This window comes from Streptomyces sp. JK94 (assembly GCF_053613315.1).
The window spans coordinates 1-57,406 of record NZ_JBSICH010000026.1 but is presented as its reverse complement, the minus strand read 5'-3'; the positions used below and the strand labels follow the sequence as shown (position 1 = coordinate 57,406).

General features: G+C 70.5%; 44 protein-coding genes, 1 tRNA gene, 3 rRNA genes and 1 pseudogene (1 of these 49 cut by a window edge). 16 read left to right on the top strand and 33 right to left on the bottom strand.

Annotated elements, in window-relative coordinates:
* The 4 genes from ACVV2G_RS23065 to miaA form a co-directional block, all read right to left on the bottom strand.
* Positions 1 to 635, bottom strand: partial view of a RelA/SpoT family protein gene (locus ACVV2G_RS23065; protein ID WP_453844648.1) — the 5' end (the start) only. It extends 1,531 nt beyond the left edge of the window; 635 of the gene's 2,166 nt are visible here — the first part of the coding sequence; it begins with the start codon at positions 633 to 635; the stop codon falls past the left edge of the window.
* Positions 636 to 851: 216 nt separating this feature from the next.
* Positions 852 to 1,721 carry a diaminopimelate epimerase gene (gene dapF / locus ACVV2G_RS23060; RefSeq protein WP_453844647.1) on the bottom strand — a complete coding sequence of 290 codons (870 nt, stop codon included), beginning with the start codon at positions 1,719 to 1,721 and terminating at the stop codon, positions 852 to 854.
* Between the two features lie 183 nt (positions 1,722 to 1,904).
* The gene (locus tag ACVV2G_RS23055) at positions 1,905 to 2,405 is read right to left on the bottom strand and encodes a hypothetical protein (RefSeq protein ID WP_453844738.1); all 501 of its coding nucleotides are present in this window, start codon (positions 2,403 to 2,405) and stop codon (positions 1,905 to 1,907) included.
* 107 nt (positions 2,406 to 2,512) lie between these two features.
* Positions 2,513 to 3,451 (bottom strand): tRNA (adenosine(37)-N6)-dimethylallyltransferase MiaA, encoded by a 939-nt coding sequence (miaA, locus tag ACVV2G_RS23050; protein ID WP_453844646.1) that lies wholly within the window; start codon positions 3,449 to 3,451, stop codon positions 2,513 to 2,515.
* Positions 3,452 to 3,634: 183 nt separating this feature from the next.
* Between miaA and ACVV2G_RS23045 the strand changes: the two genes are divergently transcribed.
* Both ACVV2G_RS23045 and ACVV2G_RS23040 read left to right on the top strand, forming a co-directional pair.
* Positions 3,635 to 3,901, top strand: coding sequence for a hypothetical protein (locus ACVV2G_RS23045; RefSeq protein ID WP_453844645.1), 267 nt, complete (start codon positions 3,635 to 3,637; stop codon positions 3,899 to 3,901).
* 24 nt (positions 3,902 to 3,925) lie between these two features.
* Positions 3,926 to 4,219 carry an antitoxin gene (locus ACVV2G_RS23040; protein WP_453844644.1) on the top strand — a complete coding sequence of 98 codons (294 nt, stop codon included), beginning with the start codon at positions 3,926 to 3,928 and terminating at the stop codon, positions 4,217 to 4,219.
* A 237-nt stretch (positions 4,220 to 4,456) separates the two neighbouring features.
* On the opposite strand, the gene ACVV2G_RS23035 is transcribed toward ACVV2G_RS23040, so the two are convergent.
* Complete coding sequence (locus tag ACVV2G_RS23035) at positions 4,457 to 5,179, bottom strand: class III extradiol dioxygenase subunit B-like domain-containing protein (RefSeq protein WP_453844643.1); 723 nt, start codon at positions 5,177 to 5,179, stop codon at positions 4,457 to 4,459.
* Between the two features lie 93 nt (positions 5,180 to 5,272).
* Entirely contained in the window at positions 5,273 to 6,790 is a 1,518-nt protein-coding gene (gene miaB, locus ACVV2G_RS23030; protein WP_453844642.1) for a tRNA (N6-isopentenyl adenosine(37)-C2)-methylthiotransferase MiaB, read from the bottom strand.
* Positions 6,791 to 7,088: 298 nt separating this feature from the next.
* Between miaB and ACVV2G_RS23025 the strand changes: the two genes are divergently transcribed.
* Entirely contained in the window at positions 7,089 to 7,574 is a 486-nt protein-coding gene (locus ACVV2G_RS23025; RefSeq protein ID WP_453844641.1) for a cation:proton antiporter regulatory subunit, read from the top strand.
* A 4-nt stretch (positions 7,575 to 7,578) separates the two neighbouring features.
* Positions 7,579 to 8,829: a cation:proton antiporter gene (locus ACVV2G_RS23020; RefSeq protein WP_453844640.1), complete on the top strand. Its 1,251-nt coding sequence runs from the start codon at positions 7,579 to 7,581 to the stop codon at positions 8,827 to 8,829.
* A 234-nt stretch (positions 8,830 to 9,063) separates the two neighbouring features.
* Here the strand turns inward: ACVV2G_RS23020 and ACVV2G_RS23015 are convergent, their stop codons facing one another.
* Positions 9,064 to 9,483 carry a pyrophosphohydrolase domain-containing protein gene (locus ACVV2G_RS23015; protein WP_453844639.1) on the bottom strand — a complete coding sequence of 140 codons (420 nt, stop codon included), beginning with the start codon at positions 9,481 to 9,483 and terminating at the stop codon, positions 9,064 to 9,066.
* 107 nt (positions 9,484 to 9,590) lie between these two features.
* On the opposite strand from ACVV2G_RS23015, the gene ACVV2G_RS23010 reads away from it, so the two are divergent.
* Complete coding sequence (locus tag ACVV2G_RS23010; protein ID WP_453844638.1) at positions 9,591 to 10,586, top strand: TAXI family TRAP transporter solute-binding subunit; 996 nt, start codon at positions 9,591 to 9,593, stop codon at positions 10,584 to 10,586.
* A gap of 105 nt (positions 10,587 to 10,691) precedes the next feature.
* On the opposite strand, the gene ACVV2G_RS23005 is transcribed toward ACVV2G_RS23010, so the two are convergent.
* Together ACVV2G_RS23005 and ACVV2G_RS23000 are read right to left on the bottom strand one after the other, a co-directional pair.
* On the bottom strand, positions 10,692 to 12,116 hold the full coding sequence (locus ACVV2G_RS23005) for a sensor histidine kinase (protein WP_453844637.1): 1,425 nt from the start codon (positions 12,114 to 12,116) through the stop codon (positions 10,692 to 10,694).
* Between the two features lie 9 nt (positions 12,117 to 12,125).
* Complete coding sequence (locus ACVV2G_RS23000; protein ID WP_453844636.1) at positions 12,126 to 12,812, bottom strand: response regulator transcription factor; 687 nt, start codon at positions 12,810 to 12,812, stop codon at positions 12,126 to 12,128.
* 288 nt (positions 12,813 to 13,100) lie between these two features.
* Here ACVV2G_RS23000 and ACVV2G_RS22995 point away from each other — a divergent pair, with 288 nt between their 5' ends.
* From ACVV2G_RS22995 to ACVV2G_RS22975, 5 genes are all read left to right on the top strand, one after another.
* Positions 13,101 to 13,877: an amino acid ABC transporter ATP-binding protein gene (locus ACVV2G_RS22995; protein WP_453844635.1), complete on the top strand. Its 777-nt coding sequence runs from the start codon at positions 13,101 to 13,103 to the stop codon at positions 13,875 to 13,877.
* Between the two features lie 89 nt (positions 13,878 to 13,966).
* Complete coding sequence (locus tag ACVV2G_RS22990) at positions 13,967 to 14,800, top strand: glutamate ABC transporter substrate-binding protein (RefSeq protein ID WP_453844634.1); 834 nt, start codon at positions 13,967 to 13,969, stop codon at positions 14,798 to 14,800.
* 84 nt (positions 14,801 to 14,884) lie between these two features.
* The gene (locus ACVV2G_RS22985) at positions 14,885 to 15,550 is read left to right on the top strand and encodes an amino acid ABC transporter permease (protein ID WP_453844633.1); all 666 of its coding nucleotides are present in this window, start codon (positions 14,885 to 14,887) and stop codon (positions 15,548 to 15,550) included.
* A complete protein-coding gene (locus ACVV2G_RS22980) occupies positions 15,547 to 16,446 on the top strand; it encodes an amino acid ABC transporter permease (RefSeq protein ID WP_453844632.1) in 900 nt (299 codons plus the stop codon). The genes ACVV2G_RS22985 and ACVV2G_RS22980 overlap by 4 nt, the downstream gene beginning before the upstream one ends.
* A 175-nt stretch (positions 16,447 to 16,621) precedes the next feature.
* Positions 16,622 to 18,238, top strand: coding sequence for an FAD-dependent monooxygenase (locus ACVV2G_RS22975; protein WP_453844631.1), 1,617 nt, complete (start codon positions 16,622 to 16,624; stop codon positions 18,236 to 18,238).
* A gap of 334 nt (positions 18,239 to 18,572) precedes the next feature.
* Here the strand turns inward: ACVV2G_RS22975 and recX are convergent, their stop codons facing one another.
* Both recX and recA read right to left on the bottom strand, forming a co-directional pair.
* Positions 18,573 to 19,472 carry a recombination regulator RecX gene (recX, locus tag ACVV2G_RS22970; protein ID WP_453844630.1) on the bottom strand — a complete coding sequence of 300 codons (900 nt, stop codon included), beginning with the start codon at positions 19,470 to 19,472 and terminating at the stop codon, positions 18,573 to 18,575.
* 3 nt (positions 19,473 to 19,475) lie between these two features.
* Positions 19,476 to 20,594, bottom strand: a complete 1,119-nt coding sequence (gene recA / locus ACVV2G_RS22965; RefSeq protein WP_453844629.1) for a recombinase RecA — start codon at positions 20,592 to 20,594, stop codon at positions 19,476 to 19,478.
* Positions 20,595 to 20,874: 280 nt separating this feature from the next.
* On the opposite strand from recA, the gene ACVV2G_RS22960 reads away from it, so the two are divergent.
* The gene (locus tag ACVV2G_RS22960; RefSeq protein WP_453844628.1) at positions 20,875 to 21,075 is read left to right on the top strand and encodes a DUF2191 domain-containing protein; all 201 of its coding nucleotides are present in this window, start codon (positions 20,875 to 20,877) and stop codon (positions 21,073 to 21,075) included.
* Positions 21,076 to 21,149: 74 nt separating this feature from the next.
* Here ACVV2G_RS22960 and ACVV2G_RS22955 read toward each other — a convergent pair whose 3' ends face one another.
* On the bottom strand, positions 21,150 to 22,424 hold the full coding sequence (locus ACVV2G_RS22955; RefSeq protein WP_453844627.1) for an AI-2E family transporter: 1,275 nt from the start codon (positions 22,422 to 22,424) through the stop codon (positions 21,150 to 21,152).
* Positions 22,425 to 22,484: 60 nt separating this feature from the next.
* Positions 22,485 to 22,679, bottom strand: coding sequence for a DUF3046 domain-containing protein (locus ACVV2G_RS22950; protein ID WP_453844626.1), 195 nt, complete (start codon positions 22,677 to 22,679; stop codon positions 22,485 to 22,487).
* A gap of 80 nt (positions 22,680 to 22,759) precedes the next feature.
* Between ACVV2G_RS22950 and ACVV2G_RS22945 the strand changes: the two genes are divergently transcribed.
* Positions 22,760 to 23,713 carry a hypothetical protein gene (locus ACVV2G_RS22945; protein ID WP_453844625.1) on the top strand — a complete coding sequence of 318 codons (954 nt, stop codon included), beginning with the start codon at positions 22,760 to 22,762 and terminating at the stop codon, positions 23,711 to 23,713.
* Between the two features lie 6 nt (positions 23,714 to 23,719).
* On the opposite strand, the gene ACVV2G_RS22940 is transcribed toward ACVV2G_RS22945, so the two are convergent.
* The 3 genes from ACVV2G_RS22940 to ACVV2G_RS22930 are packed head-to-tail and all read right to left on the bottom strand — an operon-like array spanning position 23,720 to position 25,634.
* Positions 23,720 to 24,028, bottom strand: coding sequence for an AzlD domain-containing protein (locus ACVV2G_RS22940; protein WP_453844624.1), 309 nt, complete (start codon positions 24,026 to 24,028; stop codon positions 23,720 to 23,722).
* On the bottom strand, positions 24,025 to 24,771 hold the full coding sequence (locus ACVV2G_RS22935; protein ID WP_453844623.1) for an AzlC family ABC transporter permease: 747 nt from the start codon (positions 24,769 to 24,771) through the stop codon (positions 24,025 to 24,027). The genes ACVV2G_RS22940 and ACVV2G_RS22935 overlap by 4 nt, the downstream gene beginning before the upstream one ends.
* Positions 24,768 to 25,634 carry an AraC family transcriptional regulator gene (locus ACVV2G_RS22930; RefSeq protein ID WP_453844622.1) on the bottom strand — a complete coding sequence of 289 codons (867 nt, stop codon included), beginning with the start codon at positions 25,632 to 25,634 and terminating at the stop codon, positions 24,768 to 24,770. The genes ACVV2G_RS22935 and ACVV2G_RS22930 overlap by 4 nt, the downstream gene beginning before the upstream one ends.
* A 166-nt stretch (positions 25,635 to 25,800) precedes the next feature.
* On the opposite strand from ACVV2G_RS22930, the gene ACVV2G_RS22925 reads away from it, so the two are divergent.
* From ACVV2G_RS22925 to ACVV2G_RS22915, 3 genes and pseudogenes are all read left to right on the top strand, one after another.
* On the top strand, positions 25,801 to 30,063 hold the full coding sequence (locus ACVV2G_RS22925; RefSeq protein ID WP_453844621.1) for an ATP-dependent helicase: 4,263 nt from the start codon (positions 25,801 to 25,803) through the stop codon (positions 30,061 to 30,063).
* 447 nt (positions 30,064 to 30,510) lie between these two features.
* Positions 30,511 to 30,903: pseudogene (locus ACVV2G_RS22920) on the top strand (hypothetical protein); the annotation flags it as partial.
* Positions 30,904 to 30,921: 18 nt separating this feature from the next.
* Complete coding sequence (locus ACVV2G_RS22915; protein ID WP_453844620.1) at positions 30,922 to 31,761, top strand: Fpg/Nei family DNA glycosylase; 840 nt, start codon at positions 30,922 to 30,924, stop codon at positions 31,759 to 31,761.
* 145 nt (positions 31,762 to 31,906) lie between these two features.
* On the opposite strand, the gene ACVV2G_RS22910 is transcribed toward ACVV2G_RS22915, so the two are convergent.
* From ACVV2G_RS22910 to ACVV2G_RS22855, 12 genes are all read right to left on the bottom strand, one after another.
* The gene (locus tag ACVV2G_RS22910) at positions 31,907 to 32,392 is read right to left on the bottom strand and encodes an SRPBCC family protein (RefSeq protein WP_453844619.1); all 486 of its coding nucleotides are present in this window, start codon (positions 32,390 to 32,392) and stop codon (positions 31,907 to 31,909) included.
* Positions 32,392 to 32,772 (bottom strand): ArsR/SmtB family transcription factor, encoded by a 381-nt coding sequence (locus tag ACVV2G_RS22905; protein WP_453844618.1) that lies wholly within the window; start codon positions 32,770 to 32,772, stop codon positions 32,392 to 32,394. Before ACVV2G_RS22905 ends, ACVV2G_RS22910 begins: the two co-directional genes overlap by 1 nt.
* 60 nt (positions 32,773 to 32,832) lie before the next feature.
* Positions 32,833 to 33,132 carry a hypothetical protein gene (locus ACVV2G_RS22900; RefSeq protein ID WP_453844617.1) on the bottom strand — a complete coding sequence of 100 codons (300 nt, stop codon included), beginning with the start codon at positions 33,130 to 33,132 and terminating at the stop codon, positions 32,833 to 32,835.
* A gap of 7 nt (positions 33,133 to 33,139) precedes the next feature.
* On the bottom strand, positions 33,140 to 33,610 hold the full coding sequence (locus ACVV2G_RS22895) for a Dps family protein (protein WP_453844616.1): 471 nt from the start codon (positions 33,608 to 33,610) through the stop codon (positions 33,140 to 33,142).
* A gap of 225 nt (positions 33,611 to 33,835) precedes the next feature.
* Positions 33,836 to 34,216 (bottom strand): helix-turn-helix domain-containing protein, encoded by a 381-nt coding sequence (locus ACVV2G_RS22890; protein WP_003973269.1) that lies wholly within the window; start codon positions 34,214 to 34,216, stop codon positions 33,836 to 33,838.
* Positions 34,217 to 34,325: 109 nt separating this feature from the next.
* Complete coding sequence (locus ACVV2G_RS22885; RefSeq protein ID WP_453844615.1) at positions 34,326 to 34,871, bottom strand: CinA family protein; 546 nt, start codon at positions 34,869 to 34,871, stop codon at positions 34,326 to 34,328.
* The gene (pgsA, locus tag ACVV2G_RS22880; protein WP_453844614.1) at positions 34,868 to 35,671 is read right to left on the bottom strand and encodes a CDP-diacylglycerol--glycerol-3-phosphate 3-phosphatidyltransferase; all 804 of its coding nucleotides are present in this window, start codon (positions 35,669 to 35,671) and stop codon (positions 34,868 to 34,870) included. Before pgsA ends, ACVV2G_RS22885 begins: the two co-directional genes overlap by 4 nt.
* Positions 35,668 to 37,149 carry a 30S ribosomal protein S12 methylthiotransferase RimO gene (gene rimO / locus ACVV2G_RS22875; RefSeq protein WP_453844613.1) on the bottom strand — a complete coding sequence of 494 codons (1,482 nt, stop codon included), beginning with the start codon at positions 37,147 to 37,149 and terminating at the stop codon, positions 35,668 to 35,670. Before rimO ends, pgsA begins: the two co-directional genes overlap by 4 nt.
* A gap of 94 nt (positions 37,150 to 37,243) precedes the next feature.
* Positions 37,244 to 38,104, bottom strand: coding sequence for a helix-turn-helix domain-containing protein (locus tag ACVV2G_RS22870; RefSeq protein ID WP_453844612.1), 861 nt, complete (start codon positions 38,102 to 38,104; stop codon positions 37,244 to 37,246).
* Between the two features lie 261 nt (positions 38,105 to 38,365).
* Positions 38,366 to 41,113, bottom strand: a complete 2,748-nt coding sequence (locus ACVV2G_RS22865) for a DNA translocase FtsK (RefSeq protein ID WP_453844611.1) — start codon at positions 41,111 to 41,113, stop codon at positions 38,366 to 38,368.
* A gap of 166 nt (positions 41,114 to 41,279) precedes the next feature.
* Positions 41,280 to 41,957 (bottom strand): response regulator, encoded by a 678-nt coding sequence (locus tag ACVV2G_RS22860; RefSeq protein WP_453844610.1) that lies wholly within the window; start codon positions 41,955 to 41,957, stop codon positions 41,280 to 41,282.
* 440 nt (positions 41,958 to 42,397) lie between these two features.
* The gene (locus ACVV2G_RS22855) at positions 42,398 to 47,878 is read right to left on the bottom strand and encodes a HAMP domain-containing protein (protein WP_453844609.1); all 5,481 of its coding nucleotides are present in this window, start codon (positions 47,876 to 47,878) and stop codon (positions 42,398 to 42,400) included.
* A 392-nt stretch (positions 47,879 to 48,270) separates the two neighbouring features.
* On the opposite strand from ACVV2G_RS22855, the gene ACVV2G_RS22850 reads away from it, so the two are divergent.
* On the top strand, positions 48,271 to 51,024 hold the full coding sequence (locus ACVV2G_RS22850) for a SpoIIE family protein phosphatase (RefSeq protein ID WP_453844608.1): 2,754 nt from the start codon (positions 48,271 to 48,273) through the stop codon (positions 51,022 to 51,024).
* Positions 51,025 to 51,083: 59 nt separating this feature from the next.
* Here the strand turns inward: ACVV2G_RS22850 and ACVV2G_RS22845 are convergent.
* The 5 genes from ACVV2G_RS22845 to ACVV2G_RS22825 all read right to left on the bottom strand — a co-directional run bounded on the left by ACVV2G_RS22845 (position 51,084) and on the right by ACVV2G_RS22825 (position 57,175).
* Positions 51,084 to 51,159: transfer RNA gene (locus ACVV2G_RS22845), tRNA-Thr, on the bottom strand.
* 78 nt (positions 51,160 to 51,237) lie between these two features.
* Positions 51,238 to 51,900, bottom strand: coding sequence for a DegT/DnrJ/EryC1/StrS family aminotransferase (locus ACVV2G_RS22840; RefSeq protein ID WP_453844737.1), 663 nt, complete (start codon positions 51,898 to 51,900; stop codon positions 51,238 to 51,240).
* A 114-nt stretch (positions 51,901 to 52,014) separates the two neighbouring features.
* Positions 52,015 to 52,131, bottom strand: a 5S ribosomal RNA gene (gene rrf / locus ACVV2G_RS22835).
* Between the two features lie 85 nt (positions 52,132 to 52,216).
* Positions 52,217 to 55,338 (bottom strand): 23S ribosomal RNA (locus tag ACVV2G_RS22830).
* 310 nt (positions 55,339 to 55,648) lie between these two features.
* Positions 55,649 to 57,175, bottom strand: a 16S ribosomal RNA gene (locus ACVV2G_RS22825).
* Together the 16S, 23S and 5S rRNA genes form the textbook arrangement of a ribosomal RNA operon.
* Positions 57,176 to 57,406 lie beyond the last annotated feature (231 nt).

The following is a 57,406-nucleotide window of genomic DNA, read 5'->3' as shown; positions in this document are numbered from 1 at the left end:
TTGGCGATGCGCTCCTGCTTCTCGCGGCGCATGACGCCGAGGGTGCGCATGTTGTGGAGCCGGTCGGCGAGTTTGATCGACATCACGCGGACGTCGTTGCCGGTGGCGAGGAGCATCTTGCGGAAGGTCTCGGGCTCGGCTGCGGCGCCGTAGTCGACCTTCTCCAGCTTGGTGACGCCGTCGACGAGGAAGCGGACCTCGGCGCCGAACTGCTCGCCCACCTGGTCGAGGGTCACCTCCGTGTCCTCGACGGTGTCGTGGAGGAGGGAGGCGGTCAGCGTCGTGGTCTCCGCACCCAGTTCGGCGAGGATCAGGGTCACGGCGAGGGGGTGGGTGATGTACGGCTCGCCGCTCTTGCGCATCTGGCCGCGGTGGGAGGACTCGGCGAGGACGTAGGCGCGGCGGAGCGGGTCGAGGTCGGCGTCGGGATGGTGGGCCCGGTGGGCCTCGACGACGTGGCCGATGGCGTCGGGCAGCCGGCCGCGGGCGGTGGAGCCGAGCAGTGCGGCGCGGCCCAGGCGGCGCAGGTCGATCCGGGAGCGGGCCTTCCTGCGGGGTGCCGCCGGCGCGACGGCGCCGGTGGTCGCGGGCGTCACAGGGCCTGGGCTCGCTGGATTCACGGCCTCCGCGTTCATGGGCACCTCCGGCTGCGCGGACCGGCGGACGGGGTATCCCAGGGCGGACACGGCTCAGGGGATGGTGTAGGTCCCCCGTCCGGGCCGGTGCTTGATGCTATCGAGCCCATCACGTGCGGCCGACCGCCTCTCGCCAAGCGTGAAACGGATCACCCATTCGAGCGATGGACCGAGGGTTTACGTTTTCGCACTGAGTGTCATGGACCGGGCTCTGGTTCAGGTGAGGACCCCTTCCAGCCAGGCGGCGTCGATCTCGCCCTCGGCGACGATCACCGCGGGACCCGTCATCTCGATCTCGCCGTCGGGGTGCTCGGTGATCACCAGGGTGCCGCCGGGGACGTCGACGGTGTACGTCGACGGGGTGCCGGTGACGGCCGGGTCCGCGCCGTCCCTGCGGGCGGTGGCGACGGCGACGGCGCACGCGCCCGTGCCGCACGAGCGGGTCTCCCCGGAGCCGCGCTCGTGCACGCGCATCGCGACGTGGCGGGGGCCGCGGTCGACGACGAACTCGATGTTCACCCCGTCCGGGTAGGCGGCCGCCGGCTCGAAAGGCGGCTGGATGTGCAGGTCGCCCGCGTGGTCGAGATCGGTGACGAAGGCCACCGCGTGCGGGTTGCCCATGTTGACGTTCCGCGCGGGCCAGCCGCGCTCGCCGACGCGTACCGAGACGTCGCCCTCGGGGAGCAGCGCGCGGCCCATGCCGACGGTCACCTCACCGTTCTTGGCGAGGTGCACGGTCTTCACGCCACCGCGCGTGGCGATGGCGAGGTCGCCCTCGGCGGTGTGCCCGGCACGCTGGAGGTAGCGCGCGAAGACCCGGACGCCGTTGCCGCACATCTCCGCGACCGAGCCGTCGCCGTTGCGGTAGTCCATGAACCACTCCGCCTCGGCCGCCATGGCCGCGGCCTCGGGGTGCGCCGCGGACCGCACCACGTGCAGCAGCCCGTCACCACCGATGCCCGCGCGGCGGTCGCACAGGGCCGCGACGGCGGAGGCGGGCAGGTCGATGGCGTTCTCGGGGTCCGGGACGATCACGAAGTCGTTCTCGGTGCCGTGCCCCTTGAGGAAGGCGATCCGCGTGCTCATTCCTCGATCGTACGGGGTGGGTGCGACAGAGCGACGCGGGACGCCATCGCCGGGGCCCCGCACAGGCGGACGGCGCGACGAGCGCGGGGCCGGCACCCGGACGGGGGCGACGGGCGCGGAGAGGGCACCCGGACGCGGCACACGTCACGCGCGTGCCCGCAGGTCCCCCGGCAGCGGTCCGGGTCAACCGCGCAGGCGGGCCACCCGCCACACGGCCAGCACGACGACGGCGGCGACCGTCAGGACGTACACGAGGATCATCCGCCAGTCGGCACGGCCTCCCGTGCCGCGCTGCGGCAGGCCCGGCCAGGTGTGACCGACCCGGCGGGCGGCCATCATGCCCCAGCCGGCCGCGCAGGAGCAGATCAGCAGGCCCAGCATCGCGATCACGGCACCGCTGTCGCCGAAGTCGAAGGCGAGCGGGAACGCGAACATCAGGGAACCGACCGCGGCCAGGCACACGATGGGCGCGAGCTGCCAGATCCGCAGCCGCCGCTGCGGACGCAGCTCGACCTCGACCTCGTCCCCGTACATCTCCTCGGGCTGCGGGCCGTCGGCCGCCACGCCCTCCGGAGCCTCGTCGGGTCCGTCGGGGCTCAAAGCGGCTCCGTCCAACTCCGGTCCACCGTGGTCGGCGGCGCCGTGCTCGGCATTCGGTGCGGTGTCGCGAGGGCCGGCCTCCATCGCCACGCGCCCTCCCAACTAGGATTCACTCGGTCGATCGAAGCTCGATGATGGCACGCCGCCCGTGGCCGCGATGACGGCCGGAGCGTCCCGATGCCATCACGTGATCAGGCTGTGACCGGTCGTTCGACCAACGACAGTGACCGCTGCGGAAGTTCCGTGCGGTCGGCCGCAGCCCCACTCAACCAGTGCACCCGCGGGTCGCGCCTGAACCACGAATCCTGACGGCGCGCGAAGCGTTTGGTGGCACGGACGGTCTCGGCCCGCGCCTCGTCCAGCGTGCACTCGCCGGCGAGAGCGGTGAGCACCTGCTGGTAGCCCAGCGCGCGCGACGCCGTACGCCCCCCGCGCAACCCCCGGGCTTCGAGTGCGCGCACTTCCTCCACCAGGCCGGCCTCCCACATCCGGTCGACCCGGTCGGCGATGCGCTCGTCCAGCTCGGGGCGGGCCACATCGACGCCGATCTGCACGGTGTCGTAGACCGAGTCGTGGCCGGGGAGGTTGGCGGTGAAGGGCCTGCCGGTGATCTCGATCACCTCCAGGGCGCGCACGATCCGGCGTCCGTTGCCCGGCAGGATGGCCCGACCGGCCTCCGGGTCGGCTTCGGCCAGACGGGCGTGCAGCGCTCCCGGCCCCCGGAGTGCGAGTTCTTCCTCCAGCCGGGCCCTGACCTCGGGGTCGGTGCCGGGGAACTCCAGGTTGTCGACGGCCCCGCGGACGTAGAGGCCGGAGCCGCCGACCAGGATCGGCCAGCGCCCCTCGGCGAGCAGTGCGTCGATCCGTTCCCGGGCCAGGCGCTGGTACTCGGCGACGGAGGCCGTGACCGTGACGTCCCAGACGTCCAGCAGGTGGTGGGGAATGCCACCGCGCTCCGCGGGCGTCAGCTTGGCGGTGCCGATGTCCATCCCACGGTAGAGCTGCATGGAGTCGGCGTTGACGACCTCGCCGCCGAGCCGCTGGGCCAGGAAGACGCCCAGATCGGACTTTCCGGCCGCGGTGGGTCCGACTACGGCGATGACGCGGGGGGCGGGGGGTGCGCTGCTCACCGCACCAGTCTCGCAAACCTCTCACCGCGGCCTCGAACGAGTTACGTGACGGTGCGGGGCCGGGGTCGTTGCCCGTTGCGAGGTTCCCGCTCCCCGGATCACCGGGACCATGGCCCCGGCCACGCAGTCGGACGCACCGGATGCCGCGGGATTTCGCCCTCACGAGTAACCTATGGAGTTGAAATGGGCGTTTTTGCACGGCTTTTCCAGCGGTCGAAGACCACCTCGGAGGCCTCGGCCGCCGAGACGCGGACCGAAACCCCGGACACCGGGCGCGCGGCGGAGGCCGTCGCGGCGGAGGCCGCGGAGACGGCCGAAGCCGGACCTCGCGACACGGCACAGCCCGTGGAGGCCGGCGAGGCCGCCGACTCGGAGGGCGTCGGCATCCCGAAGCAGCAGTCCGCCGGGGAGGCCGTCGACAACGAGGCCGACAAGGGCGCCCGCACCTGACCGCCCCGTGAGGGAAGGCGAACCATGGGTCTCCTGGACAACCTGAAAGCCAAGCTGGTACCGGCGAAGAGCAGGGTCACCGACCTCGCGCAGCAGCACGGGGACAAGGTCGACCGCGGCCTCGACAAGGTGGCGAGGACCGTCGACGAGAAGACCAAGGGCAAGTACAGCGACCGGATCCGGACGGGCTCGGACAAGGCCAAGGGCGCCATGGACCGCCTCGCCCACAAGGACGCCGACGGCGCGTCCGGAGACGGAGGCGCCCCGGGCAGCACGCCGGGCGGCCCTCCGCCCGCCGGACCGCCGCCGGCCTCCTGACCCGCCCACCGGCACGCGGGTGGGTCACCACCGCCTCGACGGCGGACGGTCACGAGCGTCCCAGCTCCCGGCCGTCCGCCCCTCGCGCACGACCGCGCTCCCCTGGGTCTCCCACGGCCTTCAGGGGCGCGACGGCTCTTCGGCGGGTCCCGCGCCTGTCCGGTGCGCGACCGCTCCCGCGGGGGTCTCCGGCACCGCTTCGGCGGCCTCCCCCGCGACCAGGCTGCCGCAACACCTTCACGACCAGGCCGCCGCGATGTACCCCACCCCGTACGGCGCGTCCTCGTACAGCAGGGCGCCGGCGAGACCCGCGCCCTCGGCCGCGCCCGCGAGGACCTGCCAGGGCGCCCGGCCGGACGCCTTCAGCTCGCGGGCCAGTACCGCGTCCAGCGCGGCGAGGGCAGCCACGTCCGCCGCGCCCAGCGCACGCCCCACCTCCGCGTCGAAGGGTGCCGCCCGCTCGTCGAGGTAGCCGGGCGCCTTGAGGGTGCGGCACGCGCTCGCGTCGCCCAGCACCAGCAGCGCGGTCCGCCCGGCCCGTGCGGCGACCTCCCGTCCGAGGGCGGCACAGCGCTCGGCGGGGAGGGCCTGCCCCACGCCGATGCCCTCGACAGGGCCGTCGGCCCAGCCGGCCCGCCCGAGCAGCCAGGCGCCCACAGCGAGCCCGTACGGCAGCTCGCGCCCCGTCCCCGGCGTCCTCGCCCCGCGGTCCGGGCCCAGGCATACGTCCAGGTCCACGCCGAAACCGCGGAACGAGCCCCGTGTGCCCTGGGGGTGGATCCCGGGCCCGGTGCCGTCCGCGGGGCCGACGACCACGAGGCGGTCGGGCCGGGCGGCGGCGAGCACCCCCAGCGCGTCCGTGCACGCGGCACGTGCGGCGTCCAGCTCGGGCGCGGCACCTGCGGCGACCTCCGGCACGAGGAGCGGTGGGCAGGGACAGACGGCGGCGGCGACAAGCATGATCGGCAGCGTAGTCCCGTGCCACCCGTCCACGGCCGCAGCCCCCGCGACCGGTCGTCGTACTCCGTGCTCCGGACGCCGTGCTCCGGGCCGTCAGTCGCAGCCGCAGCCGCCGGCCACGGCAGGCTGGGGCTCGGGAGCGCCGATCTTCGGCAGGCCCAGCATCACGCCCACGGGCTTGGTCTTCTCGGCCGCGTTGCGCTTCTCCCAGGCGTCGCCCGCGCGGGTGCGGCGCACGCCGAGCACCTCGCCCTCGGCGAGCAGGTGGTGCGGAGCGGCGTAGGTGATCTCCACCGTCACGACGTCTCCCGGGCGGACCTCCTGGCCGGGCTTGGTGAAGTGCACCAGGCGGTTGTCGGGGGCGCGGCCGGAGAGGCGGTGGGTGGCGCCGTCCTTGCGGCCCTCGCCCTCGGCGACCATCAGCTCCAGGGTGCGGCCGACCTGTTTCCTGTTCTCCTCCCAGGAGATCTCCTCCTGGAGGGCGACGAGTCGTTCGTAGCGCTCCTGGACGACGGCCTTGGGAATCTGGTTCTCCATGTCGGCGGCCGGGGTGCCGGGCCGCTTGGAGTACTGGAAGGTGAAGGCCTGGGCGAACCGGGCCTCGCGCACCACGTGCAGGGTCTGCTCGAAGTCCTCCTCGGTCTCGCCGGGGAAGCCCACGATGATGTCGGTGGTGAGGGCCGCGTGCGGGATGGCGGCCCGCACCTTCTCGATGATGCCCAGGTAGCGGTCCTGCCGGTAGGAGCGGCGCATCGCCTTCAGGACCGGGTCGGAGCCGGACTGGAGCGGCATGTGGAGCTGCGGCATGACGTTCGGCGTTTCGGCCATGGCGGCGATGACGTCGTCGGTGAAGTCGCGCGGGTGCGGGGAGGTGAAGCGGACGCGCTCCAGTCCCTCGATCGCCCCGCAGGCGCGCAGCAGCTTGCTGAACGCCTCCCGGTCGCCGATGTCGGAGCCGTAGGCGTTGACGTTCTGCCCGAGGAGGGTGATCTCGGAGACTCCCTCGGCGACCAGGGCCTCGACCTCGGCGAGGATGTCGCCGGGACGGCGGTCCTTCTCCTTGCCGCGCAGCGCCGGGACGATGCAGAAGGTGCAGGTGTTGTTGCAGCCGACGGAGATGGAGACCCAGGCGGCGTAGGCGCTCTCGCGCCGGGTCGGCAGCGTCGACGGGAACGCCTCCAGGGACTCGGCGATCTCGACCTGCGCCTCCTCCTGCACGCGGGCGCGCTCCAGCAGCACCGGCAGCTTGCCGATGTTGTGCGTGCCGAAGACGACGTCCACCCAGGGCGCCCGCTTCACGATGGTGTCGCGGTCCTTCTGGGCCAGGCAGCCGCCGACCGCGATCTGCATCCCGGGCCGGGCCGCCTTCTTCGGGGCGAGGTGGCCGAGGTTGCCGTACAGCTTGTTGTCGGCGTTCTCCCGCACGGCGCAGGTGTTGAAGACGACGACGTCCGCGTCGCCGTCGGCGCTCTCGGGGGCGCGGACGTAACCCGCGTCCTCCAGCAGACCGGACAACCGCTCGGAGTCGTGGACGTTCATCTGGCACCCGTAGGTGCGGACTTCATAGGTGCGCGTGCCGCCCGCTGACTGGCTCCGGTCGATGCTGCTCATGGCAATAAGGGTAGGCGGTCCGCGGGGATGGCCCGGGCCGCCTGTGGACAACCGGGGTCACGGCTGGTCAGGGCCGTTCGAGGCGGGTGACGGGGCGAAGGCGGCGGGCGATGCGGCGGACCTCGTCCAGGGGCCGACCTCGTCGTGGAGTTGGCGCGCGACGCGGTGGCGCTCGCGCATCCGTCGTGACACCCGTATCGCCACCGTACGTGCGGATGACAGCATGACGAGGCCGCGGGCACGCCCCGTACGTGCGGGAAGCGCGGTCAGGGAAGCAAGACGAATGAGGGGAAAACTCGTGTCAGCTCCACGTCTGAGGGCGACGCCGCTGCCGGGTATCGGAGTCCAATACGACCTGGTGACCCGCGATCACCGGCACCTGTCGGTGGTGGCACACCGCGACGGCGCCCGCACGGTGAACGTGTACCGGGCCGACGACCCCGATTCCTGCGCCCACTCACTGCGGCTGGCCGCGGCCGAGGCGGGCGCGCTGATCGACGCGCTGAAGCCGTCCCACCACAGCGCCAGCCTGCTCTACACGACGGACCTCGGTCTGGTCGCCGAGCGGATCGAGGTCTCCGCGACGTCCCGCTGGAACGGGCGGGTGCTGGGCGACACACGGATGCGGACCGAAACCGGCGCCTGCGTCGTGGCGGTGCTGCGGCGGGCCGAGGCGATTCCCTCGCCCGCGCCGGACTTCCGGCTGGTGGGCGGGGACACCCTGATCGTCATCGGCACCCGTGAGGGCGTCGACGCGGCCGCGGCGATCCTCGGGCAGGAGTGAACCAGTGCACTCCGCGGTTCTGCTGATCGAGTTCGGTTCGATCATCCTGGGGCTCGGCCTGCTGGGCCGGTTCGCCGGCAGGTTCCGGCTCTCCCCCATCCCGCTGTACCTGCTGGCCGGTCTGGCGTTCGGCGAGGGCGGACTGCTGCCACTGGGCGCCAGCGAGGAGTTCGTCGCCGCCGGCGCCGAGATCGGCGTCATCCTGCTCCTGCTGATGCTGGGCCTGGAGTACACGGCAGGCGACCTGGTCACCAATCTCAAGTCCCACTATCCGGCCGGTCTCGTCGACTGCGCGCTCAACGCCGTGCCGGGCGCGCTGGCCGCGCTCCTGCTGGGCTGGAGCCCGGTGGCCGCCGTGGTCCTCGCCGGAGTGACGTGGATCTCGTCGTCCGGTGTCATCGCCAAGGTGCTCGGCGACCTCGGCCGGGTCGGCAACCGGGAGACTCCGGTGATCCTGAGCGTGCTGGTGCTGGAGGACCTGGCGATGGCGGTGTACCTGCCCATCGTCACGGCGCTGGTCGCCGGTGCCGGGCTGATGGCCGGGAGCATCACGCTGGCGGTCGCGCTGGCCGCGGCGGGGCTGGTGCTCTTCGTGGCGGTGCGCTATGGCCGTGTCATCTCGCGCTTCGTCTCCAGCGACGACCCGGAGAAACTGCTGCTGGTGGTGCTGGGCCTGACGATCCTGGTCGCGGGTGTCGCCCAGCAGCTGCAGGTGTCGGCCGCGGTGGGCGCGTTCCTGGTGGGCATCGCGCTGTCCGGAGAGGTCGCCGAGGGGGCGCACACGCTGCTGAGCCCGCTGCGCGACCTGTTCGCCGCGGTCTTCTTCGTCTTCTTCGGGCTGCACACCGACCCGGCCAGCATCCCGCCGGTCCTGCTGCCCGCTCTCGCCCTGGCCCTGCTCACCGCCGTGACGAAGATCGCCACCGGGTACTGGGCCGCGCGGCGTTCCGGGATCTCCGTCAAGGGCCGCTGGCGGGCGGGGGGCGCGCTGGTGGCGCGCGGCGAGTTCTCGATCGTCATCGCGGGGCTCGCGGTGTCGGCCGGTATCGAACCCTCCCTGGGCCCGCTGGCCACGGCCTACGTGCTCATCCTGGTCGTCCTCGGCCCCCTCACCGCGCGGTTCACGGAGCCACTGGCGTCCCGCCTGTTCAGCAGCCGCGGCAAACCCGACGCCCCCGTCCCTCCCGGGGGTCTCCCCGACGGGACGGACGGCACGCCTCGCACGGCGGGGGCGGAGGCTTCGGTGGGCGACTGACTACGGCACGACCCGGCACCCGGCCCCGGTCGACAGGCGGCACCGGCCCCCGCACACGGTGCCGGTGCCGACCGGGCGCCGGCGCCCGGAGCCGGGGGCGTCGTGCGGGTGCCGGCGGCGTAGGGTCGCGCTCGGTCAGGTCCGGCTCACCCTCGCCTCGGGGTGAGCCGAGGGCCGCGGGGTGAGCCACGGGCCCGCGGGGGTGAGCCACGGGCCTCACACCGCACGGCCGCGTCAGGCGCCCGGCGTCCGCGGTGCCGACGGCGTCCACCCCTGCCCGCGCAGTACGCCCGACACGTCCGGTGCCCGGTAGTGGTCGCCCTTGAGGACCTTGCCGTCGGCTCTGCGGCTCACCTGGCCGTCGGGGCCCACCTTCGTCATGTTGGAGCGGTGGATCTCGGCGATCACCTCGTCCAGGTCGATGCCGTGGACGAGGGCCGTGCCGTAGGCGACGTAGACCACGTCGGCCAGTTCGTGCGCGAGCCGGTCGAGCGGACCCCGCACCGACACCTCGGCGACCTCGGCGGCCTCCTCGGCCAGCAGCTCGCCTCTCTGGGCGGCCAGGTCGGGGGCGACCTCGGTCGGAGTGCTGCGGACGTCCAGCCCGAAGGCGCGGTGGAAGGCGCGGACCAGGCCGGCGGGCGAAGAACTCATGCCGACGACTGTATCGATCACCACTGACAGCAGGCCCGCGCCACCGCACGGCCGACGTGTGACCCCGGCCCTGGTCAGCGGGGTTGCGGACTGGCAGGATCGCGCCCATGTCCACGCTGCTCTCCCGTATCGGCAGGCGCCGGGCCGCCCAGGGCGCGGTCGCCGGTGCCGTCGCCCTCGGGCTGCTGCTGTGGTGGCTGGTGCCGCTGGGCGAGGAGCCGCCGGGCGGCACGATCACGTTCAGTACCGGCACCCGCGCGGGGGTCTACCAGAAGTACGGCGAGCTGCTCCGCGCCGAGCTGCGCAAGGACATGCCGGAACTGAAGGTACGGCTGATGACCAGCGCGGGTTCGCAGGAGAACGTCGAGCGGGTGGCGTCCGGGAAGGCCGACTTCACGATCGCGGCGGCCGACGCGGTGGAGACGTTCAAGATCGCCGGCCGGCCCGGTGCCGAGGGGCTGCGCGGGGTCACCCGCCTCTACGACGACTACGTGCAGCTCGTGGTGCCGAGCGACTCGGACATCCAGTCCGTCGCCGACCTGCGCGGCAAGCGGGTGGCCATCGGCCTGCCGGACTCGGGGGTCCGGCTGATCGCCACCCGGCTGCTGGAGGCCGTCGGCATCGACCCGGAGAAGGACATCACGCCGCGTGCGGACGGTATCGACACCGGTCCCGGGCGGCTGGGCGACGAACTCGACGCGTTCTTCTGGTCCGGCGGGGTGCCGACGGACGGGCTCCGGCAGATCGCCGAGACCTCCGCCTTCCGCTTCGTGCCGATCGGCGACGATCTCGTCACCGAGCTGCACGAATCCGGGGGCGCGACGCGCTACTACCGGACCACCAACATGCCGGAGTCGGCCTATCCCACCGTGCAGAACGGCGCCGTGGTGCCCACGATGGCGGTCTCGAACCTGCTCGTGACGCGTGCGGACATGGATCCGCGGCTCACCGAGTGGCTGACCAGGACGGTGCTCGACAGCCGCGACGGCATCGGGGCACACGTCCACTCCGCGCAGCTGGTGGACCTGCGCACGGCGATCTACACGGCCCCCCTGGAACTGCACGAGGGTGCCCGGCGCTACTACCGGTCGGTCAAGCCGTAGGGACACTGGCGCTCCTACCAGTCGGTCGAACCGCTGGGGCACGCGACTCGCCAACCGGTGAATTGAACCGTAAGAGCACGCGGCACCCCAGCCGCTCGGTCAGCCTCAGACCTGCTCCGGCCCCTTCCGCGGGCCCGACCTCGGTACGGTGACCGTCACCTCCAAGCCGTGCGGTTCGTGGTGGCCGAAGGAGATCGAGCCGTCGCCCGCCGCGAGCAGCGCCCGGCAGATGGACAGGCCGAGGCCCGACCCCTTGACGTTCTGGTGCCGGCCGCTGCGCCAGAAACGGTCGCCCACGCGCGCGAGCTCGTCGTCGGTCAGTCCGGGACCGTTGTCGGTGACGACGACGGTGGCCGCGTTCCCGGTGGAGGCGACCACGACCCGGACGGTCTCGTCACCCGGCGTGAACTTCACCGCGTTGTCGATGACCGCGTCCAGGGCGCTGGAGAGCGTCACCGGGTCGGCCCAGCCCGTGGTCGGCGGGCAGTCGCCCACCAGTCGCACCCCCTTGGCCTCGGCCGTCGGCGACCAGGCCGCCACCCGCTCGGCCGCCAGCGCACCGATGTCGGTGACTTTCAGGTCCGCCGCGCTGTGCTCGGCCAGAGCCAGGTCGAGCAGGTCGTCCAGGACCCGCGCCAGGCGCTTGCCCTCGGCCTGCACGGAGGCGATCTCCTCGTTCCCCTCGGGCATCTCCAGGGCGAGCAGTTCGATGCGCAGCAGGAGCGCCGCGAGGGGGTTGCGCAGTTGGTGCGAGGCGTCGGCGACGAAGGCACGCTGCTGTTCCAGCACGTCCTCGACGTGGTCGGCCATCTCGTTGAAGGAACCGGCCAGGCGTCTCAGCTCCGGCGGTCCTCCGGCCGGAGCGACCCGGGACTTGAGCCGCCCGGTGGCGATGTCGTGGGTGGTGGCGTCGAGCACCCGTACCGGCTTGAGCACCCAGCCGGTCAGCCGGAGCGCGGCACCCACGGCGAGCAGCATCGCGGCGATCTCCCCGGCGCCGATGACCAGCCAGCCGTGCAGGGTGCGCGACCGCGCGGAGTCGGTGGGCGACTCGGTGACCACGACCGCGACCACGTCCCCGTCGCGGATCACCGGTGAGGCGACCACGAGCCGCCCGTCCTCCCAGGGCCACACCTGTCGCGGGTCGTGGCTGCGCCGGCTGAGCAACGCCTCGTCGAACGAGTCGCGGACCTCGCCGGTCTGCGGGAGGAACCAGGTCGTCGGCGCGTTGGCCATCGGAATGTGGTTGCGGTAGAAGACGCCCGCCTTGATGCCGTAGACCTCGTAGTAGCTGGTCAGCTCGGTCTGGAGGGTCTCCAGGCGCTCGTCCGTGGTCGTCCGGCGCGAGCCGCCCGGCGCGTGCTCGGTGACGAACTGGGCGAGCGCGGCGAAGCGTGCCGTGTCGTCTATGCGGTCGATGACGACCTTCTGCTGCTCCGCGCGGGCGACGCTCACGCCGAGGGGCACGCCGAGCGCGAGCAGGACGGCCGCCATCAGGACGATGAGCAACGGAAGCAGGCGTGTGCTCACCAGGCCCCGCTACGCGGTGGGGACGACGAGGCGGTAGCCGACGCCGCGGACGGTCTCGATGAGCGTGGGCATGCGCAGCTTGGCGCGCAGCGAGGCGACGTGCACCTCCAGCGTGCGCCCGGTCCCCTCCCAGCTGGTGCGCCAGACCTCGCTGATGATCTGCTCCCGGCGGAAGACCACCCCGGGGCGCTGCGCTAGCAGGGCGAGGAGGTCGAACTCCTTGCGAGTGAGCTGGACGGCGGCACCGTCGACGCTGACCTGGCGCGTCGGCAGTTCGATGCGCACCGCTCCGAGGCGCACCACGGTCTCGGTGCCGCCCGTGGCGTCCTCGTGGGCGGTGCGCCGGCTGACGGCGTGGATACGGGCGAGCAGCTCCCCGGTGTCGTACGGCTTGACCACGTAGTCGTCGGCGCCGAGGTTCAGGCCGTGGATGCGGGAGCGGACGTCGGAGCGGGCGGTGACCATGATGACGGGGGTGCTGGTGCGCTTGCGGATCTTGCCGCAGACCTCGTAACCGTCCTGGTCGGGCAGCCCGAGGTCCAGCAGGACGACGCCGAAGCAGTCGCTCTCGGGCACGAGCGCCTGGAGTGCCTCTTCGCCGCTGCGCGCGTGGGTGACGTCGAAACCGTGCCGTGCCAGGATCGCGGACAGGGCGGCGGCCACGTGGTTGTCGTCCTCGACGAGCAGCAGTCTCATCCGGGCCCCCTTCGGTTCATCGGCCATACGCTCGGGATGGATACAAAGACACGTGCACGCGCGCGGGCACCCCGTGCAGTGACGCCGATGGATGGGGACGGCGTCAAGAGGGTTCCGGTTGCGGCCGCCCGAAGTTATCCGGCCGATATGCGCCCTGCTCGCCGGTGCTACGACTCGTGTCCGATTGCTATCGGATCGTGATGCTCAGATTCCCCTCAGATGTAGAGACGCAGGTCGTGCGCCGTTATTACTGTCCTCCGAAACCGAGGAGGACGGAGCCCGAGAGCGATGACCGAAGTATCGGTGGCCAAGGAAGATGCGGCCGCGACCGACGAACTGGTCGTCCTGAAGAGTGTCAACAAGCACTTCGGCGCGTTGCACGTGCTCCAGGACATCGACCTGACGATCACCCGCGGCGAGGTTGTCGTGGTCATCGGACCCTCCGGGTCCGGCAAGTCCACCCTGTGCCGCACCATCAACCGCCTGGAGACCGTCGACTCAGGATCGATCGCGATCGACGGCAAACCCCTCCCCGCCGAGGGTAAGGAGCTCGCGAGGCTGCGGGCCGACGTCGGCATGGTCTTCCAGTCGTTCAACCTCTTCGCGCACAAGACCGTGCTCGAGAACGTGACCCTGGGCCAGATCAAGGTCCGTAAGGCCAACTCCAAGAAGGCCGAGGAGAAGGCGCGCGCCCTGCTCGACCGGGTCGGCGTGGCCGCCCAGGCCGACAAGTACCCCGCGCAGCTCTCCGGAGGCCAGCAGCAGCGTGTCGCCATCGCGCGGGCGCTGGCCATGGACCCGAAGGTCATGCTCTTCGACGAGCCGACGTCGGCTCTCGACCCGGAGATGATCAACGAGGTGCTGGAGGTCATGAAGCAGCTCGCCCAGGAAGGCATGACCATGGTCGTGGTCACGCACGAGATGGGCTTCGCCCGGTCGGCGGCCAACCGCGTGGTGTTCATGGCGGACGGCCGCATCGTCGAAGAGGCCACCCCGGACCAGTTCTTCAGCAACCCGCGCAGCGACCGTGCCAAGGACTTCCTGTCGAAGATCCTGCACCACTGACACCTACGGCTCCGGCGTTCCGCACGGCCCGCCCTCGCCGGCCCGCCTCTCGTCTCTGATCGTCCGATCACAGTCAAAGGATGTTCACCATGAAGCTCCGCAAGGTCCCCGCCGCCTCGGCCACCGTGCTCGCCCTCGCCCTGACCGCCACCGCGTGCGGCGGTGACAGCGACGGCGGTTCCTCCGGCGGTGACGACAAGAAGATCACCATCGGCATCAAGTTCGACCAGCCGGGCCTCGGCCAGAAGACCCCGGACGGCTACGAGGGTTTCGACGTGGACGTCGCCACGTACGTCGCCGAGAAGCTCGGTTACGCCGAGGACCAGATCGAGTGGAAGGAGTCGAAGAGCGCCGACCGCGAGACCATGCTGCAGCGCGGCGACGTCGACTTCATCGCCGCCACCTACTCGATCACCCCGCAGCGTCAGGAGAAGGTCGACTTCGCCGGCCCGTACCTGCTGGCCCACCAGGACGTGCTGATCCGCGCCGACGACGACAAGATCAAGACGCCGGAGGACCTGAACGACGCGAAGCTCTGCTCGGTCACCGGTTCGACGTCCGCCCAGAACGTCAAGGAGAAGCTGGCGCCCAAGGCCCAGCTGCAGCCGTACCCGGCGTACTCGGCCTGCCTGCCCGGCCTGCAGAACGGTGCCGTCGACGCGCTGACCACCGACGACTCGATCCTCGCCGGTTACGCCGCCCAGTCGCAGTTCAAGGGCAAGTTCAAGCTCGGCGGCTTCAAGCTGACGAACGAGAACTACGGCATCGGCGTCAAGAAGGGCAGCGACCTCAAGGACAAGATCAACAAGGCGCTGGAAGAGATGGTCGCCGACAAGTCCTGGGACAAGGCCGTGAAGGACAACTTCGGTCCGGCCAACTACCAGAACGAGCCGGCGCCCGAGATCGGCGACATCAAGAGCTGAGGCAGCGCCTGACAGGGTGCTCCGCTCTCCGGAAGGGGCGGCGCACTGGGGCGGGCATCCCTACACGCGGAAGCGCGGGAGATCGTGTTCGACTTTCTTAAGGATTACGACCTGCTGGGAGCCTTCTGGACGACGGTGCAGCTCGCTGTGCTGTCGGCCGTCGGCTCCCTGGTCTGGGGCACCGCACTGGCCGCCATGCGGGTCGGCCCGGTGCCGCTGATGCGCGGCTTCGGGACCGCTTACGTCAACACCGTGCGGAACATCCCGCTGACCGTCATCATCCTGTTCACGTCACTGGGCCTGAACCAGACGCTGGGAGTGTCCCTCGGCGCGAACGATGTCGAGACGATCAACTTCCGGCTCGCCGTCCTCGGTCTGATCCTCTACACCTCCTCCTTCGTCTGCGAGGCGCTGCGCTCGGGCATCAACACGGTGCCGGTCGGGCAGGCGGAGGCGGCCCGCGCCATCGGCCTCGGCTTCAGCCAGGTGCTGAGCCTGGTCGTGCTGCCGCAGGCGTTCCGCTCGGCCGTCGTCCCGATGGCGAACGTACTGATCGCTCTCATCAAGAACACCACGGTGGCCGCGGCCATCGGTGTCGCCGAGGCGGCACTGCTGATGAAGGAGATGATCGAGAACGAGGCACAGCTGCTGCTGATCGCCGCGGTCGTCGCCTTCGGTTTCGTGGTTCTGACGCTGCCGACCGGCCTGGTCCTGGGCTGGGTGGGCAAGAAGGTGGCGGTGAAGCGATGAGTTCCGTTCTCTACGACGCCCAGGGTCCCCGCGCCAAGCGCCGCAACATCGTCTTCACCGCGGTCTTCGTGGTGGCCCTCGGGGCCCTGCTCTGGTGGGTGTTCAACACCCTCAAGGACAAGGGCCAGCTGGAATGGGCCCTGTGGGAGCCGTTCTTCTCCGGGACCGAGGCGTGGAGCACCTACATCTGGCCGGGCCTGGAGAACACGCTGAAGGCCGCCGCCCTGGCGGTGGTCATCGCCCTGCCGCTCGGCGCCGTCCTCGGCATCGCCCGCCTGTCGGACCACGTGTGGGTACGGGGCCCGGCCGCGGTGGTGGTCGAGTTCTTCCGGTCCATCCCCGTGCTGGTCCTGATGATCTTCGGTCTCGCCCTGTTCGCCAGGTACACCGACGTCGGCGCGGACGTCCGCCCGCTGTACGCGGTGGTCACGGGTCTGGTGCTGTACAACGCCTCCGTTCTCGCCGAGATCGTCCGGGCGGGCATCCTGGCCCTGCCCAAGGGCCAGTCCGAGGCGGCCATGGCGATCGGCCTGCGCAAGGGCCAGGTGATGCGGACCATCCTGCTGCCGCAGGCGGTCACCACGATGCTGCCGGCCATCGTCAGCCAGCTCGTCGTCATCCTGAAGGACACCGCGCTCGGCGGCGCCGTCCTCACCTTCCCCGAGCTGCTCGCGTCGGCCAACACCATGAGCGGCTACTACGGCGCCAACGTCATCGCCAGCTTCACGGTGGTCGCCGTGATCTACATCGCGCTGAACTTCCTGCTCACGACCTTCGCCGCCTGGCTGGAGCGGCGGCTGCGGCGGGCCAAGAAGTCGACCGGCACGGTGCTCAAGACGGACGACACCGGAGTGCCCGGGGCGTCCACGACCGGCACCGGCGGCGGAGCCGCCTGACACCCGGTCAGTCCGTACGGGCATCACGGAGGCAGTGGCATGATCGCCACTGCCTCCGTCGCTTGACGCAAGCACCGGCAATAGGTTGCATACGTTCTGTGACCGTGCACCCTGCTCCAATGTCCTGTTCACCCACGTCTCCCGGGACGCCGCCACGGGCAGGGGGCGCCGCGCCGTGGACCCGGTGATCATCACCGGAGCGGGGCCCGTCGGGCTCACGCTCGCCCTGGCGCTGGCGCGGCAGGAGGTGCCCTGCGTCGTCCTCGACGAGGGGCCGGGCAAGGACGAGCCGCGCCCCTCGCGCACCGTCGTCCTGGGCGAGGACACCGTCGCCCTCGTCGAACGGCTCACCGGCACCCGCCTGACGGGGCTGGGTACCCATTGGGCCGGATGGCGGTCGGTGCGGCGCAAGCAGGTGATCCGTCGGGTCGAGTTCGGGGAGACCGATCCGGCGCCGCTGCACCTCGCCCAGCACGAGCTGACCGGTGTCCTGCGTACCGCGATCGCCCACGATCCGCTCGTCGAGACGGCGGTGGACAGCCGTCTCGACGGCATCGAGCAGGAGACCTCCGGCGTCACGGCTCACACCCGGGGCCCCGGCGGAACCTGGTGGCGGGGCAGCTACCTGGTCGGCTGCGACGGCTCCCGCTCGACCGTCCGCAAGCTTCAGGACATCCGCTTCCCCGGCCGTACGGCGGTGGAACGGTACGCCGTCGCCGCGCTGCGCACCGAACTCCCCTGGACGGACGAGGCGCTGCTCCACCGGTCGCCGCCATGGCGCACGTCCGGTCCGTCGGCCGGTGAGATCGTCGCCCGCCCCCTGCCCGACGGCGTGTGGCGCCTGGACTGGCTGCTGCCTCCCGGAAAGGACCTCGTCACACCGGAACTCCTGGTGAACCGGGTCCGTGAGACTCTCACCGGCTGGGCCGACGGGTCGATGCCCTCGTACGAACTCCTCGACACCGGGGTCCACACGGTCCACCACCGGCTGGCCCGCCGCTGGCGGGTGGACCGCGTGCTCCTCGCCGGGGACGCGGCCCACCTGCTGGGCACGCTGGGCACCCAGGGCCTTGAGGAAGGGCTGCGGGACGCCGACAACCTCGCCTGGAAACTGGCCCTGGTCTGGCACCACGGGCCGCACGAGGCACTGCTCGACAGCTACCAGGAGGAGCGGCGCACGGCGATCGCCGCCCGGCTGCGCGCCGCCGACCAGGTGCTGCCGTTGCTGCGTGGCGGCGGCGGCCTGCGTTCCTACGTCCCGGGCGCGGCGCGAGGCAACGACGCGCTGCTCGCGGACGGTCATCTGGGGCGCGGAGCGCTCGGTGCGCCGGGGACGTACGCCGCGTCGCCGCTGGCGCCTGCCGGCCTCGCCGGGGAAGTGGCCGTCGGCACCCCGCCCGGGGAGCCCGTCACCGATGTGCGGGTCACGGCGGAGGACGGCACCTTCGTCGGACTGCGCGACCGGCTCGGGCGCGGGGCACTGCTGGTGGTGCTGGTCGCGCCGGGCACGGGTGTGTGGGACCGCAAGCACTGGGTGACCGCCGGGATCATGCCCCGGCTGGCGGCGGCGGTGACGGCCCTGCCGTGCCGGGCCGAGTTGCTGGTCGCCGAGGCCTATCCGGGCGCCGCGGCGCACACGGTGCTGCTGGTACGGCCCGACGGTCACCTGGTCACGGCGTTGAGCGGGGTGCGTCCGGCCGACCTGTACGCGGCGGCCGAGGCGACGCTGGGCGGGGCGAGGACGGCCACGGAGACGGCGTCGGAGGCGGGAGCCACGGCCGGGTCCCGCTGACCGGCCTGCGGCGCCAGCGGCCGGCGGCCGCTGGCCGGGAGGACGCTTTGTTGTCGGCGCCCGGTGGATGGTGGCTGGGGATGCTGCTGCCGGCGCCCGGGGGGGTGGCCGGGGGATGCTCTTGCCGGCCGCCCGGCGCCCGGGGGCGATTGCGCGCTACGAGGCCGGTACGGCGCTGCTGGGGTGGATCCGGCGCGCGCCGCCCTGCGAGGGGAACGGCGTGATCCCCCGGCGCCCAAGTCATCGAGCGCGTCGAACGGGCGGAGGAGCCCCGGTCGGCCCCTGGCCCGCGCGTCGTCCCCGTCACGTCACTGGGCCGGCGTGGTGCCGCGGGTCAGTCCTCCCCGTCGTCGAGGAACTCCGTGTCCTCGCCCTCCTCCTCCAGCGCCTGGCGGACCACCCGCAGGGCCATGCCCTCGGGGTAGCCCTTGCGGGCCAGCATGCCCGCGAGGCGGCGCAGCCTCCTGTCACGGTCGAGGCCGCGGGTGGCGCGCAGCTTCCGGGCGACGAGATCGCGCGCTGTCTCCTCCTCCTGTTCGGAGTCGAGCCGGGAGACCGCCGCGTCGATGAGCGTGGACTCGACACCCTTGGTCCGCAGCTCCCTGGCGAGCGCGCGCCGGGCCAGCCCGCGGCCGTGGTGCCGGGAGTCCACCCAGGCGTCCGCGAAGGCGCTGTCGTTGATCAGTCCGACCTCCTCGAACCGGGCCAGCACCTCCTCGGCGGCCTCGTCGGGAATCTCGCGCTTGCGCAGGGCGTCGGCGAGTTGTTTGCGTGTGCGCGGGGTCCCGGTGAGCAGGCGCAGGCAGATCGCCCTTGCCTGCTCGACCGGGTCCCGCGGAGGCTCCCCCTTCTCGGCCCTCGACGAGGAAGTGGCGCCTCCGTCCTCGGCGGACGGCTCCGCGCGCTCGCGCCGCCCACGGCCGCCGCCCGTTCTCCTGCCCCGTCCGCCCGCGCGACGCGCCCCGCCATCACCGCGACGCGCCTCGCCGACGCCGGGTGCACCCGCGTCGTACGTCTCCCCCGCATCGCACGCTCCCCCGGTGCCGTACGACGCGAAAGGACCGGCCGGGACATCCGCCGCGGCGGACAGGTCCGTCTCGTACGGAGCCGCAGCCACCCCGTACGCGCCGTCGTCCGTCCCGGCGGAGCCCTGGTCACCCGGTCTCCTGCGGCCACGCTCCCGCGAAGCGGCATCCGGGTAGGCGTACTCGGCCCAGTCGGTTCGTCGTGTCACGGGTCAGCTCTTGGCTGCCGCGGCCTTGGCCTTGGTGACCTTGGCGGTCGTGGGCGCGGGCACCGCCGGTGCGGGTTCGGCCGCCGCGGCGTCCGGTCCCGTCTCGGTGGCCGCCGGCTCCTCGGGCCGTACTCCGACGCCCAGCTTCTCCTTGATCTTCCTCTCGATCTCGTTGGCGAGGTCGGGGTTGTCCTTCAGGAAGTTGCGCGCGTTCTCCTTTCCCTGGCCGAGCTGGTCGCCCTCGTACGTGTACCAGGCGCCCGCCTTGCGGACGAAGCCGTGCTCCACACCCATGTCGATCAGGCCGCCCTCGCGGCTGATGCCCTGGCCGTAGAGGATGTCGAACTCGGCCTGCTTGAAGGGCGGCGCGACCTTGTTCTTGACGACCTTGACGCGGGTGCGGTTGCCGACCGCGTCGGTGCCGTCCTTGAGCGTCTCGATGCGTCGGATGTCGAGTCGCACCGAGGCGTAGAACTTCAGCGCCCGGCCACCGGTCGTGGTCTCGGGGGAGCCGAACATCACGCCGATCTTCTCGCGGAGCTGGTTGATGAAGATCGCGGTGGTCTTGGACTGGTTGAGCGCGCTGGTGATCTTCCGCAGGGCCTGGCTCATCAGGCGGGCCTGCAGACCGACGTGGCTGTCGCCCATCTCGCCCTCGATCTCCGCACGCGGCACGAGGGCCGCGACGGAGTCGATGACGATGAGGTCGAGGGCACCGGAGCGGACCAGCATGTCCACGATCTCCAGGGCCTGCTCGCCGTTGTCCGGCTGGGACAGGATCAGGTTGTCGATGTCGACGCCGAGCTTCTGCGCGTACTCGGGGTCGAGGGCGTGCTCCGCGTCCACGAACGCGACCTGGCCGCCGGCCTTCTGCGCGTTCGCCACGGCGTGCAGGGTCAGGGTCGTCTTGCCCGAGGACTCGGGGCCGTAGACCTCGATGACGCGGCCGCGCGGCAGGCCGCCGACGCCGAGGGCCACGTCGAGCGCGGTCGAGCCGGTCGGGATGACCTCGATGGGCTCCTTGGACCGGTCGCCCATGCGCATGACCGCGCCCTTGCCGAACTGCCGTTCAATCTGTGCGAGTGCGGCGTCCAGAGCCTTCTCGCGGTCGGTTCCTGCCATGGGTTCCACCCGGTTTGCTTGATTCGATCGCTTCACGTCAAAGACGCTAATGCCTGCCACTGACAATCCACCCCGATGCGGGTCCGGCCTGTGGATAACTCGGGCACTTCTCCGTCCAAACCCAGTCGAATCGCCCGTCACGAGCCTCGCCGGAGCCTCCATGAGAATGGATGTTCGATTTTCGTGTCAAGCGCACCACGCGGCACCTCCGAGCGTACGTCTGCCGGACCGGTGGCCGGGTGGCTAGAGTGCGGACGCACCGCGAGATGAGGGGGACGCCATGGCCAAGGTCAGCATCAGTCTCGACGCGGAACTGGCGGTGGAGGTGATGGTCCTGTCCGGCATCGGCTCGCCCCAGGACGCCGTCGAGGCGGTGGTGCGGGACTACATCGCCCGCGGCCACCGCACGGAGACCCGGACCGGGTCCAAGGACCGGAACCTGCGGGAGGTCGACGCCAAGCCGCAGGAGCCGCAGGGCTGATCCGCCCGGCCGCCGGCCGGACCGGTCGGCCCTCTGCGTACGGCGTGGGGGCCGGCATCATGCCGGCGCGGTCCTCAGGAGGAGCCGGAGCCGCCCTCCACGGCTCCCGCGGTGGTGGAACCTCCGGGCTCCGGCCGCCGGGCCCACAGTTTCCGCAGGCGCGTCGGTGCCGGGGGCCCCGACCGGGGGCCCCGGCGTCCGTGGACACGCGGATCGTCCGTGACGTCGTAGCGCTTGACATAGGCCCCGAGGAACGCCTGCAGCGTGGCGACCGCCGGGATGGCGATCAGCGCGCCGACGGCGCCGAGCAGGGCCGCGCCCGCGACCACCGAGCCGAAGGCGACCGCCGGGTGGATGTCCACGGTCTTGGAGGTGAGCTTGGGCTGCAGTACGTAGTTCTCGAACTGCTGGTAGATCACCACGAAGATCAGTACCCACAGCGCGTACCAGGGGTTGACCGTGAAGGCGATCAGCATGGGCAGCGCGCCCGCGAGGTACGTGCCGATGGTGGGGATGAACTGCGACACCAGGCCCACCCACACGGCGAGCGCCGGGGCGTAGGGCACCTCCAGGATCTCCAGCAGGATGTAGTGCGCCATGCCGGAGACCAGCGCCATCAGGCCGCGCGAGTACAGGTAGCCGCCGGTCTTGTCCACGGCGATCTCCCACGCGCGCAGGACCTCGGCCTGCCGGGCGGGCGGCAGGACGGAGCAGAGCGCACGCCGCAGCCGGGGCCCGTCGGCGGCGAAGTAGAAGGAGAACAGCAGAACCGTCAGCAGCTGGAAGAGGCCGCCGATCACCTGGGCCGACACGTCCAGGACGCCGGTGGCGCTGTTCTGCACGTAGTTGCGCAGCCAGTCGGAGCGGAGCAGGCCCTCCTGGATGTCGACCCGCCTCAGCTCGGTGTGGAAGTGGCCGTTGACCCAGTTGATGACGGAGTCGAGGTAGTCCGGGAAGTCCTCGACCATCTTGACGATCTGGCCCGCGAGCATGGAGCCGAGGAGTGTGACGAACCCCGCGGTGGCGACCAGCACGGCGAGGAAGACGAGGAAGGTGGCCAGCCCGCGGCGCAGCCCGCGTGCGGCCATCCAGCTCACCGCGGGTTCGACGGCGAGGGCCAGGAAGAACGCGATGAGGATGTTGATCAGCAGGCCGGTGAGCTGGAGGAAGGCCCAGCTGCCCAGCTGGAAGACGGCGATGAGCGTGAGCGCCAGCACCATGGCGCGCGGCAGCCAGCGCGGCATGCGGGCGCCGGGCCCGGCGGTGCCGCCGGCGGTGCCGGGGGACGGCGTCGTGCCGGGCGGGGGTGCGTGCCGGGTCGCCTGCCCGGACTCGTCAGTGGGTGCCACGGACCAAGTCTCGCCCACGCCGACGACGTCGCAGTACCGTCCGGCGGTCTCCGTGACCGATCAGCGCTGTTCCTGGGGCACGTTCATGACGGTGCAGACCACCCGCCACACGTCCTTGGCATCCCAGCCGGCGTCCAGCGCCTCGTGCACCGTACGACCGTCCAGCTCCGACATCACGTGGTCGCGCGCGAAGGTGTCGGCGTAACCCGGACCGAAGTGATCCGTCATCCGCTCCCAGAAGACCGTCAACCGCATGACCCCAGTATCCCGCCCCTGAGGGTGGGCCCCGCGCCGGGACCACGTGCCGGGGCCGCTGTGCGCCCTACGGTCTGACCATGGCCGAGAACGAAGCTCCCCCACTTCCCCAGCCGCCCCGGCCCGCCGCGGCGTCCTGCGCGCTCGCGCGCGCGGAGCGCTTCGTCTGGCTCACCGCGCGCGTACTGGAACAGCGCCTCTTCAGGTACCACTTCCGCGGAGGCGAGGCCGGCCCGGTGGAGACCGCGCTGGACGCCTACCGCAACGAGGACGGCGGATACGGCCACGCCCTGGAGCCCGATCTGCGCGGTCCCGTCAGCCAGCCGCTGCACACCGCGCGCGCCCTGCGCGTCCTGGACGCCGTCGGACGCTGCGGCGGACAGCGTGTGGAGCGGATGTGCCGCCATCTGACGTCCGTGTCCACCCCGGACGGTGCCCTGCCGGCGGTCCGTCCCAGCCGGCACGGGCATCCGGCCGCGCCCTTCGTGCCGGTCGTGGACGACCCGCCCGGTGAGCTGCTCGCCACCGGTCCGGTGGTCGGCCTGCTGCACCGCAACGAGGTCTGGCACGCCTGGCTGTTCCGGGCCACGGACTTCTGCTGGCAGGCGGTCGAGTCGCTGGAGGCCTCGCATCCGTACGAGGTCGAGGCCGCCGTGGCCTTCCTGGACGCCGCTCCCGACCGCCCGCGTGCCGAGGCGTCGGCCGGCCGGCTGGGCCGCCTGGTGCGTGAGCAGCGCCTCGCGGTGCTGGACCCGGACCACCTCGACGCGTACCCGGTCTTCCCCGGCTGCGCCCCGGGCGAGCGCCACTTCCCCCACGACTACGCGAGGCGCCCGCGCTCCCTCGCGCGCGCGTGGTTCACGGACGACGAGATCACCCGCTCCCTCGACTTCCTCGCGTCGGAGCAGGAGGACGACGGGGGCTGGCCCGTCCGCCGGCGCCGCTGGGCACCCGCCCCCGCCCTGGAAGCCCGCCCGGTGGTGACGCTGGAGGCCCTGCGCACGCTCCGGGCCTACGGCCGCTCCCTCGGCTGACGCGGCTCACCCACCGAGGGCTCGTACCCCCGCGGTCACCGCCACGGCTGCGGCGACGACGAGCAGGAACGGTGCGCGCAGCAGCAGGGCGAGGGCGGCCGCGGCGACCCCCGCGGCCCGTGCGTCGAGCACGAGCGCCTGTCCGTCGGCGAAGGTCTGCTGGGCGGTGAGCGCGGCCAGGAGGGCGACGGGCAGCAGGGCGGCGAGGCGCCGGACCAGGGGCCGTTCCATCGCGCCCGCGGGCACCAGCAATCCGAGGAGCTTGACGGCGTAGCAGCCCACCGTCGTCACGCCGATGGCGATCCAGACGCTCACCGCCCTCCCTCCCGCGCGGGATCCCCGGCCGTGTCGTCCGCGCGGCGTCCCCGCGCCCACAGGACGACGGGCGCCGCCAGCGCGGCCACCAGGACGGGTACGCCCGCGGGCAGCACGGGCAGCAGGCCGAGCCCCAGAAGGACGGCCAGGGCGGCCACCACGCGCTCGGTGGTGGTGCGCAGCATCGGCGCGAGCAGTGCCAGGAAGACCGCGGGGCCGGCGGCGTCGAGCCCCCAGGCGTCGGTGTCCCCGATGGCCTCCGCACCCAGCGCGCCGAGCAGTGTGGTCAGGTTCCACAGCAGGTACAGGCTGAGCCCGGTGACGGTGAAGCCGATCCGGGCGCCGCGCCGCGTGGGCTGCGCGAGGGCCACCGCCGTGGTCTCGTCGATGACCCACTGCGCGGCGAACGGCCGCACCGCGCGCGGGAGGGCCAGCAACTGCGACAGCCGCAGCCCGTAGAAGGCGTTGCGCACGCCCAGGAAGAAGGCTCCCGCGGCGGCGGTCAGCGGGTTCCCGCCGGCCGCGAGCGCCCCCACGAGCGCGAACTGGGAGGCCCCGGTGAACACCAGGAGGCTGAGCGCGCACGTCTGCGGCAGTGTCAGTCCGCTGCCCGCCGAGGTCACCCCGAAGGCGAACCCGGACAGTCCGACGGCTACTCCCACCCCGAGGGCGTCCCGTACGACGGCGGCGTCCGGCTTGGCCTCGACGACGTGCGTGCCGGGATCGACTGTCTGTTCTGTCACGCCTCGGACGGTAGGAGAGACCACCGCCGCGCGTCTTGTACGTTCTTGCGCTCGCGTTGGTACGCCCCGGGAGGCACGCCCACGATCCGGGTGAAGTGCCGGTTCAGGTGCGGCTGGTCGGTGAAGCCCACGGCGACGGCGGCCTCGGCCGGGGCCGTCCCGGCGTCCAGCAGCCGCCGCGCCCGGCGCACACGGGCGTCCGTCAGCCAGGCGTGGGGCGGCATCCCGTAGGCGTCCCGGAAGGCGCGCAGCAGCGCGAAGGGACTGGTTCCCAGCTCCCCGGCGAGCCGCTCCAGGCTCGGCGGGTCGGCCATCCGCTCCTCCAGCGCGGCACGCGCGCGTGCCGCGCTCCCGGCGCCGGCCGTCCGCACCCGCCGTCGCGGCAGCGGGCCGCCGTTCAACCGCAGCAGCCGGGTCACGGCCATCCTCAGCAACGTGTCGGCGGCGAGCGCGTTTCCCTCGTCGGCGGCCCGCAGTACGCGGTGCACCAGCTCGACGGCGTACGGGTCGTCGAGCACCGGCCGGACGAACCCGGGCGCTCCACGCAGCGTGGTCGTTTCGGCCGCGATCCCCGCCACGAGTTCGGGCGCCGGGTAGACGGCCCCGTAGCGCCATCCCTCCGGTCCTCCGGCCCGTCCCGTGTGCGGGGTGTCGGGGTTGACCAGGGCGAGGGATCCCGCACCGGCGTACTGGTCGCTTCCCCCGTGGTGGAAGACGTCCACTCCGTCGGCGATGGCGGCGATGACGAAGTGCTCGTGCGTGTGGCGGACGAAGGTCTTCCGTATGTACCGGGCCCGCAGCAGGTCGACGTGGGGCAGCTCCGCGTACCTCCAGTGCCGTGCCCGCTCACCCGAAATCGTCATACGCCCATTCTCCGTCACCGAACTCCACGGCCTCCACCTCCGCTGTCGCCACCGGGCCCTGTCCCCACCGGCCCTTCCTGTCCCGCCGGGCACCGCCGTCCAGGGCGCCCCCTGCGCGGCCGGCCGCCTCGGGCCGATTGTCAGTGCTCGGGTGCACGATGGATCCATGGTCAGCTCCGCACACCGAGCCCTGGACGGCTTCTCCCCCGCGACCCGCGGCTGGTTCGCGGGGGCCTTCTCCGAGCCCACCGCCGCCCAGGCGGGAACGTGGCAGGCGATCGCGCAGGGGTCGGACGTGCTGGTGGTGGCTCCCACCGGCTCGGGCAAGACGCTGGCCGCCTTCCTCGCCGCCCTGGACCAGCTGGCCTCGTCGCCCCCGCCGGCCGATCCCAAGAAGCGCTGCCGCGTCCTGTACGTCTCGCCGCTCAAGGCCCTGGCCGTCGACGTCGAACGCAACCTCCGCAGCCCCCTGACCGGAATCCGCCAGGAATCCGTCCGTCTGGGCCTGCCCGAGCCCGAGGTCAAGGTCGGCATCCGTTCGGGTGACACCCCGGCCGCCGAGCGTCGCGCCCTGTCGACCCGCCCGCCGGACATCCTGATCACGACCCCGGAGTCCCTGTTTTTGATGCTGACGTCGGCCACGCGCGACGCGCTGACCGGCATCGAGACGGTGATCCTGGACGAGGTGCACGCGGTCGCGGGCACCAAGCGCGGCGCCCACCTGGCCCTCACCCTGGAGCGGCTGGACGACCTGCTGCCGAAGCCGGCCCGGCGTATCGGTCTCTCGGCGACGGTCCGCCCGGTGGACGAGGTCGCCCGGTTCCTCGCCCCGCGCGGGAAGGTGGAGATCGTCCAGCCGGTCTCGGGCAAGGAGTTCGACCTCTCCGTGGTGGTCCCGGTCGAGGACCTGGGGGAGCTGGGCGGCTCCCCGGCCGCGGACGGCGACGAGGGCGCGGAGCGCCCGTCGATCTGGCCGCACGTCGAGGAGCGGATCACCGACCTCGTCCAGTCGCACCGCTCGACGATCGTCTTCGCCAACTCCCGGCGCCTGGCCGAGCGCCTGTGCAACCGGCTCAACGAGATCGCGTACGAGCGGGCGACCGGGGAGTCCCTGGACGAGCACCACTCCCCCGCCGAACTCATGGGCGGCTCGGGAGCCGCCCAGGGCGCCCCCACGGTGATCGCCCGCGCCCACCACGGCTCCGTCTCGAAGGAGCAGCGGGCCCTGGTCGAGGAGGACCTGAAGGCGGGCCGCCTGCCGGCGGTCGTCGCCACCTCCAGTCTCGAACTGGGTATCGACATGGGCGCCGTCGACCTCGTCGTCCAGGTCGAGTCGCCGCCCTCCGTGGCCTCCGGCCTCCAGCGCGTCGGCCGCGCGGGGCACCAGGTCGGCGCCGTGTCCACGGGCGTCGTGTTCCCCAAGTACCGCGGCGACCTGGTGCAGGCGGCCGTGGTCACCGAGCGGATGCGCAGCGGCGCCATCGAGGCGCTCAGGATCCCGGCCAATCCGCTGGACGTCCTGGCCCAGCAGATCGTGGCGATGACCGCGCTGGACACCTGGCAGGTCGACGACCTGCTCGCCAGCGTCCGCCGCGCCGCCCCCTTCGCCTCGCTGCCGGAATCGGCCTTCACAGCCGTCCTGGACATGCTCGCGGGCCGATACCCGTCCGACGCCTTCGCCGAGCTGCGCCCGCGCGTGGTGTGGGACCGGGTCACCGGCACGGTCACCGGCCGTCCGGGCGCCCAGCGCCTCGCCGTCACCTCGGGCGGCACGATCCCCGACCGCGGGCTCTTCGGGGTCTTCCTCGCCGGGACCGACCCGAAGAAGGGCGGCGGCCGGGTCGGCGAGCTGGACGAGGAGATGGTCTACGAGTCGCGCGTCGGCGACGTCTTCACGCTCGGCACCAGTTCCTGGCGCATCGAGGACATCACCCGCGACCGGGTCCTGGTCTCCCCCGCCCCCGGTGTGCCGGGCAGGCTGCCGTTCTGGAAGGGCGACCAGCTGGGCCGCCCCCTGGAGCTGGGCCGGGCCCTGGGCGCGTTCCTGCGCGAGGTCGGCTCCCTCACCAAGGAGGACGCCCGGCTCCGCCTGGTCACCGCGGGTCTGGACGCCTGGGCCGCGGACAACGTCCTGGCCTATCTCGACGAGCAGCGCGAGGCCTGCGGCCACATCCCCGACGACCGCACCATCGTCGTGGAGCGCTTCCGGGACGAGCTGGGCGACTGGCGGGTCGTGGTCCACTCCCCCTTCGGCGCCCAGGTCCACGCCCCCTGGGCCCTCGCCCTCGGCGCCCGGCTCACCGAGCGGTACGGCATGGACGCCCAGGTCATGCACGCCGACGACGGGATCGTGCTGCGCCTGCCGGACGCCGACCTGATGGGCCTGGACCTGCTCGACGGGGAGCCGGCGAAGCCCGGATCGGAGTACGACGCCGAGCAGGCGCCCGTCGGCGCGGGCGACGTGGTCTTCGACAAGGGCGAGGTCGACCGCGTCGTCACCGACCAGGTGGGGGGTTCGGCCCTGTTCGCGTCCCGCTTCCGCGAGTGCGCCGCCCGCGCGCTGCTGCTGCCGCGCCGCAGCCCCGGCAAGCGGACCCCGCTGTGGCAGCAGCGCCAGCGCGCCGCGCAGTTGCTGGAGGTGGCGAGCGAGTACGGCTCGTTCCCGATCGTCCTGGAGGCGGTCCGCGAGTGTCTCCAGGACGTCTTCGACGTCCCCGGCCTGGTCGATCTGATGGGCGACCTGGACTCCCGCAAGGTGCGCCTGGTCGAGGTCACCACGCCCGAGCCGTCCCCCTTCGCCCGCTCCCTGCTCTTCGGGTACGTCGCCCAGTTCCTGTACGAGGGCGACTCGCCGCTCGCCGAACGCCGTGCCGCCGCCCTGTCCCTGGACTCGCGGCTGCTCGCCGAGCTGCTCGGCCAGGCGGAGCTGCGCGAGCTGCTCGACGCGGAGGTGCTCACCGAGCTGGAGCGCGAGCTGCAGTGGCTCACCGAGGACCGCCGCGCCAAGGACCCGGAAAGCGTCGCGGACCTGTTGCGTCTGCTCGGCCCGCTCACGGACGCCGAACTCACCGAGCGGGGCGCCGAACCCCACTGGGCGCAGGAGCTGGCCGCCGCCCGCCGGGCGATCCGGGTGCGCATCGCCGGTGCCGGCCACTGGGCTGCCGTCGAGGACGCGGGCCGGCTGCGCGACGCGCTGGGCACGGCGCTGCCCGTCGGCGTGCCCGAGGCCTTCACCGAGCCGGTCAAGGACCCGCTCGGCGACCTGCTCGCCCGGCACGCCCGCACCCACGGGCCGTTCACGTCGGTCACCGCGGCGGCCCGCTTCGGCCTGGGCGTCGCGGTGACCGAGGGCGCCCTGCAGCGGCTCGCCGCGGCGGGCCGGGTCGTGCAGGGCGAGTTCCATCCGGCCGGCATCGGCCAGGAGTGGTGCGACGCGACCGTCCTGCGCAGGCTGCGGCGCCGCTCCCTGGCCGCTCTGCGGCACGAGCTGGAGCCGGTTCCGCCGGCCGCGCTCGGGCAGTTCCTGCCCCAGTGGCAGCACGTCGGCAAGGGACACGCGCTGCGCGGAATCGACGGTCTCGTCCGTGCCGTCGAGCAGTTGCAGGGCGCCTCCGTACCCGCCTCCGCCCTGGAGAAGCTGGTCCTGCCCTCACGCGTGGCGCACTACAACCCGGCGATGCTGGACGAGCTCACGGCGGCCGGTGAGGTGGTGTGGGCGGGGGCCGGTTCGCTCCCCGGGAAGGACGGCTGGGTGTCGCTCTACCTCGCGGACGCGGCTCCCCTGCTCCTGCCGCCCCCGCACCCCTTGGAGACGACCGCCCTCCACGAGTCCGTCCTGAGCGCCCTCTCGGGCGGGTACGGCCTGTTCTTCCGGCAGATCGCCCACCAGGTGCGCGCCACCACCCACCCCGGCGTCACCGATCCGCAGTTGGCCGACGCCCTGTGGGAGCTGTCCTGGTCCGGCCGGCTGACCAACGACACGCTCGCGCCCCTGCGCTCCTTGCTGGGCTCCGGCCGCACCGCGGGCTCCACCGCCCACCGCGCCAAGCGCGGGGTGCCTCGCGGGCGCTACGGCTCACTGACGGCCGCCGCCCGCCCCGCGTCCCGCACCGGCCCGCCGACCGTGGCCGGCCGCTGGTCGCTGCTCCCGGACCGCGAGGCCGACGCCACGGTGCGCGCGCACGCCCTGGCCCGCGCCCTCCTGGACCGGCACGGCGTGGTGACCCGCGGCGCCGTGGCCGCCGAGGGCGTCGAGGGCGGTTTCTCGGCGGTGTACCGGATCCTGGCCGCCTTCGAGGAGAGCGGGCAGGCCCGGCGCGGATACGTCGTGGAAGGGCTCGGCGCGGCGCAGTTCGCCATGGAGGGCGCCGTCGACCGGCTGCGTGCGGGGGGGAACGAGCGGGGAAAGGGGGGGGGAAGAGCCGGGTAGGAGGGAGTGCTCGGTGCGGCGTATTTCGCCATGTAGCCCTCCTTCCCCCCCCCCCCCCCCCCCCCCCCCCCCCGGGACCGTGGCGAGGACCGGTCCGGGCGAGCGGACTTCAGCGGCGGCCCCGGCACCCCTTCCGACATCTCCCCCGGTGTCGACGGCTCCGGGGACTCCCGGGACTCCGACGGTTCAGGTGACCCCCTCGGCGACTTCCCCTTCGACGACTTCCCGTCCAGCGGTGCCGGGGACACCGGCGCCCCCGGACGGTCCGGCGGCTCCCTCGCGGCCCCGCAGCACCTGCCGCCCTCCCGGGGAGGTTACGTCTCCCCGCCCGGCTTCGCCGCTCCGGGCGCCGGCGGCCCGCGCGGAGGGGGCGGGCAGGGCGGTTCCGGTGGCCCGCGCGGCGCGTTCGACACCGGCTTCCCCGGCCGTCGCGGCCTCCCCTCCGCCGGTCCGCGGGCCGTCGTCCTGGCGGCCGCCGACCCGGCGAACGCCTACGGAGCGGCCCTGACCTGGCCCGAGCCCCCGACCGGTGCCACGCACAAACCGGGCCGCAAGGCCGGGTCCCTGGTGGTGCTCGTCGAGGGCGAGCCGGCGCTCTACATGGAGCGCGGCGGCAAGACGCTGCTGCTCTGGCCCTCCGATCCGGACGGCTCCCCCACCGACGACCTCCGGCTGCGGGCCGCCACGGAGGCACTTGGCACGGCTGCGCGCTCCGGTTCCCTCGGCACGGTGACGGTGGAGCGGGTCAACGGCACGGCGGCTCTGACGTCCCCCTTCGGCCCCCTCCTGGAGGAGGCGGGCTTCATCGCCACCCCGCGCGGCCTGCGGATCAGGGCGTGAGCCTGTCACTCTTGTCCCATGCCCGAAGGAGACACGGTCTGGCAGGCCGCACGGCGACTGCACGACGCCCTCGCGGGCGAGGTGCTGATCCGCAGCGACTTCCGCGTGCCCCGGTACGCCACCGCCGATCTCACCGGCCGCGTGGTCCTGGACGTCACTCCGCGTGGCAAGCATCTGCTCACGCGCGTCGAGGGCGGTCTGACGGTGCACTCGCATCTGCGGATGGACGGCTCGTGGAAGGTGTTCGCGGCCGGTCAGCGCTGGAGCGGCGGACCGGCGCACCAGATCCGGGTGATCCTCGGGACCACCGGCCGCACGGCAGTCGGCTACCGCCTCCCAGTGCTGGAGATCCTCCGCACCGCCGACGAGGAGCGCGCCGTCGGCCATCTCGGCCCGGACCTGCTGGGCCCGGACTGGGACCCCGGACGGGCCCTGGTCAATCTGCGTGCGGACCCTGCCCGTCCGCTCGGCGAGGCCCTGCTCGACCAGCGCAATCTCGCCGGTGTCGGCAACGTCTACAAGTGCGAGCTCTGTTTCCTCCTCGGCGTCACCCCCTGGCTCCCCGTCGGGGACCTGCCCGCCGCACGCGCGGTGCAGCTGCCCGCACTCGCGAAGAAGCTCCTGGAGGCCAACCGCGACCGCCCCATACGCCGTACGACGGGCCTGCGCGGCCAGGACCTGTTCGTGTACGGCCGCGCGTCGCGCCCCTGCCTGCGCTGCGGCACGCCGGTCCGGCTGGCGGACCAGGGCGACGGGTCCCGCGAACGTCCCACGTACTGGTGCCCGACCTGCCAGGCCGGGCCGGCACCGCGCCCGGGCGGCTCCGTCGGTACCGGGCGACGACGCGGGAGACGCTGACACGGCCGTCCCCGCCGGCCCGGTACCGCCGCCACTCGGCCCACGGGACCCGGGCGTCGGCCCGGGCCGTCCCACCGGGGCCGGCGGCACGGCCCCGGCCGGGCTCGAACCGGGGGCACTCGGCCGACGGGACGGGCCGGCGGGCTCAGCCCGTGAGCAGGCCGTCCATCTGGCCGACCGCCTCCCGCAGTCCTTCCTCCATGCCCATCTTCATGAGCTGGTCCATCTGCTCCCGCGTGTCGAAGACCGAGCGCATAGCCATGCGGGTGCCGCCGTCCCGCTCGGTGAACGTCACCCGGGTCGAGGTCGTCGGCATGTCGGCGTTCGGCACCCCGTCCGCGTCGGCGAAGCCGTCGGTGAACTCCAGGGACACCGGCGGGTTCACCGAGGTGATCCGCCACCAGCCCCGGAACGTGTCACCCTCCGGCCCGGTCATGAAGTAGGTGACGTCCCCACCCGGCGTCAGATCGTGCTGCTCGACCGTGGCCGGGTAGCTCGGCGGGCCCCACCAGCGCTCCAGCTGCCGGGGGTCGGACCACAGCTGCCACACCCGTGCGACGGGCGCGGTGAAGTCGGCGACCAGGGTGAGGGTCAGCTGGTCGAGATCCTTGTCCAAACTGGTGACACTCATCAGTCCTGTCCTTCCGTCGGGTGGGGCACGTCGTGCCCCACGTCCTCGTCGAGCAGACGGGACATCCGCTCCACACGGCCGCGCCAGGCTGTCTCTAGTTCGTCGAGGGCCCGCCGCGCACGTCCCACGGCATCGGGATCGGTACGCACCAGTTGCTCCCGTCCGCGGCGCTGCTTGACCACCAGGCCGGCCCGCTCCAGCACCGCCACGTGCTTCTGCACCGCGGCGAAGCTCATCGGATAGGCCTCGGCCAGCCGCGACACCGACAGGTCGTCACGTGTGCAGCGACGGATGATGTCGCGGCGCGTTGTGTCGGCCAGGGCCTGGAACAAGCGGTCCATGCCCTCTTCGGCTTCTTCGAGAACACCATCTACAACCATTTGGTTGCACTTTAGCGCGGCCACGGCCCGCCGTAAAGTGCTGTGCCGGGGCGACCGCGGTCACAGCCCTCCGACGCCGGACCGGCCCGAAGCCATGTCCGCCCGCTCCCCGGACGGGGCGCGGGCGTCACCGCCGGGACGCCGGGCACGTCGCCACCGCCCCGCCCCCAGGGCCCCCGAGGCCGCCCCGCGCCGGGGCGCGCAGTGCACCGGCAGCACACTCAGCCCCCAGCCGCCGACCGCGACCACCCCTTCGAGCGCCCCCGCGCCGGGCTCCAGTGCCAGGCGCAGCACGGCACACCACCACAGCACACCGAGCCCCAGCGCGGCCGCCCGGCGAGCAGTCCGCACCGGCGTCACAACCGCGTCATCCGTTCCCGGCCTGGAACATCCAGTGCTGTTTTTCGAGGTCGGCCGTGATCTGGATGAAGATGTCCTGGCTCACGGGATCCGGATCCCCGGTCGCGGCGATCCGCTCACGCATCCGCGCGATCACCGCTCCCAGGGCGTCCACGATCGCCTGGACCGCGGTGCTGTCGTCGACCCACCCTTCGGGCGTCACGTCGATACCGCTGCCGACGGCCACGGTCGCGGCCCGCCCGTCCGGGGACACCCCGAGCGCCGAAGCGCGCTCCGCCACGGTGTCCGAGTGCGCGCGGGCGGTGTCGACGAGTTCGTCCAGCTGGAGGTGCACGGACCGGAACCGCGGACCGACCACGTTCCAGTGGATCTGCTTCGCCACCAGAGCCAGGTCCACCAGGTCGACGAGGCCGCCTTGCAGCGCCTCGGAGACGGTCTTCAGGTCGGCGTCGGACAACGGGCTCTTCACGACGTACATGCACACCTCCGTCGGTCGGCCCCCCGGCCATGTCCCTCCACGATGACCGCATGGCCAGAGACCGGCAAACCGGACGAATCGGTGCCGATGCCCCTCACCCGCCCCCCGCACGAGCCCGGCGGTCGCGCGGAAGAGCCGCCCCGCACATGCGGAGGCCCCGGCCGCTCCCCTCCGGTCTCCCGGAAGGGCCCCGACCGGGGCCTCGCACGCACACGTTCTCGGCGCTCAGGCGGCGACGACGTCCACCGCCTCCGCGGGCGCCTTGATGGTCACCCGCTCCGGTGGCACACCGGTCACCGAGACGGAACCCAGCATCGGGCGCACCGGTGCGGGTACGGTCTCGCTGGGCGTGGCCGCAGCGGACCGGGCCAGTTCGGCGAGGGCGAGTTCGTCGCTGACTTCCCGCATGAGCTCGGACATCCGTACGTCCAGCGCGTCGCAGATGGCGGAGAGCAGTTCGGAAGACGCCTCCTTCTGCCCCCGCTCCACCTCGGAGAGATAGCCGAGTGAGACTCGGGCGGACGAGGAGACTTCGCGCAGAGTACGGCCCTGGCGTTGGCGCTGCCGACGCAGCACGTCACCCAACAGGCGACGGAGCAGAATCATCGGTGGCTCCCTCCTCGGACCGCGTAACCGCATCCTTCACGCCCCACCGTACCGCCTCGCGCCGCGGCCGTGCGGGGAGCGATGTCGTGTTCACTCAGGGCTGCAAACATCAAAACCCCCCGTTCCGTTCCGTATCCTGTGCCCGCTCATTCCCGGTCTGTTCGCCCGCAAGCTCCCGCAGAAGGAGTGCGAGTACGCTCCGTACACTCTCCATACGAATTTCCGCGCGGTCGCCGTTCAACCGCAGCGCCTCCACTTTTCCGCCAGAGGCGGAACGATTGTTTTCTCCGAAAGGCCCGTCGACGGCCACGAAGACCGTCCCGACGGGCTGTCCGTCCTGCGCGTCCGGGCCGGCGACGCCCGTCGTCGCAATACCCCAGTCGGCGCCCAGCATCGCGCGGACGCCTGCCGCCATCTGGGCTGCGACCTGCGCGTCCACCGCTCCGCGTGCCGTGAGCACCGCCCCGTCGACGCCGAGCAGCTCCCGCTTCAGCTCCGTCGCGTACGCGGTGACGGATCCGCGGAACGCCCTGGATGCCCCGGGGACCGCCGTGATCTCGGCGGCGACCAGGCCTCCGGTCAGCGACTCGGCAACGGCGAGGGTCTCGCCCTTGACGGTGAGTAGTCGCACCACGTCGACGGCCGTGGAACTCAAGCTTCCGTCCCCTTCAACGCCGCTCTGCGCTCGGCGATTCCCTGACGGCGCAGCACAATGGCCTGTTTCACGTAGTCCAGCCCGGTCACGACGGTCAGGACGACCGCCGCCGCCATCACCCAGAACCTCAGAGTGGCCAGGGGCCCCGTCAGCGCCAGGACGTACATGCCGACGGCCACGCCCTGGGTGAGGGTCTTGAGTTTGCCGCCGCGGCTCGCCGGGATGACGCCGTACCGGATGACCACGAAACGCAGCACGGTGATCCCGAGTTCCCGGCCGAGGATGACGGCCGTCACCCACCACGGCAGATCACCCAGCGCGGACAGACAGACGAGCGCCGCTCCCATGATCGCCTTGTCGGCGATGGGGTCGGCGATCTTCCCGAAGTCGGTGACGAGGTTGTAGGTACGCGCCAGGTGACCGTCGAAGAGATCGGTGATCATGGCGATGGCGAAGGCCGCCCAGGCGAACGAGCGCCAGGCCGGGTCGTATCCGCCGTTGCCGAGCATCAGCGCGACGAAGCCCGGCACCAGGAGCAGTCGGAGCATCGTCAGCAGATTGGCGACGTTCCAGACACTCGCCTGGTTGACGGCCGCGGCCGCGAGCTTGCCACCGCGCCCTGCCGCACCGCCCTCGGTCGCCCCCCGTGGGACGGTGCCCCGCTGAGCGGCGTCTCTTTCCGTCGCGCCTCCGGGGCCGGTCCGCTCCGCCGGTTCCTGCGCGGCTCCCGAGGGTCCGCGCGGGCCGGCCCTGCGCGCACCGGAGGAGCCGCCCGCCGCGGACGCCGGGGCTCCGGTCATCTGCCGGCCTCCTCACTCCACTCGGGCGATCCCAGCAGCGGTTCGGCCACCAGGTCGACACCCTCCGTACCGACCACCTTCGCGTCGACCATACGACCGACACTCAGGCCTTCGCCGCTCGTGAGCAGCACCTGGCCGTCCGTCTCGGGTGCCTGGTGCTCCGCGCGGCCACGCACGCCGTCCCCTTCGCCGGCCTCGTCCACGGACTCGACGAGCACGCGCACGGTCGCGCCGACGCGTTCCTCGGCCCGCTGCGAGACGAGTTCCTCCGCGAGGCGGGACACCCGGGCCAGCCGCTCGGCCACGACGTCCTCGGCCAGCTTGTCGCCGTAGGTGGCCGCCTCGGTCCCCTCCTCGTCGGAGTAGCCGAAGACGCCGATGGCGTCCAGCCGCGCGTGGTTCAGGAACCGCTCCAGTTCGGCGAGGTCGGAGGCGGACTCACCGGGGAAGCCCACGATGAAGTTGGAGCGCACGCCCGCCTCGGGGGCCTTGCCCCGGATGGTGTCCAGGAGTTCCAGGAAGCGGTCGGTGTCGCCGAAGCGGCGCATCGCGCGCAGCACGTTCGGCGCGGAGTGCTGGAAGGACAGGTCGAAGTAGGGCACGACCTTGGGGGTGGAGGTCAGCACGTCGATGAGACCGGGGCGCATCTCTGCCGGCTGAAGGTAGCTGACGCGCACCCGCTCGATGCCGTCGACGTCGGCGAGGTTCGGCAGCAGCGACTCCAGGAGGCGGATGTCGCCGAGGTCCTTGCCGTAGGAGGTGTTGTTCTCGGAGACCAGCATGATCTCCTTGACGCCCTGCTCGGCCAGCCACCGCGTCTCGTTCAGCACGTCGCTCGGGCGGCGCGAGATGAAGGAGCCCCGGAAGGACGGGATGGCGCAGAAGGAGCAGCGTCGGTCGCAGCCGGAGGCGAGCTTCACCGAGGCGACCGGGGAGCCGTCCAGGCGGCGGCGCAGGGGCGCGCGGGGTCCGGAGGCGGGGGCGACGCCCTCGGGCAGGTCGGTGGGGCCGTGTCCCGGCAGGGCGACGGCGGCGCCGGCCTCCTGCCGCTCGGCGGGGCTGATGGGCAGCAGCTTGCGCCGGTCGCGCGGGGTGTGGGCGGCGTGGACGCCACCGCTGAGGATGGTCTGCAGGCGGCCGGAGATGTCCGCGTAGTCGTCGAAGCCGAGTACGCCGTCGGCCTCGGGAAGAGCCTCGGCGAGCTCCTTGCCGTACCGCTCGGCCATGCAGCCCACCGCCACCACGGCCTGCGTTCTGCCGTGGCCCTTGAGGTCGTTGGCCTCCAGGAGGGCGTCGACGGAGTCCTTCTTGGCGGCCTCGACGAAACCGCACGTGTTCACGACCGCGACGTCCGCTTCCTCGGCGTCCTCGACGAGCTTCCAGCCGTCCGCCTCCAGACGGCCTGCGAGCTCCTCCGAGTCCACCTCGTTACGGGCGCAGCCAAGGGTGACGAGTGCGACGGTACGGCTTTCAGGCATGGGCTCAAGACTACTTCGTCCCGCCGACAGCCCACGTCGACGGGGTTGGCCGATCCCGGCCGACCCCGTGCGGACCCGTCCCCGCGGGCTGCCGCTAGCCGGCCTGCGGGTCGCCCTTCGTGTACGTCAGGCGCTGCACGGAACCGGGCTGGAAGTCGTCCTCGATCGTCTTGCCGTTGACGTACAGCTGGATGGCGCCGGCGTCGCCGAGGACGAGCCGGACCTCCTCGTTGTCCTGGAAGGTCTCGGAGTCGCCCTGCTTGAGCAGGCCGTCGAAGATCTGCCGTCCGTTGTGGTCGTGGGCGGAGATCCAGCTGGGACCCTGGGTGGCACTGACCTTGACGGTGACCTTGTCGCGGGGCGCGGCGGCGATCGCGCTGTCGGTCGGTGCGGGCTTCGGGGCGGCCGGCTTCTTCGGCTCGGCGCTCGCCGAGGCGGACTCGCCGGCCGACGGCCGGGAGCCCTCGGCGACGCTCGCCTCGGTGCTGCCGTCGTCGCCCTTGACGAACGTGAAGCCGACGAAACCGATCACCGCCACGATCGCGGCGACCATGGCGGCGGTCCAGTTGGGTCCGCGCCGCTCGGGACGGATGCGTTCCGCCTCGAACAGGGGCGCGGCGGGTGTCGGCGCGGGGCGCCCGCCGTGCTCGGCGTCGAACTGCGCGAGCAGTTCGGCCGGGTCGAGCCCGACTGCCTTGGCCAGGGTCCTGATGTGACCGCGCGCGTAGACGTCTCCGCCACACGGCGTGAAGTCGTCCGCCTCGATGGCGTGCACGATGGCGATCCGGACGCGGGTGGCCGTGCTGATGTCGTCGACGGTCAGTCCGGCGGCGATCCGCGCCTGGTGCAGGACACGGCCGACGGAGGGACGGGATTCCGCAGGAACGCCTTCGGGGACGTCTTGGGACACGTCTTCGATCGGACGCTCGTCTTCAGGGAAGTTGCCTTTGGACACGGGGGCGCCTTTCGAGCGTATAACCGCCTGCGCTGGACGTTCAGTTTAGGGGGGGTACAAACGGGTGGGGCAACCGGGCGATACGACTTTGTACGCCATCGGAATGGCCCGGTCTCCGGATGGTCGACTACCTGTTCGTCGCTTCCCTCAACTTGACGTACCTCTTGAGGAAACGGTTGCTCAATGATCCCTAACGGGTGAGTCACGATCGGCCGGCCGGCGTGCCCCCCCCCCGTCGGCGAAACCCTCGCATACCGTCTCCTACCCTTCAGACTCCCCCCGGATCACCGCGAGCACTCCGTCCAGCTCGTCCGGCTTCACGAGAACGTCACGGGCCTTCGAGCCCTCACTCGGCCCCACGATGCTCCGCGACTCCATCAGGTCCATCAGACGCCCGGCCTTGGCGAAGCCGACGCGCAGCTTGCGCTGGAGCATGGAGGTCGACCCGAACTGCGTCGAGACGACCAGCTCGGCCGCCTGGCACAGCAGGTCGAGATCGTCGCCGATGTCCTCGTCGATCTCCTTCTTCTGCTTGGTCCCGACGGTGACGTCGTCCCGGAAGACGGGCGCCATCTGGTCCTTGCAGTGCTGGACGACGACCGCGACCTCCTCCTCGGTCACGAACGCGCCCTGCATACGGGTCGGCTTGTTCGCGCCCATCGGCAGGAAGAGGCCGTCGCCCTTGCCGATCAGCTTCTCGGCACCGGGCTGGTCGAGGATGACCCGCGAGTCCGCCAGGGACGAGGTGGCGAACGCCAGCCGGGAGGGCACGTTGGCCTTGATCAGGCCGGTGACGACGTCCACGGAGGGCCGCTGGGTGGCGAGCACCAGGTGGATGCCGGCCGCACGCGCGAGCTGCGTGATGCGCACGATGGCGTCCTCCACGTCCCGGGGCGCGACCATCATCAGGTCGGCCAGCTCGTCCACGATCACCAGCAGGTACGGATACGGCTGGAGCTCGCGCTCACTGCCCTCGGGCGGTTTGACCTTGCCCTCGCGCACCGCGCGGTTGAAGTCGTCGATGTGCCGGTAGCCGTAGGCCGCGAGGTCGTCGTAGCGCAGGTCCATCTCGCGCACGACCCACTGGAGCGCCTCGGCGGCCCGCTTCGGGTTGGTGATGATCGGCGTGATCAGGTGCGGGATGCCCTCGTACGCGGTCAGCTCGACCCGCTTGGGGTCGACCAGGATCATCCGGACGTCCTCCGGGGTCGCCCGCATCATGATCGAGGTGATCAGGCAGTTGATGCAGGACGACTTTCCGGAGCCGGTGGCGCCGGCGACCAGTATGTGCGGCATCTTCGCCAGCGAGTGCATGACGTAGCCGCCCTCGACGTCCTTGCCGAACGCCACCAGCATCGGGTCGTCGTCCTCCGCGGACTCCGCGAGGCGCAGCACGTCGCCGAGGTTGACCATCTCCCGGTCGGTGTTGGGGATCTCGATGCCGACCGCCGACTTGCCGGGGATCGGGCTGATGATCCGCACGTCGGGGCTGGCGACGGCGTACGCGATGTTCTTGGTCAGCGCGGTGATCCGCTCGACCTTCACGGCGGGCCCCAGCTCGACCTCGTACCGGGTGACCGTCGGCCCACGGGTGAAGCCGGTGACGGCGGCGTCGACCTTGAACTCGGTGAAGACGGTGGTCAGCGACGCGACTATGGCGTCGTTGGCGGCGCTGCGCGCCTTGCCGGGGCCGCCGCGCGTGAGGAGGTCGAGGGCCGGCAGGGAGTAGGTGATGTCGCCGGAGAGCTGGAGCTGCTCCGCCCTCGTCGGCATCTCCCGTTCCTTGGGGATCGGGGTCTTGGTGAGGTCGGGGACCCCGCCCGCGGGCTCCTGTCCGGAAGGCCTGGCGGCTTCCTTCCTGAGCTTCCCCGGCTGCGGACGCGCGGCCGGCACCGGCGTCGGGGTCGGCGTCGTCGACTCCCGCTCCCCGGTGCTCACCCCCTGGGTGAGGTCGGCGACCAGCGGCGACGGCGGCATCCCGTGCAGCACGGCGCCGTCGAGCGCGGCGGCCGCCGCCGCGGCGACGTCCACGGCGTCCATCGGCCGGTTCTCGGGCTGCGGCACGGCGGACCGCCGGGGCCTGCCGCGACGCCGGGTGAGGGCCTCGTGCTCGGCCGCGTCGGGGTCGTACGGCTCGTCGGCGGCCGGGCCGCCGCGCTTGCGGGGCCGCGCGGGCAACGCCTCGCGCCACTGCTCGTCGTACCGCTCGTCGTCGTCGGCGAAAGCGTCCGCCTCCACGTCGCGGACGAGGCCGAGCCGCACCCCGAGCAGCCGCAGCCGCTGCGGGATGGCGTTGACGGGGGTGGCCGTGACGACCAGCAGCCCGAAGACCGTGAGCAGCACGAGCAGCGGCACGGCCAGGACGTCGGTCATCGTGTACGACAGCGGGGTCGCCGCGCCCCAGCCGATGAGGCCGCCGGCGTCCCTTATCGCCTGCATGCCGTCGTCACGGGGCGGTGAACCGCAGGCGATGTGCACCTGGCCGAGGACGCCGACCACGAGCGCGGAGAGGCCGATCACGATACGGCCGTTGGCCTCGGGTTTCTCGGGGTGCCGGAGCAGGCGCACGGCGATGGTCCCGAGCAGGATCGGCACGAGCAGGTCCAACCGGCCGAAGGCGCCGGTGACCAGGATCTCGACGAGGTCGCCGACGGGGCCCTTGAGGTCGGCCCAGGTGCCCGCGGCGACGATCAGCACGACGCCGAGCAGCAACAGCGCGACGCCGTCCTTGCGGTGCGCGGGGTCGAGGTTCTTCGCGCCCTGTCCCACACCGCGGAAGACGGCACCGACGGCGTGCGCGATGCCCAGCCAGAGGGCGCGTACGAGCCGGTAGACGCCTCCGGTGGGGCTGGGTGCCGGTCGGGGCGCGGGCTTCCTGGCCGCGGCCTTCCTGGCGGGCGCCTTCCTCGGGGGGGCCTTCTTGGCGACGGCCTTCTTCGCCGGACCCTTCGCGGGAGCGACCGCCTTCTTCGCGGGCTGCTTCTTGGCTGCGGAGGGACGTGAGGCCATAGGTGTGAGGTTACCGGGGGAGACGGCGGTCGACACGTGTGCCCACCGCTTCACCCGTTCGTGTCGCTCGTACGGAAGCCCGGAACTGACGCTTCCGGTACGGGGGCTGACCTGTCCTCACGGACGGAGCCGGACTGCCTCCCCGGGCCGATCCGCCGACGGGGCCTCAGTTGACCGCCGGCTGGCCCCCGGACGTGCCCGGCTCCAGGGCGTCCAGCGCCCGACGCAGTCCGGTGAGCTTCCGCTCCAGATGGGCCGCCGTCGCCACGGCCGCCGCGTCCGTCGACTCGTCGCCCAGCTGCTTGGAGAGCGCCTCGGCCTGCTCCTCCACGGCCGCGAGCCGCGCCGACAGCTCGGCGAGCAGCCCCGCCGGTTCCTTGGCCGCCTCACCGGCCGCGGCCTTGTCGCCGCCCTCCAACTGGAGGCGCAGCAGCGCCGCCTGCTCGCGCAGCTGGCAGTTCTTCATGTAGAGCTCGACGAAGACGGAGACCTTCGCGCGCAGCACCCACGGGTCGAACGGCTTGGAGATGTAGTCCACCGCGCCCGCCGCGTACCCCCGGAAGGTGTGGTGCGGACCGTGGTTGATCGCGGTCAGGAAGATGATCGGGATGTCCCGGGTCCGCTCCCGTCGCTTGATGTGCGCGGCGGTCTCGAATCCGTCCATGCCCGGCATCTGGACGTCCAGCAGAATGACCGCAAAGTCGTCCGTGAGCAGTGCTTTGAGCGCTTCCTCCCCGGACGATGCCCGCACCAGCGTCTGATCGAGCGCCGAGAGGATCGCCTCCAGCGCCAGCAGATTCTCCGGCCGGTCATCGACCAGGAGGATCTTGGCCTTCTGCACCATGGCCCGCCCTCCTCGCCCCGGCGTGGGGCCTCCCCTGTCCGCAGGACTCGGGGCAGCACCGGCGGGCGCCGCCCCGGGGGACGGCTCCCTTGCGCCGTCCGTCCTTGTGCCGGTCATCGTAGCCGCACCCCGCCTGTCGACACACCCTGTCACCGCGATGTCACTGTGCACGTAGCAGAAACGCTACGGGAGACCAGAAGGTTCCCCGAATCCCGTACTTCTACACGACTTCGGACACCCCCGGACAGCAACTCCGCCTGAACTCCGAAGATTCCCGCCAGGCGCGCACACCTCACGTTCGCACACCACCCGCGCCCGCCGTACGGCGGCGCCCGGCCCCCGCACCGCACCCCCGCGCCGGGGACACCGCGCCCGGACGTACCGCGGGCACGGTGTCCGGACGTACCGTCCGGCGCTCCGCCGGACGCCGGCCCCCGCCCTCACTCCTCCCGCATCCACTGCTGCATCACCGTCAGCAGGTGATCGGGATCCACCGGCTTCGTGACGTAGTCGGACGCCCCCGACTCGATGGCCTTCTCCCGGTCCCCCTTCATCGCCTTGGCGGTCAGCGCGATGATCGGCAGACCGGCGAACTGGGGCATCCGGCGGATCGCCGTGGTCGTCGCGTACCCGTCCATCTCGGGCATCATGATGTCCATCAGGACGACCGCCACGTCCTCGTGCTGCTCCAGCACCTCGACGCCCTCGCGGCCGTTCTCGGCGTACAGCACGGACAGGCCGTGCTGCTCCAGGACGCTGGTGAGCGCGAAGACGTTGCGGATGTCGTCGTCGACGATCAGGACCTTCTGCCCGCCGAACCGGATCCCGCGGTGCGGCTGCGGCACCACCTCCTGTTCGGCGGGCGGCTGCTGTTCCTGCTGCGCCGCGCCCCGGCCCTCGGGCTCCGAGGCGGCCCGGCGACGGCGCCGGAACAGCGCCGCGGTGCCGTTCTGCGCGTCCTGGTACGACTCCACCTCGGCCGGCGACTCGACCTGCGCCCGCGACGACTGCTCGGCCGCGGCGCCCGGGGAGGCGAGCAGCTCGCCCGACGCCAGGGGCGGCAGGGGCTGCTGATAGCCGTGGGCGGGCAGCTCGCTCGGGTGCAGCGGCAGGTAGAGCGTGAACGTCGACCCCCGGCCGGGCTCGCTCTGGGCGTGGATCTCACCGCCCAGCAGCTGCGCGATCTCCCGCGAGATGGAGAGCCCGAGGCCCGTCCCGCCGTACTTGCGGCTGGTGGTGCCGTCGGCCTGCTTGAACGCCTCGAAGATGACCCGCATCTTGCTGGCCGCGATCCCGATACCGGTGTCACTCACCGAGAACGCGATCAGCTCGGCGTCCGGGTCGGTCATCGAACCGGTCTCCAGCAGCTGCTCCCGGATGGCCTCGGGGACATCGTCCCGGGCCGGCCGGATGACCAGCTCCACCGCTCCCGAGTCGGTGAACTTCACCGCGTTGGAGAGCAGGTTGCGCAACACCTGGAGCAGCCGCTGCTCGTCGGTGTGCAGCGTCGCGGGCAGCTCCGGCGACACCCGCACCGACAGGTCCAGGCCCTTCTCCGCGGTCAGCGGCCGGAAGGTGGCCTCCACGTAGTCGACCAGCTGGACGAGCGCGATGCGCGTCGGGGAGACGTCCATCTTGCCCGCCTCGACCTTCGACAGGTCCAGGATGTCGTTGATGAGCTGGAGCAGGTCGGAGCCGGCACCGTGGATCGTCTCGGCGAACTCGACCTGCTTCGGGGACAGGTTCGCGTCGGCGTTGTCGGCGAGCAGCTTGGCGAGGATCAGCAGCGAGTTGAGCGGCGTACGCAGCTCGTGCGACATGTTGGCCAGGAACTCGCTCTTGTAGCGCATGGAGACGGCGAGTTGCTCGGCGCGCTCCTCCAGGACCTGTCGCGCCTCCTCGATCTCGGTGTTCTTCACCTCGATGTCGCGGTTCTGCTGCGCCAGCAGCTCGGCCTTCTCCTCCAGTTCGGCGTTGGACGACTGGAGCGCCTTCTGCCGCTGCTCCAGCTCCTCGGAGCGGTCGCGCAGTTGCTCGGTCAGCTCCTGCGACTGCTTGAGCAGCACCTCCGTCTTGGTGTTGACGGAGATGGTGTTGACGCTGGTCGCGATCATCTCGGCGATCTGGTTGAGGAAGTCCTTCTGGATCTGCGTGAACGAGTTGAAGGACGCCAGCTCGATGACACCGAGCACCTGCCCCTCGAACAGCACCGGCAGGACGATCACCTGGGCGGGCGGCGCCTCCCCGAGCCCGGAGGAGATCTTGAGGTAGCCGCTCGGCGCGTTCTCCACGAGGATCGTGCGCTTCTCCTGGGCGGCCGTGCCGACCAGCGCCTCCCCCGGCCGGAACGAGGTGGGCATGGAGCCCATCGAGTAGCCGTACGACCCGAGCATGCGCAGCTCGTACTGGTCGTGCTCGGCGCCGGCCTGCTCCTGACCGTCGACGAGGGGCATGGCGAGGAAGAACGCCCCGTGCTGCGCGGAGACCACCGGGGTCAGCTCGCTCATGATCAGCGAGGCCACGTCCTGGAGGTCGCGGCGGCCCTGCATCAGCGCGGAGATCCGGGCGAGGTTGCCCTTGAGCCAGTCCTGCTCCTTGTTGGCGATCGTGGTGTCGCGCAGGTTGGCGATCATCTTGTTGATGTAGTCCTGGAGCTCGGAGATCTCTCCGGAGGCGTCCACGTCGATCTTCAGGTTCAGGTCGCCGCGCGTCACCGCGGTCGCCACGCGCGCGATGGCACGCACCTGCCGGGTCAGGTTCCCGGCCATCTCGTTCACCGACTCGGTCAGGTCCCGCCAGGTGCCGTCGACGTCGCGCACCCGCGCCTGCCCGCCGAGCTGCCCTTCGGTGCCCACCTCGCGGGCGACGCGGGTGACCTCCTCGGCGAAGGACGACAGCTGGTCGACCATCGTGTTGATGGTCGTCTTCAGCTCGAGGATCTCGCCGCGCGCGTCGATGTCGATCTTCTTGGTCAGGTCGCCCTTGGCGATGGCCGTGGTGACCATGGCGATGTTGCGCACCTGACCGGTCAGGTTCGACGCCATCTGGTTCACCGACTCGGTGAGGTCCTTCCAGGTGCCCGCCACGCCCGGCACGTGCGCCTGGCCCCCGAGGATGCCGTCCGTTCCCACCTCACGGGCCACCTTGGTGACCTGGTCGGCGAAGGAACTCAGCGTCTTCACCATGGTGTTGAAGGTGTCGGCGAGCTGCGCGACCTCACCGCGGGCCTCGATCGTCACCGTCCGCGTCAGGTCGCCGTTGGCGACGGCCGCGGCCACCTGGGAGATGTTCCGCACCTGGACGGTGAGGTTCTTCGCCATCAGGTTGACGTTGTCGCTGAGGTCCTTCCAGATGCCCACGACGCCGGGCACGTGCGCCTGGCCGCCGAGGATGCCCTCGGTGCCCACCTCGCGGGCCACGCGCGTGACCTGCTCGGCGAAGGACGACAGCTGGTCCACCATCGTGTTGACGGTGGTGACGAGTTCGAGGATCTCGCCCTTCGCGTCGACGGTGATCTTCTTCGACAGGTCGCCCTTGGCGACGGCCGTCGTGACCTCGGCGATGTTGCGCACCTGCATGGTCAGGTTGTTCGCCATGCCGTTCACGGACTGCGTGAGGTCCTTCCAGGTGCCGGAGACGCCCTGCACCTCCGCCTGGCCGCCGAGGATGCCCTCGGTACCGACCTCACGGGCCACGCGCGTGACCTCCTGGGCGAACGACGACAGCTGGTCCACCATCGTGTTCAGGGTGTTCTTCAGCTCCAGGATCTCCCCGCGCGCGTCCACGGTGATCTTCTGGGAGAGGTCACCGCGGGCCACCGCCGTCGCGACCTGCGCGATGTTGCGCACCTGCGCGGTCAGGTTCCCGGCCATGCCGTTCACCGAGTCGGTCAGGTCCCGCCACACGCCGGCCACCCCGGGCACCTGCGCCTGACCGCCGAGGCGGCCCTCCGTGCCCACCTCCCGGGCGACCCGGGTGACCTGCTCGGCGAAGGCGGAGAGCTGGTCGACCATCGTGTTGATGGTGTTCTTCAGCTCCAGGATCTCCCCGCGCGCGTCCACGTCGATCTTCTGCGACAGGTCGCCCCGGGCCACCGCCGTCGTCACCTGGGCGATCTGCCGCACCTGCGAGGTCAGGTTGCCGGCCATGAAGTTGACGGAGTCCGTCAGCTCCTTCCACGTACCCGACACCCCGTCCACGCGGGCCTGACCGCCGAGGCGGCCCTCCGTGCCCACGTCCCGGGCCATCCGGGTGACCTGGTCGGCGAAGCTGGAGAGCTGGTCCACCATCGTGTTCACAGTGTTCTTCAGCTGGAGCATCTCGCCGGAGACGTCCACCGTGACCTTCTGCGACAGGTCGCCGTTGGCCACCGCCGTCGTCACCTGGGCGATGTTGCGCACCTGCCCGGTGAGGTTCCGGAACGCGGTGTTGACGGAGTCCGTCAGGTCCTTCCACGTCCCCGCGGCCCCCGGCACCTGCGCCTGGCCGCCCAGCTCGCCCTCGACGCCGACCTCCCGGGCCACCCGCGTGACCTCGGCACCGAAGCTCGACAGCTGGTCCACCATCGTGTTGACGGTGTTCTTCAGCTCCAGCATCTCGCCGGCCACGTCCACCGTGACCTTCTGCGACAGGTCACCGCTGGCCACCGCCGTCGTCACCGCGGCGATGTCCCGCACCTGGGTGGTCAGGTTCCGGAAGACGGTGTTGACGGAGTCCGTCAGGTCCTTCCAGATCCCGGCCGCCCCCGGTACGTTCGCCTGTCCGCCCAGCTGCCCCTCGGCGCCGACCTCGCTGGCCACCCGCGTGACCTCGTCCGCGAAGATCCGCAGCGTCTCGGTCATCTGGTTGATCGTCTCGGCGAGCTGCGCGACCTCGCCCCGGGCCGGCACGGTCACCTTCCGCGACAGGTCGCCGTTGGCGACCGCCGTCGTCACCTCGGAGATCCCCCGCACCTGAGCCGTCAGGTTCCCGGCCATGGTGTTGACGGAGTCGGTCAGCTCCTTCCACACCCCGGCCACACCCGGCACCTGGGCCTGCCCGCCCAGGGCTCCCTCGGTGCCCACCTCGCGGGCCACCCGCGTGACCTCGGAGGAGAACGCGGAGAGCTGGTCCACCATCGTGTTGACGGTGTTCTTCAGCTCCAGCATCTCGCCGGCCACGTGGACCGTGACCTTCCGGGACAGGTCCCCCTTGGCCACCGCCGTCGTCACCAGCGCGATGTCCCGCACCTGCGCGGTGAGCCGGTACGCCATCGTGTTGACGGAGTCCGTGAGGTCCTTCCACGAACCGGACATGCCGCGCACCCGGGCCTGACCGCCCAGCTTGCCCTCGGTACCGACCTCGCTGGCCACCCGCGTGACCTCGTCCGTGAACGTCGACAACTGGTCGACGAGGTTGTTCACCGTCCGGCCGACCTTCAGGAACTCACCCCGCAGCGGCTGTCCGACGCCCTCCGCCGTCTGCGTCCGCAGCTCCATGCGCGGCGACAGGTCACCGTCCGCGACCGCCGACAGCACCCGGCTGACCTCGGAGACCGGGCGCACCAGGTCGTCCACGAGCGCGTTCGAGTGGTCGATCGCGGCTGCCCAGGACCCCTCGCAGGCTCCCGTCTCCAGCCGCTCCGTGAGCTTTCCCTCACGCCCGACCATGCGCCGCACCCGCGCCAGCTCACCCGTGAGGTGGAGATTGCGGTCGGCCACCTCGTTGAAGACCGCCGCGATCTCCGACATCACGCCGTCGCCGGACACCGTGAGGCGTTTACGGAAGTTGCCCTCCCGCATCGACACGAGGGCCGCCAGCAACCGGTTCAGCGCGGCCGTGTCCACCGTCGTACTGCCACCCCGCGTCCTGCCCTGGTTACTCAGGGACTGACCGCCTTTCGCGCGCGCTTTTGTGCCCCGCGTCGCTGCGCCAGACTCCACTGTGTCCCTCCCGCAGGGGTCGACCGTTACCGCTGTGCCCGGCCGCCACCGCTCGGCGGACCGGTTACTGCCGCGTACTTCCTGTGCTGCCGCGCGATCCGGACCGGCTCGCCGGGCCGCTCCCAGGGCTGCTGCCCACCGCACTCGGTGCGCATTCAACCTGCCCGGATCGTCCGGGGAAGCCTGCCCAGTGTTTCACCCCGGCCGAACCAGGCCATAACAGTTCGGCAGCTTCGCACATCGTCCGCACACCCTCTGGGCGGAAACACTGCAGACCGGCATCCGCACGGACGGCGAAGGTAAGTAACCTTGCATGCGGCTGTCCAGCCACGTCGGTCCGTCCGGCCTGGGCGGTGGCACGGAGACGAGCGGGCATCGGAGGGGCGGCCGGAATGACCACCGGACTGATCCCGGGGGAGCAGTCCCCGGATCACGGGCCGACGGGCGGGCTGCCGCAGCAGCGGCACGAGCCGGTCGGCCGGGAGACCGTGCAAGGGGAGAGAGGGTCGAGGAGTTCTGTGATCACCGCGCGCGCGGCCGCCAGCTTCGAGCCCGTCGGACGATCGGTGGCGAGCGCCCGGTCCTTCGTCCGCGACACGCTCCAGGGCTGGGGCCATGCCGACATCGTCGACGACGCCGTGGTGCTCACGAGCGAACTGGTGACCAACGCCGTGGTGCACGCCGGCACCACCGCCGACGTCGTGTGCCTGCGCGGCGACGACGGTGTGCGGATCGAGGTGGCCGACCACTATCCCGAGCGCGAGGTCCCTCTCCAGGGCTCCCCCGCCGACATGGGCAGCCCCGACCGCGAGGGGGGCCGCGGCCTCCAGCTGTGCGCGGCCCTGGCCGACCGCTGGGGCGTCGAGTACACGCCCACGCTGAAGAACGTCTGGTTCCACCTCCACCTGCCCGAGCGCGCGGTCGGCACGCGCAGCGCCGGCCCGTCCCTGCCCGCCGACCTGCTGCCGCTCGCCGACGGCCGCGTCCGCGTCGCCGTCGTCCAGATCGACCGCACCGGCGCCGTCACGTCCTGGAACGAGGACGCCGAGGAACTCTTCGGCTACCCCGCCGACCAGGTCATCGGCAAGCCGCTGACCAACCTGGCCGCCTGGCCGCACACCCCGGGCACCAGCACGGGCGTCGTCGAGGCGCTCCAGCTCTCCCGCTGGGAGGGCAGCTACGGCATAAGGGACGCCGCCGGCCGCGTCCTCCCGGTCTACGCCTCCCACCTCCGCGTCCGCGACGCCGGCGGCGAACCGTCCACGGTCTGCCTCCTGGTCCGCGACCACGAACGCGCCGTCCTGCAGACGCCGTTGCGGGTACCGGCCTCCGACGCGGGCACCTCCTCCGAGGGCCAGAGCACCGACCCCTTCGAGGTGTTCATCGGCTCACCCGCCCCGGACGACCTCGACGGCCTCCTCCAGCGCACCGTCGAACGCGCCCGTGACATGCTCGACGCCGACGCCGCCTTCCTGCTCCTGGCGACCGACGACGAGACGGAGTTGGAGGTCCGCGCCTCCACCGGCCTGCCCTCCGCCCGCCAGCGCTTCGCCCGGGTCCCCGTCGAGGCCGGTCCCGGCCGCTACGGCTCCGCGCGCATGCCGGCCGTCCACGACGACCTCGCCGCGGTCCCCGGTGCCGTCCCGCTGCTGAACGGCACGGGCATGCGCTCGGTCGTGACCGTCCCCCTGAAGGTGGAGGGCCGTCTCACCGGCTCCCTCGGTGTCGCCGCCGAGGCCGCGGGCCGGTATTCGAACGAGGAGGCGCTGCGCCTCCAGTTCGCGGCGGACCGCATCGCGCTGGCCGTCGAGTCCGCCCGCCTGGGCGAGCTGGAACGCCTGCGCCGCGGCTCCCTCAGCTTCCTCGTCGAGGCCTCGGACCTCCTCGCCGGGACGCTGGACCGCGACCAGACCCTGGCCCTGATGGCCCAGATGACGGTCCCGACCCTGGCCACCTGGTGCGCCGTCTACACGATCGCCGACCAGGCGTCGGATCCGTACCTCTCCTACGTCCTGCACGAGGACGAGGAGCTGATCGACGGCATCAAGTCCCTGCTCTCGAAGATCGCCCCGCCCGATCCGGTGCCCACTCCGGGCGCCCGCGTCTGGAGGGCTCCCGCCGAGATGGCCCACCAGGCGGCGCTGCGCACCTCGATGCGCGACCTCGGTCTGAGCGGCAGTTCGTCCCACCAGATGGGCACCGGCATCGGCCCGACCCTGGCCACGGCGGCGGCCGTCGGCGGCGAGACCGTGGTCCTCCCGCTGGTCGCCCGCAACCGCGTCATCGGCATGCTCACGCTCGGCAAGCCGACGGACGAACACTTCCGCCAGGAGATCCTCGAACTCGCCGAGGACCTGTCGCGCAGGGCCGCCCTGGCCCTGGACAACGCCCGCCTGTACTCGGAGCGCACGGCCATCAGCCAGTCCCTCCAGCGCAGCCTCCTGCCACCGGAACTCCCCGTGATCGACGGCGTGGAGGTCGAGGTCATCTACCGCGCGGCCGGCGAGGGCAACGAGGTCGGCGGTGACTTCTACGATCTCTTCCCCATCCGGGACGACGCCTACGGTTTCGCCATCGGCGACGTCTGCGGTACGGGCCCGAACGCGGCGGCCGTGACGGGCCTCGCCCGGCACGCCCTGCGCCTGCTGGCCCGCGAGGGCCTCAGCGGGCCCGCGGTCCTGGAGCGCCTGAACTCGGCCATCCTCGACGAGGGCGCCCGCAGCCGCTTCCTCACCCTCCTGTACGGGGAGATGCGCCCGCAGCCGGACGGCAGCGCCGAGCTGAAGGTGGTCTGCGCCGGTCACCCGCTCCCGCTCCGGCTGCGCCAGGACGGCACGGTCGAACCCGCGGCGGAGCCGCAGCCCCTCCTCGGTGTCATCGACGACCTGGAGCTCTACGAGCAGACGGTCACCCTCGACCCGGGCGACGTCCTGCTCTGCGTCACGGACGGTGTCACCGAGCGCCGTGAGGGCACGCGCATGCTGGGCGACGACGGCCTCGCCGACGTCCTCACCACCTGCACGGGGCTGACGGCGGGCGCGGTGGCGGCCCGCATCATGCGTGCGGTCGAGCGCTTCGCGTCGGACGCCCCGTCCGACGACATGGCCATTCTCGCGATGCGGGTACCGGAGCCCCACGCGGACTAGCGCGCCGGCTGTCCCCGGGCATGCGAAAGGCCCCGCCCGAGTGGGCGGGGCCTTTCCGATGGAGCCCCCAAACGGAATCGAACCGTTGACCTTCTCCTTACCATGGAGACGCTCTACCGACTGAGCTATAGGGGCCTGTCACTTGGCGGGGTTTCCCTCGCGGCGACGGAATAGATCATACCCCGAACAGACCGGTGCTCCCAACCACGCCTTTCAGAAGGCGGGCTGCAGAAGACCTCCCAGGGCATTGCAGGCGGACACGATCCGCTGCATGTCCCGCTTGGTCAGCGAGGCGTCGACCGGCAGCGCGAGCGTCTCGTCGGCGGCCCGCTCCGTCTCCGGCAGGGACACGCACCGCCGGAAACCCGGCATCCGGTGCACGGGGGTCTTCACCGGCACCCGGCACTCGACTCCTCTCCCCCGGACGGCCCGTGCGAACGCGTCCCGGTCCGGCCGCCCGTTGCCGGGCACTCGCACCACGTACTGCTGGTAGGTGTGCCCCTCGCCCCAGTCGGGAGTGCGTACGCCGCTCAGTTTCCCGTCCAGGTAGGCCGCCCGCTGCCTGCGCTGCGCTATCTCGCCGTACGGCGCCTCGGTCTCGCCCTGTTCCAGTACGAGCAGCCCCTGCCGCTGCCCCACCCCGTGCAGTGCCCGCATGTCCGCCGGCAGCCCGAACCGGTGTACGGCGACCACGGCCACGGTCCGGGGTGTCACCGCAGCCTCCACCGCGCGGGAGTCGAGGCAGTACGTCTCCGGGACGATGTCGGCGAACACCGGCGACGCGCCGACCAGGGCCACGGCCTCGGCGACTTCCACGTTCCCGAAGGCGGGGACGACGACCTCGTCACCGACTCCTACGCCGGCGGCCCGGAGCATTGCTGCAGTACCCATACGTCCGATGGTCGTAGCGCAACGTGAACTCCAGGTGACGGAGAACAAAAAAGGGTTGGACCCCGAACCGAAGTTCGGGGTCCAACCCTTTCAATGATTGTTCGGCGGCGTCCTACTCTCCCACAGGGTCCCCCCTGCAGTACCATCGGCGCTGTAAGGCTTAGCTTCCGGGTTCGAAATGTAACCGGGCGTTTCCCCTACGCTATGACCACCGAAACACTATGAAACAGACAACCAACCGGTGACCAACACAGTCTGATTGTTCGTGGTTTCAGAACCAACACAGTGGACGCGAGCAACTGAGGACAAGCCCTCGGCCTATTAGTACCGGTCACCTCCACACCTTGCGGTGCTTCCAGATCCGGCCTATCAACCCAGTCGTCTACTGGGAGCCTTACCCCATCAAGTGGGTGGGAGTCCTCATCTCGAAGCAGGCTTCCCGCTTAGATGCTTTCAGCGGTTATCCCTCCCGAACGTAGCCAACCAGCCATGCCCTTGGCAGGACAACTGGCACACCAGAGGTTCGTCCGTCCCGGTCCTCTCGTACTAGGGACAGCCCTTCTCAAGACTCCTACGCGCACAGCGGATAGGGACCGAACTGTCTCACGACGTTCTAAACCCAGCTCGCGTACCGCTTTAATGGGCGAACAGCCCAACCCTTGGGACCGACTCCAGCCCCAGGATGCGACGAGCCGACATCGAGGTGCCAAACCATCCCGTCGATATGGACTCTTGGGGAAGATCAGCCTGTTATCCCCGGGGTACCTTTTATCCGTTGAGCGACGGCGCTTCCACAAGCCACCGCCGGATCACTAGTCCCGACTTTCGTCCCTGCTCGACCCGTCGGTCTCACAGTCAAGCTCCCTTGTGCACTTACACTCAACACCTGATTGCCAACCAGGCTGAGGGAACCTTTGGGCGCCTCCGTTACTCTTTAGGAGGCAACCGCCCCAGTTAAACTACCCATCAGACACTGTCCCTGATCCGGATCACGGACCCAGGTTAGACATCCAGCACGACCAGACTGGTATTTCAACGACGACTCCACCCACACTGGCGTGCGAGCTTCACAGTCTCCCAGCTATCCTACACAAGCCGAACCGAACACCAATATCAAACTGTAGTAAAGGTCCCGGGGTCTTTCCGTCCTGCTGCGCGAAACGAGCATCTTTACTCGTAGTGCAATTTCACCGGGCCTATGGTTGAGACAGTCGAGAAGTCGTTACGCCATTCGTGCAGGTCGGAACTTACCCGACAAGGAATTTCGCTACCTTAGGATGGTTATAGTTACCACCGCCGTTTACTGGCGCTTAAGTTCTCAGCTTCGCCCCACCGAAATGGAGCTAACCGGTCCCCTTAACGTTCCAGCACCGGGCAGGCGTCAGTCCGTATACATCGCCTTACGGCTTCGCACGGACCTGTGTTTTTAGTAAACAGTCGCTTCTCGCTGGTCTCTGCGGCCACCCCCAGCTCAGACCGTAAAGATCATCACCAGAAGTGGCCCCCCTTCTCCCGAAGTTACGGGGGCATTTTGCCGAGTTCCTTAACCATAGTTCACCCGAACGCCTCGGTATTCTCTACCTGACCACCTGAGTCGGTTTAGGGTACGGGCCGCCATGAAACTCGCTAGAGGCTTTTCTCGACAGCATAGGATCATCCACTTCACCACAATCGGCTCGGCATCAGGTCTCAGCCCCATGTGCGACGGATTTACCTACCGCACGGCCTACACCCTTACCCCGGGACAACCACCGCCCGGGATGGACTACCTTCCTGCGTCACCCCATCACTCACCTACTAACCGCTTGGTTCAGCGGCTCCACCACTTCCCTTTGCCCGAAGGCTCCAGGACGGCTTCACGGCCTTAGCATCACGATGCTCGATGTCTGACGCTTCACAGCGGGTACCGGAATATCAACCGGTTATCCATCGACTACGCCTGTCGGCCTCGCCTTAGGTCCCGACTTACCCTGGGCAGATCAGCTTGACCCAGGAACCCTTAGTCAATCGGCGCAAACGTTTCTCACGTTTGTATCGCTACTCATGCCTGCATTCTCACTCGTGAACCGTCCACAACTCGCTTCCGCGGCTGCTTCACCCGGCACACGACGCTCCCCTACCCATCACAGCCGGCGTTGGCCGTATTACTGCAATGACACGACTTCGGCGGTACGCTTGAGCCCCGCTACATTGTCGGCGCGGAATCACTAGACCAGTGAGCTATTACGCACTCTTTCAAGGGTGGCTGCTTCTAAGCCAACCTCCTGGTTGTCTGTGCGACTCCACATCCTTTCCCACTTAGCGTACGCTTAGGGGCCTTAGTCGATGCTCTGGGCTGTTTCCCTCTCGACCATGGAGCTTATCCCCCACAGTCTCACTGCCGCGCTCTCACTTACCGGCATTCGGAGTTTGGCTAAGGTCAGTAACCCGGTAGGGCCCATCGCCTATCCAGTGCTCTACCTCCGGCAAGAAACACACGACGCTGCACCTAAATGCATTTCGGGGAGAACCAGCTATCACGGAGTTTGATTGGCCTTTCACCCCTAACCACAGGTCATCCCCCAGGTTTTCAACCCTGGTGGGTTCGGTCCTCCACGAAGTCTTACCTCCGCTTCAACCTGCCCATGGCTAGATCACTCCGCTTCGGGTCTTGAGCGTGCTACTGAAACGCCCTGTTCGGACTCGCTTTCGCTACGGCTACCCCACCCGGGTTAACCTCGCAACACACCGCAAACTCGCAGGCTCATTCTTCAAAAGGCACGCAGTCACGAGACGAAGAGCAAGCTCTCCGTCCGACGCTCCCACGGCTTGTAGGCACACGGTTTCAGGTACTATTTCACTCCGCTCCCGCGGTACTTTTCACCATTCCCTCACGGTACTATCCGCTATCGGTCACCAGGGAATATTTAGGCTTAGCGGGTGGTCCCGCCAGATTCACACGGGATTTCTCGGGCCCCGTGCTACTTGGGTGTCTCTCAAACGAGCCGCTGATGTTTCGACTACGGGGGTCTTACCCTCTACGCCGGACCTTTCGCATGTCCTTCGCCTACATCAACGGTTTCTGACTCGTCCCACGGCCGGCAGACCGTGGAAGAGAGATCCCACAACCCCGCACACGCAACCCCTGCCGGGTCTCACACGTATACGGTTTGGCCTCATCCGGTTTCGCTCGCCACTACTCCCGGAATCACGGTTGTTTTCTCTTCCTGCGGGTACTGAGATGTTTCACTTCCCCGCGTTCCCTCCACACTGCCTATGTGTTCAGCAGCGGGTGACAGCCCATGACGACTGCCGGGTTTCCCCATTCGGAAACCCCCGGATCAAAGCCTGGTTGACGACTCCCCGGGGACTATCGTGGCCTCCCACGTCCTTCATCGGTTCCTGGTGCCAAGGCATCCACCGTGCGCCCTTAAAAACTTGGCCACAGATGCTCGCGTCCACTGTGCAGTTCTCAAACAACGACCAACCACCCACCACCCCGGAAAAACTCCCGAGTACACTGGGGCCGGCAACTGAAAGCAGGCCACACGGCCGTACCCTCAGACACCCAACAGCATGCCCGACACCCTCACCACTCGTCCTTCCGTTCCACGCCGAAGCAGTACTGGGAAACCGAGCTGGTCAAGTGTGCCGAATAGTCAACGTTCCACCCATGAGCAACCAGCATCAGACAGGCGCTGATGTACTGGCCTCTGACCGTGTCCCGAAGGACCCGGTAAGAAGTGCTCCTTAGAAAGGAGGTGATCCAGCCGCACCTTCCGGTACGGCTACCTTGTTACGACTTCGTCCCAATCGCCAGTCCCACCTTCGACAGCTCCCTCCCACAAGGGGTTGGGCCACCGGCTTCGGGTGTTACCGACTTTCGTGACGTGACGGGCGGTGTGTACAAGGCCCGGGAACGTATTCACCGCAGCAATGCTGATCTGCGATTACTAGCAACTCCAACTTCATGGGGTCGAGTTGCAGACCCCAATCCGAACTGAGACAGGCTTTTTGAGATTCGCTCCACCTCGCGGTATCGCAGCTCATTGTACCTGCCATTGTAGCACGTGTGCAGCCCAAGACATAAGGGGCATGATGACTTGACGTCGTCCCCACCTTCCTCCGAGTTGACCCCGGCGGTCTCCTGTGAGTCCCCATCACCCCGAAGGGCATGCTGGCAACACAGAACAAGGGTTGCGCTCGTTGCGGGACTTAACCCAACATCTCACGACACGAGCTGACGACAGCCATGCACCACCTGTACACCGACCACAAGGGGGGCACTATCTCTAATGCTTTCCGGTGTATGTCAAGCCTTGGTAAGGTTCTTCGCGTTGCGTCGAATTAAGCCACATGCTCCGCTGCTTGTGCGGGCCCCCGTCAATTCCTTTGAGTTTTAGCCTTGCGGCCGTACTCCCCAGGCGGGGCACTTAATGCGTTAGCTGCGGCACGGACAACGTGGAATGTTGCCCACACCTAGTGCCCACCGTTTACGGCGTGGACTACCAGGGTATCTAATCCTGTTCGCTCCCCACGCTTTCGCTCCTCAGCGTCAGTATCGGCCCAGAGATCCGCCTTCGCCACCGGTGTTCCTCCTGATATCTGCGCATTTCACCGCTACACCAGGAATTCCGATCTCCCCTACCGAACTCTAGCCTGCCCGTATCGACTGCAGACCCGGGGTTAAGCCCCGGGCTTTCACAACCGACGTGACAAGCCGCCTACGAGCTCTTTACGCCCAATAATTCCGGACAACGCTTGCGCCCTACGTATTACCGCGGCTGCTGGCACGTAGTTAGCCGGCGCTTCTTCTGCAGGTACCGTCACTTTCGCTTCTTCCCTGCTGAAAGAGGTTTACAACCCGAAGGCCGTCATCCCTCACGCGGCGTCGCTGCATCAGGCTTTCGCCCATTGTGCAATATTCCCCACTGCTGCCTCCCGTAGGAGTCTGGGCCGTGTCTCAGTCCCAGTGTGGCCGGTCGCCCTCTCAGGCCGGCTACCCGTCGTCGCCTTGGTGAGCCACTACCTCACCAACAAGCTGATAGGCCGCGGGCTCATCCTGCACCGCCGGAGCTTTCGACCACCACAGATGCCTGTAATGGTCAGTATCCGGTATTAGACCCCGTTTCCAGGGCTTGTCCCAGAGTGCAGGGCAGATTGCCCACGTGTTACTCACCCGTTCGCCACTAATCCCCACCGAAGTGGTTCATCGTTCGACTTGCATGTGTTAAGCACGCCGCCAGCGTTCGTCCTGAGCCAGGATCAAACTCTCCGTGAATGCTTTACATCACGGGAGCGGAACAGTCGGAGGAATGATCCGACCGTTCACAGCGTCCTCGCTGTATTTTTTCAAAGGAACCTCAACCCGATCAGAGATCCGATCAGGTCGGGGTATCAACATATCTGGCGTTGACTTTTGGCACGCTGTTGAGTTCTCAAGGAACGGACGCTTCCTTTGTACTCACCCGAGAGACTCTCTCAGGCTTTCCTCCGGGCGCTTCCCTTCGGT

What these genes read in the sequence shown, in the direction of transcription:
- dapF (WP_453844647.1), bottom strand. Translation starts at nt 1,721, where the DNA reads ATGAGCACGCGGATCGCCTTCCTCAAGGGGCACGGCACCGAGAACGAC.
- ACVV2G_RS23055 (WP_453844738.1), bottom strand. Translation starts at nt 2,405, where the DNA reads ATGGAGGCCGGCCCTCGCGACACCGCACCGAATGCCGAGCACGGCGCC.
- ACVV2G_RS23045 (WP_453844645.1), top strand. Translation starts at nt 3,635, where the DNA reads ATGGGCGTTTTTGCACGGCTTTTCCAGCGGTCGAAGACCACCTCGGAG.
- ACVV2G_RS23040 (WP_453844644.1), top strand. Translation starts at nt 3,926, where the DNA reads ATGGGTCTCCTGGACAACCTGAAAGCCAAGCTGGTACCGGCGAAGAGC.
- ACVV2G_RS23035 (WP_453844643.1), bottom strand. Translation starts at nt 5,179, where the DNA reads ATGCTTGTCGCCGCCGCCGTCTGTCCCTGCCCACCGCTCCTCGTGCCG.
- miaB (WP_453844642.1), bottom strand. Translation starts at nt 6,790, where the DNA reads ATGAGCAGCATCGACCGGAGCCAGTCAGCGGGCGGCACGCGCACCTAT.
- ACVV2G_RS23015 (WP_453844639.1), bottom strand. Translation starts at nt 9,483, where the DNA reads ATGAGTTCTTCGCCCGCCGGCCTGGTCCGCGCCTTCCACCGCGCCTTC.
- ACVV2G_RS23010 (WP_453844638.1), top strand. Translation starts at nt 9,591, where the DNA reads ATGTCCACGCTGCTCTCCCGTATCGGCAGGCGCCGGGCCGCCCAGGGC.
- ACVV2G_RS23000 (WP_453844636.1), bottom strand. Translation starts at nt 12,812, where the DNA reads ATGAGACTGCTGCTCGTCGAGGACGACAACCACGTGGCCGCCGCCCTG.
- ACVV2G_RS22995 (WP_453844635.1), top strand. Translation starts at nt 13,101, where the DNA reads ATGACCGAAGTATCGGTGGCCAAGGAAGATGCGGCCGCGACCGACGAA.
- ACVV2G_RS22990 (WP_453844634.1), top strand. Translation starts at nt 13,967, where the DNA reads ATGAAGCTCCGCAAGGTCCCCGCCGCCTCGGCCACCGTGCTCGCCCTC.
- ACVV2G_RS22980 (WP_453844632.1), top strand. Translation starts at nt 15,547, where the DNA reads ATGAGTTCCGTTCTCTACGACGCCCAGGGTCCCCGCGCCAAGCGCCGC.
- recA (WP_453844629.1), bottom strand. Translation starts at nt 20,594, where the DNA reads ATGGCAGGAACCGACCGCGAGAAGGCTCTGGACGCCGCACTCGCACAG.
- ACVV2G_RS22960 (WP_453844628.1), top strand. Translation starts at nt 20,875, where the DNA reads ATGGCCAAGGTCAGCATCAGTCTCGACGCGGAACTGGCGGTGGAGGTG.
- ACVV2G_RS22950 (WP_453844626.1), bottom strand. Translation starts at nt 22,679, where the DNA reads ATGCGGTTGACGGTCTTCTGGGAGCGGATGACGGATCACTTCGGTCCG.
- ACVV2G_RS22945 (WP_453844625.1), top strand. Translation starts at nt 22,760, where the DNA reads ATGGCCGAGAACGAAGCTCCCCCACTTCCCCAGCCGCCCCGGCCCGCC.
- ACVV2G_RS22930 (WP_453844622.1), bottom strand. Translation starts at nt 25,634, where the DNA reads ATGACGATTTCGGGTGAGCGGGCACGGCACTGGAGGTACGCGGAGCTG.
- ACVV2G_RS22925 (WP_453844621.1), top strand. Translation starts at nt 25,801, where the DNA reads ATGGTCAGCTCCGCACACCGAGCCCTGGACGGCTTCTCCCCCGCGACC.
- ACVV2G_RS22915 (WP_453844620.1), top strand. Translation starts at nt 30,922, where the DNA reads ATGCCCGAAGGAGACACGGTCTGGCAGGCCGCACGGCGACTGCACGAC.
- ACVV2G_RS22910 (WP_453844619.1), bottom strand. Translation starts at nt 32,392, where the DNA reads ATGAGTGTCACCAGTTTGGACAAGGATCTCGACCAGCTGACCCTCACC.
- ACVV2G_RS22905 (WP_453844618.1), bottom strand. Translation starts at nt 32,772, where the DNA reads ATGGTTGTAGATGGTGTTCTCGAAGAAGCCGAAGAGGGCATGGACCGC.
- ACVV2G_RS22895 (WP_453844616.1), bottom strand. Translation starts at nt 33,610, where the DNA reads ATGTACGTCGTGAAGAGCCCGTTGTCCGACGCCGACCTGAAGACCGTC.
- ACVV2G_RS22890 (WP_003973269.1), bottom strand. Translation starts at nt 34,216, where the DNA reads ATGATTCTGCTCCGTCGCCTGTTGGGTGACGTGCTGCGTCGGCAGCGC.
- pgsA (WP_453844614.1), bottom strand. Translation starts at nt 35,671, where the DNA reads ATGACCGGAGCCCCGGCGTCCGCGGCGGGCGGCTCCTCCGGTGCGCGC.
- rimO (WP_453844613.1), bottom strand. Translation starts at nt 37,149, where the DNA reads ATGCCTGAAAGCCGTACCGTCGCACTCGTCACCCTTGGCTGCGCCCGT.
- ACVV2G_RS22865 (WP_453844611.1), bottom strand. Translation starts at nt 41,113, where the DNA reads ATGGCCTCACGTCCCTCCGCAGCCAAGAAGCAGCCCGCGAAGAAGGCG.
- ACVV2G_RS22860 (WP_453844610.1), bottom strand. Translation starts at nt 41,957, where the DNA reads ATGGTGCAGAAGGCCAAGATCCTCCTGGTCGATGACCGGCCGGAGAAT.
- ACVV2G_RS22850 (WP_453844608.1), top strand. Translation starts at nt 48,271, where the DNA reads ATGACCACCGGACTGATCCCGGGGGAGCAGTCCCCGGATCACGGGCCG.
- ACVV2G_RS22840 (WP_453844737.1), bottom strand. Translation starts at nt 51,900, where the DNA reads ATGCTCCGGGCCGCCGGCGTAGGAGTCGGTGACGAGGTCGTCGTCCCC.